The sequence below is a fragment of the Phormidium sp. FACHB-1136 genome (genome assembly GCF_014697375.1).
Classification (GTDB): domain Bacteria; phylum Cyanobacteriota; class Cyanobacteriia; order Phormidesmidales; family Phormidesmidaceae; genus Nodosilinea.
This window is the reverse complement of record NZ_JACJRS010000042.1, coordinates 1-48,961: the sequence shown is the minus strand read 5'-3', so window position 1 is coordinate 48,961 and position 48,961 is coordinate 1. Positions and strand designations below refer to the sequence as shown.

Genomic DNA, 48,961 nt, shown 5'->3' with positions numbered 1-48,961 from the left:
TGCTTCTGAAGCTCTTGCTTTTCCTCTGACGTTAGATAGTTTCTGACTCCCATGGCTTATTCCAGAATTTTAATGTATTATACGCAGTTTAGATGACTAACAGCTTAACGGTTGACCTCCCTCAATACAACGTCGGTGGGTAGGCGTTGAACAATCTCTAGCAGGTGTCGGTGCAATTCAGTCATTAGACTAATGAGGGTTAGGGGTGATTCGTTGCCCCTGCGGTGTTTGTCTAGTCCCCTTAACGAGAACTTGCCATGTCCCTCAAAGACAGCGTGCAGCACTTCAAGACCCTGGTGGTTTCCTTCCATCCAGTGATTGTAATTGAAACGGTGGAGGAGGAGCGGGTACAAACCCTGATGCAAAAGGCCTGCACCGATATGCAAATGCCCATCTTTGAGTGGAGCATTGCCCAGGGCTTGATGCGTTCTCCCGAAAGCCCTGACAACCGCTGGCAGAATGAGTATGCGCCCCCAGGTAGTAAGCGCGGACAAGCCCTGCCCAAAACCGCCGAACCCATCGATATGCTGCGCCACATCCAGGATATGAGCTTTAAGGCTATTTTTTGGCTCAAGGACTTTGCTCCCCACCTGAAGGATGCCGTCGTGGCTCGCCAGTTTCGGGAGGTGGTGCAACAGTTTTCCCTCAACCGATCCACGATTGTGATCAGTGGTAGCGGGGTCGTTTTGCCGCCAGAACTGGCCCAGGATGCGGCCTATTTAGATTTGAAACTGCCAGAACCAGAGGAGCTCATGGCCGAAGTTTCTAAGGTTGCTAGGTCGGTTAATGGCAAGGTGGCGGTTGAGTTAACCCCTGAAGTCGTCCATGCCCTTGTCAAGGCTTTGCGAGGGATGACCCTGAGCCAAACGCGCAAGGTAGTTTCCTATGCCGCTTACCACGACAACAAACTCAACGCCGACGACGTTAAACGTATCATTGACCGCAAGGCCCAGGTCATCCATGAGGAAGGACTTTTAGATTATTTTCCCCCAGAAACCAACGCGGCAGAACTGGGTGGCTTTGAGGGGTTGAAGCGCTGGCTGGCCTATGCACGGGTTGGCTTTACGCCCCAGGCCCGTAAGTTTAACCTGCCCGCTCCCAAGGGCATTTTGATTGTGGGGATTCAGGGCTGTGGCAAGTCCCTCGCGGCCAAAACCATTGCCCGTCAGTGGAATTTGCCCCTGCTAAAGTTGGATGCAGGGCGACTGTACGACAAATATGTGGGCGAGTCGGACAAAAACTTTCGGCGGGCGGTAGTGCTTGCCGAAACCATGGCCCCTTGCATCCTGTGGATTGACGAGATTGAAAAAAGCATGGGCCAAAGCAACAGCGATGCCGACGGGGGGCTCAGTCGGCGGCTGTTTGGCTATTTTTTGACTTGGCTGCAAGAAAAATCCCAGGAAATTTTTGTGGTGGCTACGGCCAATGATCTGTCGGCTATTCCGCCGGAACTGTTGCGTAAGGGCCGTTTTGACGAGATCTTCTTTGTCGATTTGCCCGACGATAACGAACGGGAAAACATTTTCAAAATCCACCTCAACCTTCGCAACCAAGGGCTAGAAGCCTACGACCTGCCCACCCTGGTAGCCGTCACCGAGGGCTTTAGTGGGGCCGAAATCGAACAGGCCATTATCACCGCCCACTACCGCGCCCTCTACGAAAATCGCCCCGCCGATACGGCCCTTGTGGTTGAACAAGTCAAGCGTACCGTACCCCTGTCCGTCACCCGTCGGGAAGACATCAACCGCCTCCGCGCCATAGCGAAGGAACGCTTCGTCCCTGCTCGATAGGGGCGAGGCTCCCTCGCCCTATCCCCGCAGCAAGCTCACGAGGTGGGGGAGTTCCGGCAAAATCAGGGTATCCATCGCCAATTTCACCGCCTTGCTGGAACCGGGCAGAGAAAATAGCAGCTTACCCCGATACACTCCCGCCACTGCACGGGAGGCCATGGCACGGGATCCAATTTCCTGGAAGCTCAGATGGCGGAACAGTTCACCAAAGCCGGGAAGGGTTTTCTCTAGCAGGGCTTCTAGGGCGTCGTAGGTGGTGTCGCGGGGGGCAATTCCGGTGCCGCCGTTGACGAGGATGGCATCTAGGGCGGTGTTTGCGCCCCACTGGATGACTAAATCCTGAATGAGATCTGGCTCATCGACCACAATGTGATAATCCAGCACCCGATGGCCCGCCGCTGTCAAGCTGGTTTGAATCAGTGATCCACTCTGATCGGTGTCGGGGGTGCGGGTGTCGCTGACAGTGATCACCGCACAGCCAACGGGACGATCTAGGGGGCGGGGATGGGCCATGGCTGCGATCCCCTAGCTTTTAGTGAAGCCAAGGCCATTTTTCTCGGCGTAGCGGTTCATAAACCGCATGAAGCGATCCCAATCGGCTTCGCTTTTCATCACGTAGATGGCCTCAATGCCAGCGGGTTCGCCGTTGATGAACTTGCCGTTTACCTCGCGGGTCACCAGTTCCCCCTCTTCGTCTACGAGATACATCCCGGTCACTTCCACGCCGTTTTCAGACAGGGCTTGGGGATAGTCGAAGTAGAAGGTGGCGGTGCCGTTGGATCCGTCCTTAGCGCGGGTGAGGCGCACATCAGGAATGACGGGCTCGGCGATACCACGGGCAAATTGAATTTCGGCCATGCCAAAAGGTTCCTTGTAATCAATATATGAACTGCTAATACATAGAATTGTAAACCGCTATCGTCTTTACCTAACGTATCTGCGCCCTTAGAGTACTCCATGAAAATAACTATAGCGGAGTTCATTCGGGCGAGGTACGATCAAAGTAATAGACTTGTTGCGAAATAGCGGAAAAGTAGACAACTACAAGCATTGCCCATGGGTCCCTTCCCCGCCCTCGGTTAAGCGGCCATCAGATCAAAGTTCCAGAGCCCCGATGCGGTCAGCATCGACCGGTCATCGAATCCCGGTTTACGATTGCGGTAGACCTGACGGACAATCCCATAGCGTTTTAGCCCTGCAAAGGTGTGCTCCCCGACCACCCGTTCTCGGGCCAGGGCTTGATGCTCTGCTTTTTGCTCATCGGTGAGGTGTCCCCCCTTCGGTTTCTTGTGGGAAATCTCGACGTTGACATATTCGTTTTGCAGCCCCTGAAAGCCTAAATCACCCTGGATCTTGACCGCATCGGGGATCCACTCGGCTCATCCTTCGGTATTCAGGATGCCTTTATCGTGGGCTTTGCCGGGATAGGCGGTGCTGAATAGGAGAATCGAGCGGTCGGGGGCCACCCCGGCCCGATGCGTGCGGGTATGACGCTTCTTTTGGCCGGAGTCATCCTCCTTCTGTGGGTTCCGGTCTTTCGACCGCTGGTTCGGGCGCTCCGTCCCATCGAGGATCACACCCTTCACGTCGGGGAAGGCTTCGACAAACCCCTCAAGACTCGTCACTTTCCGCTGCGGTAGCGCCATCTTTTTCCCCAACGCCGTCGGTCATTCTGGAGGGCGCGTTGGACGTTCAGCATGGTACAACGGGGTTCGCCCGATTCAGGGGCTGTTATCGCTCAATTTCGCAACAAGTCTAGTGCCCACTGCCGTGGGCGCAGGCCAATGCAGGGGTGGAGCAATCGGCCTAAAATAGACCCTCTGGCACCTACTCGTTCTTGTGTGAACCCTTGGCCCACTCCTCCCCTGTACCGTCTTCCCCAGCGCTTTCCTCCAGTCAACCTAACCCCGGTGGTGGCGTCCTCTATGCCCTGATGGCCTACGGAGCCTGGGGGCTGCTGCCGATTTACTGGAAGTTCTTGGGCATTAGCCCAGCGGTAGAGGTGTTGAGCCATCGCATGATTTGGTCGGCGGTGTTTTTAATTCTAATTTTGCTGGTACAGGGGCGATTGTCCGATCTGGTGGCCCTACTGCGCCAGCCGCGCCGGGTGGGGGTATTGTTCCTCACCGCCAGTTTGCTCAGCGTCAACTGGGGCATCTATATCTATGGCGTCAACAGCGACCAGGTGGTGGAGGCTAGCCTGGGCTACTACATCAACCCCCTAGTCACGGTGCTGCTGGGGTTTGTGTTTCTGAAGGAGCGGCTCCATCCGCTGCAACGGGTAGCGGTGGCCCTGGCAGCGGTGGGGGTGGGCTACTTCATCGTGCAGTTCGGCACCGTGCCCTGGATTGCCCTGAGTTTGGCGGTTAGTTTTGCCTTCTATGGGCTGCTGCGCAAGACGACCCCCGTGGCTCCCCTGGTCGGGCTGGCGGTGGAAACCCTGCTGATTACGCCTGTCACCCTGACCTTTGTTAGCTATCTGGGCTTCACCGGGCAGGGGCATTTTGGCCAAACCATCCCTCTGACGCTGCTATTTATGGGGGCTGGAGTGGCCACCTCCATGCCGCTGCTGTGGTTCAACACCGCCGCCAAACGCCTGACCTTGGCCACCCTGGGCTTTTTTCAATACCTGGCTCCCTCCATTGCCCTGCTGCTGGGGGTGCTGGTCTATGGCGAACCCTTCACCTCCACCCACCTGATCACCTTCGGCTGCATTTGGACGGCCCTCGCCCTCTACACCGTCACCGCATGGCGACACAAGGATCACCACTGACGGCGATAGTCCTGCTCCACGTAGCGTTTGATTTGGCGGCTCATGCGGCTGATCCCCTCTTTTTCATCGCGGCGGATGAAGGGCAAAAACACGCGGGACAGCATCCCCGATACCCGTTCCTGGTGAATATATTTGGTGCGGTTGGGGCCGATGTCTTCCAGTTCAAAGACGTGTTCACTGCGAAAACCAGGAACTTTGGCCATCCAGCGCAGGCAGCGGTTGGGCTGCACCACCAAAATGCGGGGCTGAAACTCGGTTTCGTCCTCCCCTTCTAGGCGGCGCAGGGCCAGCAAGATATCCCCCCCTGGGCGGATGGGGCGGCTGGGGTCGCAGTCGTAGAGAAAGGTATTCCAGCGATGCCATTCTTCCTTGCGAATTAGGGCATCCCAGACGGCAAACCGGGGCGCGTCGATGGTGACTTCACTGTAGAGGCTGGGCATGGCAAACCGAGGGCTAGGCGGGCTGAGGCACCGTACGCCAAAGACGATCCTTCTATCTTCCCACAGTGGTTTCCCCTTAGCCGATGGGCCACCCTAGGGTGCCATCTGGGGGTTAGCAACCTTCTTCCGGCTTGTGCTTGAGCCCTCGCCCCAAACCCTCTCCCACGGGGCTACGGTTTATACAACCGACATTCCGCAGGTTGACAGGAGTTACTTTAGGAGAGAAGACTGGCAAGCCGGGAAGCCCATGAGGCGAATGATCTTGCGACGTTCTTCCCAGCGGTGGCTACCCTGCTGGACGGTTCCCGTGGAGGCCAGGTGAATGGCCTGAAACGTCTGCAAAATCCCGCGAAAAGTCGGTGTGCAGGTGGGGCGCTGCTTTATGAGATATGGCCTGGGAGCGTCGCTTCTTTAAGGACAAAGGACAGAAGATCCCCCTATGAAGAACCGTAACAGTTCAACCCCTCCCTTGACTTCCTTCAAAACCGTAGCTTACTATACAGAAGTAAATTGAATTCGTTCATCTCTCTCGCTCATCTCATTCGGATCAGAGAGAGACGGAAGTAGGGGCTGATCCCCCCGAAGGAACGCGCCCCAAGGTTTGGATCAAATTCCTTGATCTTTTGGAGGCGACCTCATGAAACTTACTTATCGCGGCGTTAGCTACGACTACAATCCCCCCACCGTTGACCTGAAAGCCGTGGACGAAGTTGGTAAATTCCGGGGCGTGGATATCCGGTTCCGCACGGTCACTAAGGCTCCTGTACAGCAGCCCACCGTTGACCTCATGTATCGCGGGGTGGCCTACAACACGGGTATTGCTGCGGCGGTGGATCCTGTGGCGGCTCCCGTGGTTGCTGATGTGGTGGCTCCTGTGGCCGCTGCCGTTAGCACCGAGGACAAAGCCCGTCTGATGATGGTCAACCGCCATCGCACCGTCAAGCGTCGTCAGCAGTCTATGTTGGCTCGTTTGGCCACCGAAGCGGGTCTGCCTGCCGAAGCGGCCCGCTACTGGAACCACATCCAGGGCAAGGTTCACCCTAGCTTTTGGGCTACCTATGGCCGCAGTGGTGCCGCTGTCAGCTAAGGTATAGCACGGCCTAGACCGAGCACGGCGAAAGAATCTGTTCTGATCGAACTCCTGGGGTACTTTGCCCTGGGAGTTTTTTGCGTAGTGGCACAGCGGGGATCTGCCATTCCCTTCTCTAACCTTAGTTCGGGATAACCTCAGCTACTCCCGGTATCATCCGTGGGCGAGGAGACCTCATGGTCTTAACGGTCGGGGTCGGCTTGGGACTAACCCTTGCCTAGGTCTCGAAAAGACAATCCGACGGGAATCAGGCAGAATAACTAAGGTAACTCCCTTAGCGTTTGGCTCTCTGTTTAGATCTATTCCGTCCCACGCTACGGCCCATCGATCCCCTCCGGGCTGGAGATAACGTCAAGCCCTTCGCGGCTGCATCTCTACCCTTGCATCACTCCTTACTCTTTCTATCGTTCTAACTATGACGGCGACGACTGTACAAAATCCCCTCCTAATTGGTGCTGGTCTACCTCCCTTCGACCACATCGAAACCGATCACATCGTCCCTGGCATCGCCACTCTACTGGAGCATCTCAGGACTGACCTACAAGGGTTGGAGGCTAGCGTGGTGCCCACCTGGAACGGCCTAGTGGAGCCCTTGACCCGGATTGAAGAGCGGTTGGGATGGAGTTGGGGCATCATCGGTCACCTGATGGGGGTAAAAAATAGCCCCGAACTGCGATCCGCCTACGAAGCGGTGCAGCCCGGACTGGTACAGTTTTCCATTCAGTTGGGCCAAAGCCAGCCCCTGTACAACGCCTTTAGGCAACTGCGGGCCAGCACCGAGTGGGATAGCCTCGATGCGGCCCAACAGCGAATTGTGGAAGCCTCGTTGCGGGAGGCGGAACTGTCTGGCGTGGGCCTGGAGGGAGCGGAGAAGGATCGATTCAACGAGATTCAGCAAACCCTGGCGGAACTGACCACCAAGTTTGCCAACCAGGTGTTGGATGCCACCAAAGCCTTTCGCCTGGTGTTGACCACCGCCGAGGAGGTGGATGGCCTGCCCCCCAGCCTGCTGGCCCTCGCCGCCCAAGCCGCCCGCGATGCCGGGGAAGTGGAAGCCAACCCGGAGGCTGGCCCCTGGCACATTACCCTCGATTTCCCCAGCTATGGGCCGTTTATGCAGCACAGTCGGCGGCGGGATTTACGGGAAAAGATCTACCGCGCCTTTGTCACCCGTGCCTCGGAGGGGGATTTAGACAATCGGCCCCTGATTGAGCAAATTTTGGCCCTGCGCCACGAAATGGCCAATCTGCTGAGCTATGGCACCTACGCCGAGCTGAGTCTGGCCCGCAAAATGGCCCCCTCTGTAGAGGCCATTGACCAGCTCATGGAGGAACTGCGCCGCGCCAGCTACGACACCGCCGTGAAGGAACTGGCCGACCTGAAAGCCTTTGCCGCTGAAAAGGGTGCCCCCGAAGCCGACGACCTCACCCACTGGGACACCGCCTTTTGGGCCGAGCGCATCCGCGAAGAAAAGTACGGCCTCAACGACGAAGAACTGCGGCCCTACTTTCCCCTGCCCCAGGTGCTCGACGGGTTGTTTGCCCTGGCCAGCCGCATTTTCGACATCACCATTGCCCCCGCCGATGGGGAAGCCCCCCTCTGGCACCCCGACGTGCGCTACTTCCAGGTGCTGAACGGCAGCGGCGACCCCATCGCCCACTTTTACCTCGATCCCTACAGCCGTCCCGCCGAAAAACGCGGCGGTGCCTGGATGGATACCTGCATCAACCGGGGCAAGGTGAAGGGGCAGGTGCGATTGCCCGTGGCCTACCTCGTGTGTAACCAAGCGCCCCCGGTGGATGGCAAGCCCAGTCTAATGACCTTCCGCGACGTGGAAACCCTGTTCCATGAGTTTGGCCACGGCCTGCAACATATGCTCACCCAGGTAGACCACACCGGGGCGGCGGGGATTAACAACGTGGAATGGGACGCCGTGGAACTGCCCAGCCAGTTCATGGAAAACTGGTGCTACCACCGCGATACCCTGCTCACCCTAGCCCGCCATTACGAAACTGGGGCTCCCCTGCCGGAGGATCTCTACCAAAAAATCGTCGCCGCCCGCACCTTTATGACCGGAAGCGCCATTCTGCGCCAGGTGCGTTTCGGCTGGACGGATCTAGAACTGCACCACCGCTACCAACCCGGAGGCGAAACCATCGCGGAGGTGAATCACCGCATTGCCGCCCAGTGTTCCGTCCTCAAGCCCCTGCCCGAAGACGCCTTCCTCTGCGCCTTCACCCACATCTTTGCCGGGGGCTATGCCGCAGGCTACTACAGCTACTTCTGGGCCGAGGTGCTCAGTGCCGATGCCTTCGCCGCCTTTGAGGAAGTGGGCCTCGACAACGAAACCGCCATCGCCGAAACGGGCCATCGGTTCCGGGATACGGTGCTGGCCCTGGGCGGTAGCCGCCATCCCATGGAGGTGTTCAAAGCCTTCCGGGGCCGGGAACCCAGTACCCAAGCCCTACTGCGCCACCGGGGTCTAGTCGCGGCCTAGCACGCTGACCTAGTTGCCGCTTTCTGAGGCCGACCTGGGGCCATCGCCACCTACGACGGGCTACATTCACCGTTAACGGCATCCTTCGCGGGGCGGGGCAGACAAATGGGCACCGCCCCCAGGGATCGCACCAGCTTGTCGTAGGCTTCGGTGTCGGGTTCCCCGGTGTCTAAATTGCGGCCATGGACAAGCTTTCTTTCGGTCGCTGGCGGTCGCTTCGTGGCCCGTGCGGGCATCTAAATTCGGTAGTCCTGTTCTTGTCACCTTGCCCAGAATCGGCAGGGGATTGGTCAAGAAATTCACGGGAAATGATCGTTGTTAATGCTTACCTAGGGGGCAACAGCTTCCTAGCCCCGCAAGATCTAGACCATCGTCTAAGCCCCCATGGGAAGCAACTGTGGGAACCTGGGTATTATCGCTATGCAGATTGCAGGTGTCCCCATGGCTCGATACCAGTCCTCCCGCCGCAAAGAGTCGCTATCGCCGTCCCGCAAGCCCGCGTCTGATAATGTTCTGCAACCCCGCCCCTTCCCCCTCCCGGAGTCGCAGGAACCCGCCCCACCCAACCTCAACCGGGACACCCCACCCCCACAATTTTCCATCACAGACCCCCACGGCAGCCGCCCCCAGCCCATCCAGCCCAAGCTCACCATCGGCGCACCGGGCGACAAGTACGAACAAGAAGCCGACCGAGTCGCCAGCCAGGTGGTGCAGCACATCAATGCCCCCAGTGCCAACCCATCTCAAGCCATCCAACGGGAAGGAATAGGCGAAGAAGATGAACTGCAAATGAAGCCCATGCTTCAGCGGCTAGAGATGCCTGAAGAAGAAGAGCTACAAATGAAGCCCATGCTTCAACGCATGGAGATCCCCGAAGAAGAAGAGCTACAAATGAAATCGGCTCCCTCTGCGGGCATTGTGGAAGGGGAAGCTGCCCCTGATCTAGAAACAAGCATTCAGCAAGCCAGGGGCGGGGGCCAAGCCCTAGCGCCCGATTTGCAAACCAAAATGGGCCAAGCCATGGGGGCCGACTTTAGCCAGGTGCGAGTTCATACCAACACCCAATCCGACCAACTCAATCGTTCGATTCAAGCCAAAGCCTTTACCACTGGCCAAGATATTTTCTTCCGCCAAGGAGCCTATCAACCCGGTAATCGGGGTGGCCAAGAACTGATCGCCCACGAGTTAACCCATGTAGTGCAGCAGATTCCAGGCACTCTTCAGCGACAAACCCTCGCTGATATTCCACCTGAAATGCAAGAGGAGATGGAAGAGGAAGGGGGATACATTCAGGCTAAACTCGATGGCTTACCAAGCTTGCAAAATGCCGTTATTCAACGAGCCTATGTAGGGCGAAGACCACTAGGTGGAAAAATCAAGGGAGTGGGCAGCATTGCAAGTAAACCCTGGATTAAGAACAAAGGGATTTATCATGAGCATATTTTCTTTGAAGATGGACAAGCTCCACCTGACTGGGGCTTTATGGGGACAGCAGGTTGTGCTCAGGAGAAAGCAAAACATCTGGGAATCTATACGCAAGTTCCAGGTAAGACAGGTCTAGATGATGGGATTATGCGACAGGCTGTAGCTAATATAGGCAATCCTGGCGCATACAAGCTTTTAGGAAACAACTGTCAAGTTTATGTCAGTCGAGTTCTTGCGGAGTATCGTACTCTTGGTGGCACCTAAAACTAATAATGTACTTGAGTTGCTGCTGACCCTTTGTCATTTCTAGCTTCAATGATTGCTCCATTGCATTACCTGATGCTATTTAAAAGTGAGTTTCCTTATGGATGAGCTATTGACTCGTGAGTCTATTGATCAATGGATGAGTTTTTTCTACTGCAAGCCAAGCCCAGAACTTATCCCAGTTGCCATTCAGAGCATGATCCACCATGGGATTCTTAAAGAACCAACTAGTGCAACGTCAGTTCAAGCTTTTTTGACAGCTGTTTTTCGCAGATACCCTCACGATGTTTCCCTATGGTTAGTTGAAACTCTACCAGTTGCAGATTCAGAAGAGCAAGAAATTTTGCTCACAGCGCTGTGGTTGTCTGACACGCCAGAATCAAAGGAAAATCTGAAAGAACTAGGAAGTTTATTTCACTCTGACTTGAGCGAATTGAGGAACGACTATAACCAAAATTATCCGCCTAGTTTGTTGGATTTTGTTATTGACGATCCAGCAATTATCGATTGCTTATGGGCTAGCTTTATGGCAACAGGTGATAATCGATACATTAATCATTTGCTTGATTTCTTGCAAGGAGAAAATTCGGTTGAGGATGTCCTAGTGAGAAATGCTGTGATTTGGTCACTCGAATCCAACTTTAGAGAGCACAAGAAGGTTCAGGAGATCTGTCATCAGTATTTAGCCAATTGTTCTGAGCCTTCAGAAGTTCTAACTAGCATGATGGAGAGGGTGAAAAGTTAGCTTGACGACACTCGTAGGCATTCCACATCCAATCCTTTGATACACGCTACATTCCCAGCGCCTGTTCGGCCATGTGGTCTTCGGCATGGGCGACAAAGGGATAACGGGCTTTTCCGGTGGAATAGACCGTGGGATGGACGCTGCTGAAGGTGAGCGCTCCGCCGGAGAGGTTAAACACATGATCGAAGCCGCTTTGCATCAAAATGCGGGCGGCCATATAGCCCCGGAAGCCCACTCGGCAGTAGACAAATACGGGGGAATCGGCAGGAATTTCGCTCAGTCGATCCCGTAGGGTATCCAGGGGAATGTGGAACGCACCGGGGATGTGCCACTCTTCGTATTCGGCCTGGGTGCGGACATCGACGATGGTGCCGAGGTTGGTTTTTTCGGGGTAGTCTTCGGGGTACCAGGGCAGGTAGTCGCCCCGGAGGAGGTTGGCCCCCAAAAAGCCTGCCATGTTAACAGCATCCTTTGCGGAACCAAAGGGTGGCGCGTAGGAGAGTTCCAGGTGCTCCAAATCGTAGACGGTGAGGCCAGCCCGAATCGCCGTGGCCAGGACATCAATGCGTTTGTCGATGCCATCGAAGCCGACGACCTGAGCGCCTAAAAGTTTGCCGTCACCAGGGGCAAAGAGAACCTTGAGGTGCATGGCCGTGGTGCCGGGGTAGTAGGTGGCATGGCCGGAGGGATGCAGATACACCTTGCGGTAGGGGATGTTGGCCTGTCGCAGCATTCGTTCCGAGGCTCCGGTGCCGCCCCCGGCCATGTCGAAGAGTTTGACGATGGCGGTGCCCTGGGTGGTGCTGTAGGTGGAATTGCGCCCGCAGATGTTGTCAGCGGCGATGCGACCTTGACGGTTGGCTGGCCCTGCTAAGGCCGCCAGCATGGGTTCCCCGGTGATAGTGTGCTCGGTTTCTACCATGTCGCCCACGGCGTAGATGTCGGGATCGATGGTACGCATATGCTTATCCGTCACCAGGCCACCCCTTGGCCCCACGGGCAACCCCGCTGTCTTGGCCAGTTCCGTATTGGGGCGCACCCCCACGGCCATCACCACCAGGTCAGCGGTCAACACTTCACCGTTGGATAGGTTGGCTTGGATTTTGCCCTCTACATCGGTAAAGGATGCCGCCGCTGTGCCCAGGTGCAGCAGCACGCCGTGGTCGGCCATGTGGTACTGCAAATCCCGCGACATTTCAGCATCCAGGGTGGCCATAATTTGATCCATCATCTCCACCACATGCACCTTCAGGCCGCGATGCACCAAGTTTTCCGCCACTTCTACGCCAATGTAGCCGCCGCCGATCACAATCGCCCGCTGGGTATCTGGCCCCAGTTTGGCCATGATGGCGTCCATGTCGGGGATGTTCCGCAGCACAAAGATACTGGGGTGATCTATCCCTGGCAGGCGGGGACGAATGGGCACCGCCCCCAACGAAAGCACCAGTTTGTCGTAGGACTCGGTGTAGGTTTCCCCGGTGTCCAAATTGCGAACCTGGACAAGCTTGGCTTCCCGATCAATGGCGGTGACTTCGTGACCCGTGCGAACGTCCAGGTTGAGGTTTTGCTTGAGCTTTTCGGGGGTTTGCACCAGCAGTTTGTCCCGGTCGGCAATCACCCCACTGATGTGGTAGGGCAGGCCACAGTTGGCGTAGGACACGTAATGATCCCGCTCTAGCACCACAATTTCGGCCTGTTCATCCAGCCGCCGCGCCCGCGCCGCCGCTGAAGCCCCTCCGGCCACGCCACCCACCACAACCAGTTTCATAGGGATCCTTTTTTGCTCAATATCCTTGGGTCACGCCCCATTCTGTCATGCGGCATGGCGAAGGCCACTAATCTTCAGGATTTTCCAAGCTGTGCCTCGCCGGGGAGAATCTCTACGGGTTTCTCCCAGCCAATCAACACAATACACCCCTCTGGGCTGGCCACCCGATGCTGACTGCCCGGTGGGTTAATGGTCAAGGTGCCGACGGAATAGCGGCCCTGGTCATCTTCCTGGGCACCCCACAGCACCAAAATATGCTCGAAACCGGGATGGCGGTGGCGGGGTACCGAGGCACCGGGCTGATAGCGCAAAAGGGCCAGTTGGGCGGGGGTATCTTGCCCTTGGCAGAGGGGATAGATTTCCACGCCGGGGCGGAAGGGCTGCCAGGGAATCTCCCCTTGGCGCTGCCCAATGGTGAACAAGTCCGTGAGGATGGTTTGAGTGGGGGGCACGGGGGCTGGCTCCTGGATAATGCGATGGAACAGAGGATGGGGGACAGGGGAATTGGGACAGGAATATGGGACAGGAATTATGGGACAGCTTAACTATAAGCAGGAACAGGACGACGGGGCAGGGATCTCGTTTCGGATTAAGATGGCGGCGGGCCAATGGTAGAACTGGCTGGGGCCATCCTGGATTCCTCCCCTAGGAAGGGTATGCTAGGGCGGATCATCGGGTGTAGGGTGTGTTATGGGTTTTGTGCCAGTGGGGGTAGCTCTGTGCTTTTTGCCAGCGGGGCTGGGGTTGTGGAGCCAAGGGCTTCAGCCGTTACCATTGCCGTCGCGATTGTTGGCCTTGGCCCTGGGGTTGATGCTGCTGGAGCAGGCCCACATGGCGCGGGTGGATGTGAAACAGGTGCTAACGGCAAGGCGACTGGGATCAACGCCCCGACTAGAGCGGTTTACCGCCGTGTTGGCCGCAACCATCCTGGGTGAACTCGGTGGCTTTTACCTGGCGGCAGCGGGGTGGCTGGGCCTGGGGATGATGACGATCCTCGTTAGTCTGCTGGGCTTTAACCTGTTCGCCAATGGCCGCTTTGAGGGGCAGGCCTTTCACCCCTCTGGCCCCCGTCATCGGCTGGATGTGATTGCCATTGACCTCGTAGCCCTGGGGCTGGCCCTCCTGTGGCTGCTGGATTGGGGGCGCATGGCGGTGGCCAGTCTGCTGTTGGGGGTTACCCTCGCCTATGGGGTCGCCAAGCTCTATGCCTATGCCACGGCCCGCGTCAGTCTCTCAGAATTGCCCCGCACCCCATTGCCCCCTACCGCCTCAGCGGTTCATATCGCCCACGCCGCTCAGCAGCATCCACAGCCCGCCCAGCAAAATCGCTAGGGCCACAATCCCCAGCAGGGCATCCATTCCCAGCAGGCCATCCATTCCCAGCAGGCCATCCATCGACGAGGTAGCTTCCATAGTTCACCAGCGGTTATCAACGGGGCACGGCACATCGAACACCGCCCAAGGAACACGGTACCGTGAACGGGGCGGCATTGTTCCCAGGCATCTTGGGCCTGGGCCATCTAGATCGGGGGCTGGTAGGCTTCGATTTCTTGGATCACCCTAGCCTTGCTGGCACTGAGGTGGCCTTTGATGGCGGTGATGGCTACCTCAGAATTGCGGGTAGCGATGGCTTGGTAAATCTGTCGATGTTCTAGGCGAATGTCCAACACATCGGGGTTTTGTTTGAGAGTTTGAATCCGTAACAGAGCCATGGCGTCGAACAGGCCATCGAGCAGGGAGATCAGGCGACGATTGCCAGAGCTTTCAGCAATCAGATGGTGAAATTGGTAGTCCACATCAAGCAACTGTTGAGGGGAGATCTGCCCTGGGGTGGATGGGGATGGAGAAGGGGATGGGGCAACGGTACAAGGCTCTTGGGGCTGGGCTTCGAGGGCGTCGGCTTGCAAAACGCAGGCTTCGATGCGCTTGAGGTGTTCTGGGGTGGCGTTGGCGCAGGCTCCGGCCACAGCAAGGCATTCTAGGGCCAGTCGGCAGTCATACAGTTCGGCGGCATCGGCGGCGGTGATGGTGGTGACCCGCAACCCACCACTAACATCGGCGGTGGCCAATCCTTCCTGCTGAAGCTGGCGCAGGGCTTCCCGGAGGGGGGTGCGGCTGACCTGAAGCCACTCGGCCAGTTGGGTTTCTACCAGGCGATCTCCAGGGGCCAACTGCCCGGTCAGAATGGCCGAACGCAACGCTTGATAGACCTGTTCATAGAGGGACTTACCACGGCGGATAGTAGGGGAAGACGATAGAATCACGGAAATTCTGCAAGACGGGGCAAGGAAACAAACCAAGGGCCACGGCAGGAACGACGGGCATCCCCTGTCGGTGCAACGGCTGCGGGATACTTAGACCAGTTGTAACCCGATCATACAAAGATGGGGAGTTAAAAATGATGAAAAATCTTTTTCCCTGGTCAGCGCATTCTTAACTCTGTGGGTCACTCAGTCAATCGGCGGCATCTTCAGGGAGACAGGCTAGACCTAGCGGCAACCCATCAAAGCCTTGGCCTGTATAGGTTTCACTTACAGAGGCACAGGGTAAACTGTGGGACATCGTCCTAGGCTGGTGTCCCACAGTTTGGCCCATGGTGGCTTGGTCCTGGTTGCCCTGGGGGTCGCTCTGGACAACCCCTGGGAACGGTGGCGCAGAATGGTTTAATAGTAGGAATTCCTGGGGACGGCACGGCAATCCGTGGCCCCGCGTCACCTGTTAGGAGAACCCGCTTTGTACCAATGCCCGAAAGAGGGGAACGTGCCCCTGCAAGATAGCGAATTGGCCCCAGGGCTGGCGGCGAAGGCTTGCCCCAGTTGTGGCGGGTCTTGGATTCCGCCGGAGATTTACGACGAGTGGCAAAGGCCCCAGATTGACCCCGATGCCCCGACCCAGGTGGCCGTGCTGCCGCTGTCCCTGGATGTGCCCTTTCAGCCAGCGGGTTTAGATAATCGTGCCGCCCTTTGCCCCGACTGCCGCAGCTACCTAGTGCGGGGGCGAGTGAGCCTCAAGCACACCGCCTTTTATGTGGAGCGCTGCCCCAACTGCAAGGGGATTTGGTGCGATGCCGGGGAGTGGAACATTCTGCAAAAGCTGAGCTTGGATACCCACATTGGCTATCTTTTTTCCGCCGAGTGGCAGTCTCAGGTGCGGGATCAAGAGACCATTGCGCGGGAACAGCAGGCCATTGTCGATAAGCTAGGTCCAGACATTGCCGAGCGGATTTTTGCCCTATCCAAACTGCTGGAAGACCACCCCAACGGCGACTTTGGCGTTGCCTACCTGATGCGCCGCTTCGACCAATAGCGGATTCTCTCTGTCTCCCCTGCCCCGGCCTCCCCTGCCCCATCACGGTTTATATCGCCGCCCCCACATTTCCCCATGGCTGAAACCCTGCTTGAACTCGATAACTTTTCGGTCACCTACCCAGGGCAGCGTGATCCGGCGGTGAATGATATGGTTTTGACCCTAGCGGCGGGGGAAACCCTGGGCCTGGTGGGGGAATCGGGCTGTGGCAAAAGCACCCTGGGACGGGCGATATTGCGGTTGCTGCCCAAAACGACCGATCTGCGGGGGCGGGTGTGGTTTAAGGGGGAATCGGTGCTGGATTTTACCCCTCGGCGGCTGCGAGAGTTTCGGGGCGAGGCCGTGGCCTTGGTGTTCCAGGATCCGATGACTCGCCTCAATCCGCTGATGACCATCGGCGATCACTGCATCGAAACCCTGCGGGCACACCGACCAGAAATTTCGGCGGCGGCGGCGAAGGATCGGGCCATAGAGGTGCTGGAAACCGTCAACATTACCGCGAATCGGTTTGGCCAATATCCCCACGAATTTAGCGGCGGGATGCGGCAGCGGGTGGCCATTGCCTTGGCGATGATCCTAGAGCCGGATCTGATTGTGGCCGATGAACCCACCACTAGCCTGGATGTGACGGTTTCCGCCCAAATTTTGGACGAACTGACGCGCCTCTGCAACGACCTGGGCACGGCGCTGATGCTGATTTCCCACGACCTAGCCCTGGTGGCGGAATACTGCGACCGAGTAGCGGTGATGTACCAAGGTGAGAAGGTGGAGGAGGGCAAGGCGCTGGCGGTGTTCCAGCAGCCTCAAAATGCCTACACCCGATCCCTGGTAGACAGTGCCCGCCAGCTTCAGGAGTCCGCTGGGTTTGTCTACCAACCCCCCGATCCGGCCTCGGCGGTGGAGCCCTTGTTGCGGCTGACCCAGGTGGAAAAGCACTACACAATGGAGGCCAACCCCGTGGCCCGTCTCCTGGGCAAGGAGCCGCCTAAGGTGATCAAGGCCGTCGATGGGGTCTCGCTGGACATTTACCCCGGCGAAATTGTGGGTCTGGTGGGAGAGTCGGGCTGCGGCAAAAGCACCCTGTCTCGGACGATTTTGCAGATTATCAAACCCACCGCAGGCCAGGTCGAGTTTGACGGCACCGACCTCACCACCCTGTCCGCCTCAGCCCTCCGACGGCAGCGACGCCAGATTCAAATGGTGTTCCAAGACCCCCACGCCTGTTTGAACCCGATGATGACCGTGGGCCAGGGCGTCGCCGATCCGCTGGTGATTCATGGCCTCGCCACCGCTGCCGAAGCCGCCGACCAGGCCCGTGAGATGTTGGCCCGCGTTAGCCTCATCCCGGTAGAGGACTATATGCACCGCTTCCCAGGGGATCTCTCCGGTGGTCAACAACAGCGGGTGGCCATTGCCCGCGCCCTGATTACCAAACCCAAACTGGTGATCTGCGATGAGCCCGTGAGTATGCTAGACGCCACGGTGCAAACCCAGGTGCTCGACCTGATGCTGGCCCTCAAGCAGGATTTCAACCTCACCTACCTCTTTATTACCCACGATCTTTGGGTCGCCCGGTTCATGTGCGACCGCATCGCCGTTATGCAGCGGGGGCAAATTGTGGAGATCGCCCCCACCCAGGAACTCTTTGCCAGCCCCCAGCATCCCTATACCCAAACCCTACTGCAAGCCGCCCCAATGTTGGCCAGCGCCTAGGGCTGAGGATCTGGCCTTAGAATAAATCAAGCACCCCCAAGCTACGGGCGCATCAAACCAGGCGTGGGACATGAGCAGAATGCCTGGGGGAAAGAGTCGGCGGAGTGATTCGGTAGTTGCTATCCCGGAGCCTGTGGTGAATTGGCGTACATTATCCCTGGCCCTTGGGATCGCTAGCCTCGGTCTAGCCCCTGGCCTCACCCCTGATCCTGCCCAGGCCGCAGCATTGCCGCTGCGGGTAGGCGTCTATGACAATCCACCCAAGGTATTTTGGGACGGGGATACGGGAGAACCCAGCGGCTTTTTCCCGGATCTGCTGGTGGTGATTGCCGCTGAAGAGGACTGGGACATCACCTACGTGCCTTGCCAGTGGGCGGATTGTCTGGCCGATGTGGAAGCAGGACGGCTAGATTTGATGATGGATGTGGCCTATTCCCAGGAGCGGGAGGCCCGATTTGACTTTAACCGGGTGGTGGTGACCCCCAGTTGGTCGGTGGTGGTGGCCCGCCGAGGGGTGAAACTAGAGTCGATCCTCGATCTCGATGGCCAGCGACTAGGGGTACTTCGGGACAGCATCCAGGCCAACGCCCTCGCAACGGCCAGCCAGGGGTTTGATATTCGTCCAGAGCTCGTCTTTGTCGATACCTTCGATGATCTAACTCAGCTTTTACAGGATGAAGCGGTAGATGGCGTAGTTGTACATCGCTTCTTTCCCATCGCGCAAAATCTGCCGGGGGGCGTGCAAACCAACATCCTCCTCCAGCCTGCCCAGCTTCACTTTGTAGCTCCCAAGGGGCAGCGAGGAGAGGTCTTGACCGCCCTGGATCTCCACCTAACGCGGCTGAAAAATGACCCCCATTCAGAGTACTACGCTCTCAGTCGGCGCTGGCTCAACGGCATTGATATCTACAAAACCAACTGGCCCCTGGTGCGGCGCTTGATCGGCAGCGGCGTTGTGGTCATGGTTGTTGGCTGGGCAGGGCTGATGGTGCTATGGAACCGCAGTCTGCGCCGGGAAATTGACCAGCGCCTTGCCGCCCAGGCTCAGCTAAACCACGAATTGCTCCACGACAGTCTTACAGGGCTACCCAACCGCAAGTATGTGATAACCCACCTAGAGGACTGCCTAGGCCGGGTGTCGCGATCCGAATTAGCTGGGTTCATCGTCCTTTTCCTCGATCTGGATCGCTTTAAGGTGGTGAACGACAGCCTGGGGCATCTCCTGGGCGATCAGCTGCTGGTGGAAATGGCCCAGCGCCTCAGTCAAATCCAGCACTGGGTGGCCCGGTTGGGGGGCGACGAGTTTGTCATGGTGTTGGATCACACCGATGATGTGATGGTGGCCATCCGAACCGCTGATCAGATCCTAGCAGCCCTAGGATCCCCCTGTCATCTGGCGGGTCATGACCTGACGGTGGGAGCGAGTATCGGCATTGTGCGGGCTACCCAGCCCAACCAAACCCCCACGGAGCTGATCCGCGATGCTGACCTTGCCATGTATAGCGCCAAGGCCAAGGGGCGCAACCGCTACGCCATTTTTGACCCCGCCATGCAGTTGGCCGCCGCCCAGCGGCTCACGATGGAGACCGATCTGCGACAGGCCCTCGCCCAGCAGCAGTTTGTGCTGTACTACCAGCCGATTGTGGATTTGCAGTCGGGGCAGATCACAGGACTAGAATCCTTGGTGCGCTGGCAGCACCCCACCCTAGGGTTGCTGTCGCCCGGACAGTTCATTCCCCTCGCCGAGGAAACGGGGTTGATAGTGCCCCTGGGCTGGTGGGTGTTAGATACGGCCTGTGCCCAACTGGCCCAATGGCGACGGCAGCAACCCCACCTCAAGGATCTAACGGTGAGCGTGAATGTATCGGCCTCCCAACTACGGGAAGCCCATTGGTTAGATCGGGTGAATCGGGCCTTGGGTCAGACGCATCTGCACGGTTCTAGCCTGATTTTAGAAATCACCGAAACCCTGCTGTTGCAAAATATCAACCTCACCGCCCGCCAGATGCAGCAGCTACAGCGTGGGGCGGTGGGTATCAGCATTGATGACTTTGGCACCGGCTATTCCTCTTTCAGCTATCTGCACCAGTTGCCGATTACCTCCTTCAAAATTGATCAAATGTTCATCCACGATCTCATGGTCAAACCCCAAAACCAGGAGATTGTTAAAACAATGCTCGTTCTGGCCCACCAAATGGGGGTGAGTGTCACCGCTGAGGGAATTGAAACCGAGGCCCAAAAGACTTTGCTCCGAGCCATGGGCTGCCATCTTGGCCAGGGCTACTGGTTTGATCGGCCCCTGCCCGCCGACCAAATCCTCCAGCGCCTTCAGGCTCCGGCCTATGCCGTAGAAACGGTGGAACCTAGCTTTCCTTCAAGCTAATCATGGTTTCGCCCTTCAGCATCCGCTGGGCCGCATCCAGGAGCATTTCCTCCAGGTAGGGCTTGGTGAAGTAGCCCTTCGCCCCTAGGTCAACGGCCATTTGGCGGTGGCGGTCGGCCCCCCGTGAGGTGAGCATGGCCACGGGCAACTGGCTGAGGATTTCATCCTTTTGCAGCCGGGACAGCAGTTCTAGGCCATCCATGCGGGGCATTTCAATGTCGCAGAAGACCAAGTCGCAGGGCAGACCAGAGCGGAGTTTTTCCCAGGCTTCCTGGCCATCGCGGGCCTGTTCCACCCGGTAGCCCACCTTGTTGAAACTCATCGACAGCAGTTCGCGAACGGTGATGGAGTCGTCTACGATCAGCACCGTAGGCTCGGCATGGGCTTTCTCTTCCACCACCTCTTCGCCTTCCGGCTGAGCCCACAGCGAGGTGGGGGCATCTCGCCGCACCCGCCCAGTGGCCATGTCGATCAGCTCCAGCACGTCGGCAATGGGCATAACGCGGCCATCCCCTAGCACCGTGGCCCCGGCAATGCCCGTGGGTTTGGGCACCGGGCCTTCGAGCTGTTTAATCACGATTTCCTGCTCACCAATCACCTGATCCACCTGAAGACCAATGAAGGTGCTGGTGCTGCGGAGAACCACAATGGAGACGATCCCTTCATCGAGGGATCCGCCGTAGACCCGGCCTCGGCCTAGGCTGCGATTGAACTTCAGCAGATCGCCCAGGGGTCGGAAAGACAGGAGGGTATCTCGCCACAGAATGCTGGTATGGCCCTGATCGTCGGTTTGCACCCGATCCTTGGGCACATCAAACATATCCTCCACCCCATCGATGGGGAAGGCGATGCGGGCCTGGTTGTTGACACAACTCAGCGCCTTGGTGATGCTGAGGGTGAGGGGTAGGCGAATGGTGAAGCTGGTACCCTTGCCCACCTCCGATTCGATGGTAATCGAGCCGCGAATATCCGCGAGGGCCGTGCGCACCACGTCCATGCCCACCCCCCGACCGGAGAAGTCATCTGCCTGATCGCGGGTGCTAAAGCCCGGTTCAAACAGGAGATCATAGACCTCGATATCGGTCATGGTTTTGGCTTCGGCGGCGGTAATCAGGCCTTTTTTCAGCGCCTTGGTTTTAACCACCGTGGGGTTGATGCCACCGCCATTATCGGCAATGTAAATCACCGTTTGGTTGCCCTGGTAAAAGGCGCGGACGGTAATGGTGCCCTCCCTGGGTTTGCCCGCCGCCAGACGCTCCTCTGGGGTCTCTACCCCGTGGGTGATGGCGTTGTTGACCAGGTGGGTCATGGGGTCGTAGAGGCGCTCTAGGATCATCTTGTCGATCAGGGTGTCGCGCCCTTCCACAATCAGCTTGGCTTCCTTACCGCACTTGATGGAAATATCGCGCACCGCCCTAGGTAGACGATCCGCCGTTTGGCCAAAGGGCACCATGCGGGCCTTGTTCAAGCCTTCCTGGAGTTGGGTGGTAACCTGGCGAAACTGGCGGGCGATCTGATCCGTCGAGTCGATGGTCATTTCGATGTCGGAGGAGGCCTCCCGCACCCGTACAATCAGCTCAATCATTTCCTGGGAAAGGGTGTGGAACCCGGTGAAGCGATCCATTTCCAGGGCGTCGAAGGTGGCCCCGGTGGCGTGGCTACCGCTGTCATGACTACTATGACTAGAACCGCCTAGGGCAAAGGCTTGGCGATTGGCCATCAACGAACTTTCCAGTAGGGATCGCTCGTACAGATCGCGCATCCGTTGGCCCACATCGTTGAGCTGCTGCACTTGGTTCAGCAGGTTGTCCAAAAACTGCCGCAGTTGCTCCTGATCCTGCTCCAGGGAGTTACGGTTGACCACCAATTCCCCCATCAGGTTGTTCAGGTTGTCGAGGTGGCCGACCGAAACCCGCATGGTCTGATCCGTTGCCGCACTGGCCCGCCGGGGGGCACGGCCACTCGCCATTCCAGCCCCTCGACGAGACCCCAACGTTGGCGCTGACCCGCCCAGTTGGTCGGCCCCCTCCAGCAGTTTCTCCAGATCCCCAAATTCATCGTCATCGTTGCTAACGGCGGGCGGTGGGCTAGGGGCCGCAGGCTTGGTCATGGGCGGGCTGGGGGCAGGTGGGTTCGGGCCTTCGTCCTCCAACAGCGCCTCTAGGTCACTAAAGTCGTCTAGATCGACTAAATCAACCGACGGTGGACTGTCTAGGGTCGCGGCTCCGTTGGTTGCAGATCCATTGGTTGCGGATCCATTGGTTGCCGTGCCGTTGGCGGCGGCCCCGTTGCTGGCCCCGTTGGTTTGGGTGACATCCTCCATCACCAACTCATCCAGTTCGGTCAGCCAGTCCTCTTCGGGGGCGGGGGCAGTCTCGGCGGCGGGGGGCACGGCTGGTACAACTTCCGTGCCTAGATCCTCAGTCTCAACGAGGAGATCTAAAGCATCCAGATCAATGGCCCCAAAGGGATCGGTCAACCCTGCTTCTGGCGCTTCCATGGTTTCCTCCGTAGCCATGGAGGGTTCGTCATCGGTAAAGGCCAAGTCAAGATCGAGGTTCAGTTCCTCCTCTAGGGGCACATCCGCCTCAAAATCGAGGTCGGTATCGAAGGGTAGGTCTTTCTCAGCCGAGGTATCCTGATCACTGGATTCCCCAAGGGCCACGTTGAGATTCTCGTCAAAGCCAAAGGGATCGCCCAGAGCTTCACTGGCTGGGGTTTCGTCAAAGCCAAAGGGATCGCCCAGATCTTCACTAGCTGGGGTTTCGTCAAAGCCAAAGGGATCGCCCAAATCTTCACTGGCTGAGGTTTCGTCAAAGCCAAAGGGATCGCCCAGATCCTCACTGGCTGGGGTTTCGTCAAAGCCAAAGGGATCGCCCAGATCCTCACTGGCTGAGGTTTCGTCAAAGCCAAAGGGATCGCCCAGATCTTCACTAGCTGGGGTTTCGTCAAAGCCAAAGGGATCGCCCAGATCTTCACTCTCCCGATCCTCCTCCACATCTGGAACCAGGGATGTGGTTAGGTCCAGCGTGTCCGGTTCGGCTTCACCCACGACATCGTGATCCAGGTGGTCAAACAGCAAATTCAGATCACTATCTGCTGGGGGCTGCTCCACAACAGGCTCCGGTTCAGGGGTCGGAGCGGGCGCTTGCACGGGTTCTTCCTCTGGCGCGACCGTGGCCTCTGGGGCCACAGCCACGGGGGCGACCGTCGCCGGGGTCGGGGCGGCTACCGGGGGCTTGGTGGTGCGAGGGGTAGCCGGGGGGTGAGATGGGCGAGGGGCGGGGGCGACCTCCATTTCCCCGAAGAAGTCATCCACCTCCTCAAGGGCCGTTTTGCCCCGACCCAGGACGGGGGCGGCATTGCCTTCGCCGAAGAAGTCATCCACCTCGGCGGCAGGGGCCGGACTGGCCGGGGCTGGACTGGCCGGGACTGGACTGGCCGGGACTGGACTGGCCGGGACTGGACTGGCCGGGACTGGACTGGCCGGGGCGGCATCAGGACTGTCAAACAGCTCGGCATCAAAGGAGGTGTCGGCGGCGGGGGCGGCTTCGGTGGCCTGCCCATCGGTGGCGGTTACGTCGAACGCCGTGTCGGATGCCGTTACGTCGGGCATCGTCCCATCGGTTGCCGCCAGGTCGGGGGTGGTCGATGTTATCTCTGGGGTGGTGTCGTCCGTGGCCAAGCTCCGTTCCAGGGCATCCCCGAACAGGCTGGTCATGTCGTCGTCATCCTCGCTGGGCGATTCTGGGGCGGCGGATCTGGTTTGGAAGAGATCGGCAAATTCGCTATCAATGTCATCGGGGCTGAGGTCAGTATCGCCATCCTCAAGGGATCCCTCGCCCAGATCCTCTTCCTCCCAAATGTCCTCTAGGTCAATTTGCTCACCTTCAAACAGATCCGCCAAACTGTTCAGCTCTTCGGTACCCACCTGCGGCCCAATACCGGGGTGATGCTGAATCCCACTCAAGGGGGCCGATTCACCAGCGGCCATGCGGCCATCTAGGCCATCAAAGGCCGCTTCTAGGCCACCATCGTCAAAGCTGGCCTCGGTATCCGTGATCTGATCGAGCCAACTGTCGTCTGCATCGATGGCCACACTGGCGTTGGGATCGGCCTCGGCGGTGGCAAACAGATCGGCGAGATCCTCCCCATCACTGCCGTCATCGGTCAGTGCCTCCGCCAGAAGCGCGTCGAGATCGGACTCATCCTCAACGACGGAGGGCAACGGTGGCACCAGGGCCAGCAGGGCGTCGGAGGCCGCTACTTGGCCCAAGCGCCCAGCCAGGACTTGCTCCTGGGCCTGTTTCAGATCCTTGATGACCACCGGGGCCAGGGTGCGGTAGGTTTCTGATTGGTTGCCCACGGCTTGTCCCACGGCTTGCGCCAGCTTGCACCACGGGGGCAGTTCTAGTTGTTCCCCCAGACTGTGTAGACGCTGACAAATTTGGGCCAGTTGTTGGCGCGAGGCATCCCCATCCGCCTGTTTGAAGGTAGACAACATTTCCCGCAGCAATTCTGGCACATCGCTACGAAAGACCAACTGAAGGGCGCTGGTTTCGGGCTGGCTGGCTACAGCGGCAGCCGGGGCGGGGGCCGGGGCGGTAGCCGGGACGGGGACAGGGGTGGCCGGGGTAACGGCGGCGGCAGGAGCCCCGGCTAAACGGCTCAGATGGGCTTCGGCCTGGGCAAAGATGGGTTCTAGGTTGGCAATGATCGCCTGTCCCTGATCTTCGCTGAGGCCGTAGGGGCTCTGGAGATGCTCCAATTGCTCCTGCAAGCCATCAAAGATTTGCAGCAGCATCGATTCTAGGGTTTGATCAGGGGTCAGGGGCGACTCCTTCATCACCTTGAAGAAGTCCTCCATGCGGTGGGCGGTGCGCTGCATACTGTTGATCCCCAGCATCGCCGCGCCCCCCTTCACCGAGTGGGCGGCCCGAAACACCTCGTTCACCATCTCCGAGTCGTGGATGGTGGCCTCCAGGTTGAGCAGTCCTTGCTCAATGGTGTTGAGGTGATCCTTGGCTTCCTCAATGAAGTACCCTAAGATTCGCTTTTGATCTTCAGGCAGCATGTCGGTTCCCTTCTAAACACTTGCTAGATTTCCCGGAGTCTAGGGCCAGCCAAGACTCCCTCACCCCTCGCGCTTATTCACCTTAAACCGATCCACCGAGGTCAGCAGATCGCGGGCAACCCCCACCAGGTTTTGTAGGGAAGCCGACACCCGCTGGGCCTCCTGGGAGGTTTCCTGGGCCGTCAATTCCACCGATTGCATCACCTGGGCCACGGCGCGGGAGGTTTCCGTTTGCTCTACGGTGTCGGCGGTAATCGAGCGCACCAGCACGTCAATGCGGTTGGACACCTGAATGATGTCCTCCAGGGATCGCTTCGCCTGTTCCGCCAGCCGGGTGCCCTCGATCACCTGCTGGGTACCCTCCTCCATGGCGGTCATCACACCGCCCGTTTCACTTTGAATTTGCAACACGATCTGCTCAATTTCCTTCGAGGCTTTGGCGGCCCGGTCGGCCAGTTGTCGCACCTCGTCGGCCACAATGGCGAAGCCCCGCCCCGCTTCCCCGGCCCGTGCCGCCTCAATACTGGCGTTGAGGGCCAGCAGGTTCGTCCGGGAGGCAATGTTGGAAATCAAGGCCACAATCTTGGAAATTTCCTGGGAGGATTCCGCCAAGCGCTTCACCTTGCGGGTGGTTTCCGCCACCGTTTCCCGGATTTCCAAAATCCCCGCCACGGTACGTTCCACCGATTCGCCCCCCTTGAGGGCCGTAGACGATGCCGACCGGGCCACTTCCTCCGCCTCGCGGGCGCTTTCCGCCACCCGCTGAATCGAGTCGGTCATCACCTGCACCGAGTTCAGGGTCACCGCCAGTTCCTCCGCCTGCCGCAGGGCGTCCGCCGAGAGGCCACGGGCGAAAATCTCGTTTTCCGTCGAACCTTTACTCACCTGCCGCGCCGCCACGCTCACCTGTTCCACAATTTCCCGCAGGTTTTGGATGGTGAGGTTGAAGGAGTCGGCCACGGCCCCCAGTACGTCGGCGGTCACCTCCGCCTGTACGGTCAAATCACCCCGCGCCGCCCCTTCCACGTCGTCGAGGAGGCGAATCACCTGGCGTTGCAGGTCTTCCTTGGCCTGTTCCTGTTCCTGGGCCTTGCGCTGGGCTTCGCTGGTGGTGGTCAGCACTACGCGGGCCATTTTGTTAAAGCTGCTAGACAGGCGGCCAAACTCATCCTCCGAGAGCACCGTGGCCCTAGCCGACAGGTTGCCCTGGTGAATCACCGAGTCAAACTGGTTCTGGAGATCGCGAATGCTCTCCCGCATCCGGCGTTGGGAGAGATAACCCGCCCCGTAGGCCGACCCAAACCCCGCTGCCCCTGCCCCAAGAGCCATGGCCGCATGAACCAGTTTGGGCATTTCCCGATTGGGCTGTAGGGAGACGGCGGCAAAGTTCACGAGCCCCACCGCCAGGGCCGAGACCACCCCCGCCGTGGCGGCGATGATCAGGTTTTTGGTGGGCAGGGGCGCATTGTCCAAAAAGCCCAGCCAATCCTGTTCCTGGGGGGCTTCCACCTCCTCATCGTTGGTTTGGGCAAAGACGGGCAGGCTATCGCCAGACCCGGCAATACTGAAGATTTCATCGTCGCTGAGGGAGGTCTGATCGGCGGATCCACTCAGGTCGAAGGACGATGCCCCACTGCTAAAATCGATCACATCATCGGTGGAACTCAGTCCAGAGGATCCGACGGAAGGGGTTGTGAAGCCAGCGGAACTATCGGACAGTTCAAAGTCGGGTAGGCTACCGAGGTCGTCAAATTCGCTAAATTCGTCGAGGAAATCGACGTTGTTGGTGGAGACCTCATCCCGCTCTAGGCTAGACTCGGTCGCGAAGCCATTGCGGCTAAAGTTCTCCGCCGAGGGTCGTCCGGTGTCGCTGAAATCGGCCCCCCCCAGTCCGGCGTCGGGAGAAAACACGGTCATATCGTCGCTGCCATCGTCGATCATGGCAGGCCAAGATTCCTCAAGATCCTCCTCTTCGTCAAAGCTGACAAAAACAGAACCAGCGGTATCCGTGACCACGGTGCCCATATCCGTATCAAAGCTGAGGTTTGATGCATCGGCGGCATCAAAGTTGAAGTCTTGATTGGCCCCATCAAAGCTGAGATCCGGATCGGCGCTGGCGAAGGGATCCTGACTATGGGGGCCAAAGGCATCGCCGTCGTCCTCAAAGCTAAGTTCGCCCAGATCCTCGCCTAGGTCGTCTTCGGCTACTAGGAACGGATTGGCCACGGGGCCATCGGGAATGGTATCGCCGCTGCGGCCTAGGGGGGCAAAGGGGTTAGTGGTGTCCCCCGATGTGGATCCCATCATGCCCGTGGGTTCTTCGGCATCCACTGAAAAGGCATCCAGGTCGATCTCCTCCTCCCAGTCTTCCACCCCGTTGGGCAACTCGTTATTGAGGGTGTCGAAGGCTTGGTTGCCCGCCGCGTCAAAGAAGGTCTGATCGGTGACATCGCCATCGAAACCGCTCCCTGCACCCGCCCGCCCTAGGAATTGGCTAACATAGTCCAACCCCCCCGTGGCATAGTCCACAAACTCTGAGTCGGAGGTGTAGGCCAGCACGTTGCTGTACTGTTCGCTCGCCAACTCATACTGTTGCAGCCCGTAGCAGTAGATGTGCCCCCGCAACAGCAGCACGCTGGGATCCTCAGGATATTCCTCCGCCAGCGCGTCGATAACGGCTGCGGCATCCTGATAGTTGCCCTGGATATAGGCTCTCTCAGCTTTCTGATAAGCTTGAGAGTAATCAATGCCTGAAGCCATAACCTTCTCCTACCAATGCCATTGTCTAAGGGGTGAAGAGACATCCGGGAAACCCTAGGGGCTAGGTTGCCCAACGAGCCGAGCGAATGATCGCCACATGATCCAACAATCTCAAGGCCTTATTTTCCTCGGAGGGCAACACCCATTCCCCTCGCAAAAAGGGAGCCATGGTGTCTGGGCTGGTGCTAGATACCCTTGTTTTGTCGGGGTTTAGCCACCGCGCACCCACAATCCGGTTGACGGCTAAGCCTAACATAGTTCCTTGATCTTCAATCGCTATCACGGAAATCTCGGGCCGGTCGGTGTTGAGCATGGAACTATAGCCTAAAAATTGACTGAGATCTGCCACCCAGACCACCCTTCCCTGTTCATTTAGGGTACCCAACAACAGGTGAGAAACGTTCGGGATCGGGGTAATCCGGTCGGGGGGTTGTTCAATGATGCGGCGAATTCCGGTGGCGGGGAGGGCAAACTCATCCTCAGCGGTGACAAAGAATCGCAGGAATAACTCCCCTTCCGGGGTTTCAATGGATTGCAGTTCCGGATCTTGATCCTGTCCGGCCTGGGTTAGAAAATCGGGATTGCCTACCATGGTTTCGCCTCGATACGTCACTATCCCCGCAGCAGTTGCTTCACGGTGCCCACCAGTTCAGAGGGCTGAAAGGGTTTGGCAATATAGGCATCGGCCCCCTGCTTCATGCCCCAATAGCGGTCAAACTCTTCCCCCTTAGAGGAACACAGCACCACGGGCACATGCTGGGTCGCCGGATCCGCCTTCAGCTTACGGCAAAGCTCGTAGCCATTCATGCGGGGCATCACAATGTCCAACACAATCACATCGGGGGTGTGGCTCTGGATTTGTTCCAACGCCTCCACCCCATCCCCAGCGGAGGACACCTGAAGGCCAATCCCCTGTAGCAAGCTGATAATCATTTCTCGCTGCGGCAGACTGTCCTCTACCACCAACACTGTGCTCATAATCTGGATCGATCCATTTCAGGCCACACGAGCAACGGGGGTATCCCCCAGAAATCCCTGTATACCCTGGGATAATCCAAGGGCCGAGGGATCTATTTATAACGTACCCGCAAATCTCCTGGATGGAGTTGTTGGCCTAACATGACGCAACCATGATCTGGGGTCAATGGTTCAAATTATGGCGAATCTTTGCAACCTTGACCCACTCCAGCAATAAATACTTATGAAGGGGGGCTAGCCAAGGCGGGCAAAGGGGCGACTAGGGGATGGCGATGGGGTGTCCCAAGCCTTGGGCCTTCACCTAGCGAACCATCGTGGCGCTATTGATATCCAGATCCAGATCCAGGTCTCTCTCTAGGGCATCGGCCAGCAACTTTTCGGGACGCGGTTGATCCGGGTCGCCGGGGCCGACGTATTTTTCTACCAGGGCCAGCAGTTCACCGGGGCCAAAGGGCTTGGTTAAGTAATCGTTAGCCCCTACCATCCGCGCCTTCACTCGGTCTAAAAAGCCATCTTTCCCGGTCAGCATCACCATGGGGGTTTGGCGAAAGGCGCTGGCATGGCGCAACATGGCGCAAAGCTCGTAGCCGTCCAGTTCGGGCATGGCAATGTCGCACAAAATCAGGTCGGGCTGAAGCTGGAACAACAGCCCCAACGCCTTGAGGGGATTGCCGATGGAGGTGGCCTCGTAGCCCTGGCCGTCGAGGATGCGCTCCACGGTCTGGCGAATGGTGGCGCTGTCATCGACACAGACAATGCGGGGCAACCGCTGGGGCCAACCCTTGACCATAGGAGAATGGGGGCCGCTCCGACTGGAGACCTGAACGAGGGTGACATGGCCTTTTTGGATGGAGGGAAGCAGTAGCCGTGCCACCGTCACCAGGTCGCGGTTGAGGTAGCGGGCAATTTGGCGCAGGGAGGTTTGGCCATCAAGCCAAGGCCGGAGCCGCTGGTAGGCGACCTCAGAGAGACTGGCCTGAAACGCCTCGTCTTCTACCAGAAGGGGGCATTGATCGGGGGACTGTAACTGGGGATGTAGCTTGTGCCAGGTTTGAATTTGCTGGGTGAGCCCGGTGACGAGGGCGCTCACCTTGTGGGTCATCAACTGGGGGCTGAGGGCCGAGCTGAGCTGAAACACAAAGGAACCCTGGCGCAGGCTCAGCAGGTCAAACAGGGTTTCGCGTACCATGTGGCTGAGGATGGCTCGCCCCTGCTCTGGGGTGAGGAGGTGTTGTTCCAACATCGCCCACAGGGTGCCATACTCCAGGGAATTAAGGGCGGCGATGGCGGAAATGGTGCTGGGGTCGGGTAGCGCCTTATCCATGCCGTAGCGATGGAGGTGATCTCGCAGGCGGCTGAGGCTATTGTCGGTGGTGCCTGCGTAGACCAAGCGGCCATTAGCCAAAAACACTAGCCAGGACTGGGTGGCCTCCGCCAGGTCTGACCCAGCTTCAGGGCGCTGCCCCGGATACTTATGGGAACTGGCACCATAACTCTCTAGGTACAATTCTCCCGTGCGCTGCCCTAGTTCAATCAGCTGCAAAATGCTGCGAATATCAATTTCAGACAAGTAGCCCTGCATGCAGCAACTCAATGTAGAGGAGAAGAAAGCGAGGAAGGCATCGAGGGGAGAGAAGGAGGGGGAGAGCTAGGGATGAGCCCGCCATTTCTATAGTATAGGCCCGATATCGATCCGGCGCACATTCTCCGCTTCCGCCTTGCCAATCCAGAGACCGAGGCGGCTTTTCGTCCCCTCCACCGTCACCCCTAGCACGACCACGTCCGGTTTACCCACAACCGCGACCCTGAACCAACCATGGCATCACGGAAACAGCATGACCAGCGCACCTATCAAATCGAGTTCAAAATACACATATACGGCTATGTCGCCGCCTGGTTTTGTCAGTCAACCAGGTCAGCGATAGCGTAACGCATCAATACGTATGAAATTCCTTGTAGTCAAAAAACGTCCTGCGGTATGGATTACCCTACGCCAATCCATTTTTTGAATGGCCATACTATAGTCCCGATCCTCCCTGGGCGAGAGGCTAAAGTTTGTAGCCAATCTGGCGCAGAAAACCCTGCCGAGACTGGATCTCCGCTGGCCCTTCCACCCCTTTAGGAGAAAAACCATCAATGACGCCCAAAATGCCTCGACCCTGGGCCGATTCTGCCACGACGACCTCTAGCGGATTGGCCGTGGCGCAGTAGATTTGACATACCTCTGGGCATTGCTTAATGGCATTGAGGAAATTGATGGGAAAGGCATCCCGGATCAGAATGATAAAACTGTGACCAGCGGCAATGGCCTGGGCATTTTGCACCGCCGCTGCTAGCAGGTCATCATCATTCCCCGCCGTGCGGATTAAACAGGGGCCGGAGGCTTCGCAGAAGGCAATGCCAAACTTCACCTGAGTGGAGGTGCCTACCATAATTTCGTAGAGGTCTTCAATGGTTTTGATGAAGTGAGTTTGCCCCAAAATCACGTTGCTGCCCTCTGGTAGGGTCACGGCTACCGTCTTCAATTCCATGGATGATCCCTTCGCTAAAACTTGGCCCTAAACCTGTTTTGCAAGATACCCCAAGCGGCCCTAGCCGCGTCAAAAATGTGAGAAATCTTGAGACCTACAAGCTGGCTTCTTCCATCTGGGCTAGCACCCGTTCTCGAAATTCGGGGTCGCTATTGGCCAAGCCCAGCAATTCCCAGTAGGCTGGCAGGGTCAAATCGTGGGATTGAATGAGGGTTACCGCTTCGGCCTGAATTTCCTGCTGCATTTGGATGGATTCGGTTTCGGTTTCGGCGCTCTGGAGGTTGGGCTCCCGCGATTCAATCAGCTTCACCACTTCTAAATAGGCACTGACAAAGCGGCTGACCGTCTCCGAAGGAACCGCACTGGCATCGGGCTGGGCTTTGGTGGGGGTAGACGGACTAGCCTCCACGGCTACGGTTCCGGGTTCCCCTGCGGCCCAACTCGGCGGCACCACCCCCAATCCGACCACTAGCAGCGCCAACCAGAGGATAATCCAGTGTTTGATTACGGCCATGGCTTTGCCCTTGTCCTTACTCTTGTCGGGTTCTGGGCTAACGCTAACCCTGTCTGCCGCGATCCCATCCCTGCCCAAGGCTGGATTCCTGCCCCTTTACACCCCCTACAGGACGAAGATAACGGCGTATAGTGGTAGTAGAGGTAAGCATAAATACATATTCCTAGGAGCGTGGGCCAATGGCAAGCGACGAGGCATCTTCCGTAGCTGGGCAGACGAGTCTTTCGGATCGAGAGTTGCAAATCGTGGAACTGGTGGCCGCTGGGCTAACCAACCAGGAAATCTCGGAAAAGCTAGAAATTAGCAAGCGCACCGTGGATAACCACATCAGTAATATCCTCACCAAAACCGCCACGGGTAACCGGGTAGAACTGTTTCGCTGGGCCTTGCAGTCGGGCAAGGTGTGTGTGGATGAGGTGAACTGCTGCGTGCTGCCCGAATGGCCCACCAGCGACGCTAAAGCCTAGTCGCTGGTGGAATAGCTTCAGGGCTGGCGGCAAGGCTGTCTTCAGGGGGATGGCTCCCAGGATTTCTCTGACAAAAGCGGAATTCCACGGGGTATGATAATCCTTCTGCCATGCCGATTTGAGCTGCCCTATGGAGTCGATTCAATCCCTACCCGGAACGGAAGACATTCTGCCCCAGCCCCAGCGGGTGGGCCAAGGTCTGAAGGTGGCTGACATCCATACCTGGCAATGGGTAGAGGCGACGGCGCGGGAGTTGTTTCAGCGGGCCGTTTACCAAGAAATTCGCACCCCCACCTTCGAGCAAACCGCCCTGTTTGAGCGCGGCATCGGCGAAGCCACCGACGTGGTGGGCAAGGAAATGTACACCTTTGTGGATAAGGGGGATCGATCCTGCACCCTGCGCCCCGAAGGTACGGCTGGAGTGGTGCGGGCCTATATTCAGCACAGCCTCCAGGCCCAGGGCGGCGTGCAACGGCTATGGTATTGCGGCTCCATGTTCCGCTACGAACGGCCCCAAAAGGGACGCCAGCGGCAGTTTCACCAAATTGGCGTGGAGGTGTTGGGCAGCGCCGACCCCAGGGCCGATGTGGAGGTGATTCTGCTGGCCACCGACCTGCTGCAACGCCTGGGCCTGAAAAATCTCACCTTTAACCTCAATTCCGTCGGCGACCGCGACGACCGCCAGCGCTATCGGGAAGTCCTGGTCAACTACCTCACCCCCTTCAAGGCCGACCTAGACGCCGATTCCCAGGATCGCCTTAGCCGCAACCCCCTCCGCATCCTCGACAGCAAGGACGAAAAGACCCAGGCCATCGCCGCCGATGCCCCCAGCATTTTGGACTATCTGGGCGATACCTCCAAACGCCACTTTGACCGAGTACTGGCCCAACTCAGCGACCTCGGCATCGAGTTTGTGCTGAATCCCCGCCTGGTGCGCGGCTTGGATTACTACACCCACACCGCCTTTGAAATCCAGTCCAGCGACCTCGGTGCCCAGGCCACCGTTTGCGGCGGCGGTCGCTACGATGGCCTCGTGCAAGAACTGGGTGGCCCTGTGACCCCGGCGGTGGGTTGGGCCATTGGCCTAGAGCGGCTGACCCTGCTGCTGGCCCAACTGCAAACCGTATCCGCCCCCAGCCCGGACCTCTACGTGGTCTCCCGTGGGGAAGCTGCCGAGGCCAACGCCCTCAAACTGGCCCAAGCCCTACGCAACCATGGCCTAGCGGTGGATCTCGACCTCAGCGGTTCCGCCTTTGGCAAACAGTTCAAACGGGCCGACCGCAGTGGAGCCGCCGCCTGTCTCATCCTCGGCGACGAGGAAGCCGCCCAGGGCACCGTGCAACTCAAGTGGCTCCAATCCGGCGAACAAACCAGCATCACCCAGGCCGATCTGCTGACCGACGTAAACGCCCTACGCCAAAAACTCCAGGCCAGCTAAGCCGTAGTCCCCAATTCGAGCCCGTCTAAATTCCGTAGTACTCCGCCATGGCTGGTCTTAATCGTCTTCAGTTGGTCAATGCCCTCAACCGTCTGGCCGCCCCTGACTTTGAGAAGCTGCTCTTTGCCATCAAGCCGCCATCGGGGCTAGTCCCTGGCCCCAGCGCCCCCCAGGCCAGCCGGGTGATGGCGCTGTTGGAATGGGTCGAAAGCCCCACAGGCCCAGGAATTGACAGCATTCCGCCCCTGCTAGACGACCTCGATACCCTGCCCGAACCGCCGCCGCTCCCAGACCCCGCCGACCCCACCCCCCTCGAACTGGGGCCAAACCCCTACCAAGGGCTCCGCGCCTTTGAGGAAGACGACCAAGACCGCTTCTTTGGCCGAGATCGCCTAGTCGAAGACCTGCTTCAGCGCTTTGAACACCTCTACACCGACCCGCACACCATTCGGATTTTGCCCATCTATGGCCCCTCCGGCTCCGGCAAATCCTCCCTGGCCAGAGCCGGACTCATTCCCGCCCTGCGCAAACGGCCCCTCCCCGGCAAAGACAGCCCCCGCATCCTCACCCTCAAACCGGGCAACCATCCCCTGGAAGTGTTGGCCACCGCCCTCGCCCGCCTCGCCAATCCCGACGATCTTTCCATTGCCAAAATCCGCGAATTTCAGGACGAACTGCTGCGCTCCGACAGCAAACAAGCCTTCGATGGCCTACGCTTCATCACCGACCGACTACTCGAAAACGACCCCAAAGCCTACCTCATCCTCCTCGTAGACCAATTCGAGGAAATCTACACCCTCTGCGAAGACCCCCAGGAACGCCACGCCTTTATCTGCAACCTGCGCGGAGCCACCAGCGACCCCAGCCAGCGCGTGGCCGTCATCCTCACCATGCGCAGCGACTTTTTGAGCGCCACCCAGCAGCACCCCCGCTTTAACCAACTCTTTGCCGATCCCGGTCGCCTCGTTCCGGTGATGCAGCCGGAGGAACTGGAGCAAGCCATTATTCAACCCGCCAAACTCGCCCTCGCCAAGCTCGACCGTCCCACCCGAGATCGCGTCAATCTGCTCCTCAATAAACCCCTGGTGCAAATCCTGGTCAAAGATGCCATGGGCCAAGAGGGAGCCTTGCCCCTGCTGCAATTTTTGCTGACCCAAATGTGGGAAGAAATGCGCCAAGGCATCGAACCCATCGAAACCTTTAATCGCGTCGGTGGCATCGGCGGTGCCCTGGCCAACGAAGCCAAAAAAATCTACGAAAATCTCTCTGAGGCCGACCAAAAAATTGCCCGTTCTATTTTCCTGCGCCTGATCAAAGTCAACGACGACAAAACCGCCACCCGCCGCCGAGTTCCGCTTTCGGAACTTGTCACCAAAGACCAAAATGCTACCCAAGTTAAAGGCATCATCAACCAGTTCACTCGCCCTGGAGTGTGGATTTTAATTACCTTCGCCAACGAAGAACAAATCGAAATGGTAGAAGTGGCCCATGAAGCTCTGATCCACAATTGGACTGAATTGCGAGATTGGCTGGCCGATCAATGGGAACTCCTCCGCAAACGCGACAAAATTGAACAAGCTGCCCAGGAATGGGAGAGCCATCAACGATGCAATGATTACTTATTACAGGGTAAAGCTCTGCGTGATGCTAAAGAATTCTTCAATCTAAATCATGCCAATTGTGGGATTCATTTATCAAAAACATCTTCAGATCTTATAGAATCAAGTCGGAAAAATAAACATATAAAAACAATCAAAACTGTTCTTATCTTTTTGATCATTCCATTTATAGGCACCCTAACTATACTTCACATGCTTATATTGAATCATGCTCAAGCATTAATCAACAAGACAGAATGTGAACAAGACTCGCAAATTGCCTTTCTTATAAGATATAAAATCCTGATGAAGGATGTAAATAATTTGGAAAAGGGCAATTTTTGTCGAGAAGAGCTGGTAAGTTTTGATTTCAGCGACTTAATCCTTTGGGAGGCTGATTTTAGAGATTCAGTGTTAAGCTCAGCAAATTTTGAGGGAGCTTTTTTAGTTGGAGCGAAATTCCAAGGATCAAATCTTGAAAATGCAAAATTCAATTTTGCACTACTTGAAGATGCTGAATTTCAAAATGCTTACTTGCATAATACTGACTTTAAAAATGCACAAGGCCTAACATCTGGACAATTTGATCAGGCTTTTCTTTGTAGAACTAAGCTGCCAACCGAGCTGGGTCTTGATTCAGATAGAAATTGCAAATAATTTAATTGTGATTATCAACTTAATGGTCTTTTCTGAATCGACTTCTATCGACTTTAAGATCCTTGAATCAAAACCATTAGGATTTAATAAGTATCTCCAGGAAAAGACAAATCTAGTGACTTATCTTCATCTGGAGCGCAGTTGAAAAAAACAGATTCATAATCCTGCAATATTTACTCACGACTTAATATAGCGGTTCTCGGTGGCATGAGGTACGTACAGAGACCTGTAACCCTTATCCAGCAAGGATCCTCCTGTACTTCATTCGATCAGGAACCGCTATAGGCTAACTATTATATCGTATAAAGATTGCAGAAGGGATCATAAACTTGCGCGGATTTAACTTATCCTGTAGCATTTTGGCTTCTCATCGCCAGCACATTTTACACATCTAGTTTCACCATCATCATAAGTGACAACACAATCCGACAGGACGCTGATGTCTTGACTAGAAATCTCATATTCTTTGGGCGATCTTCTTTGAAAGGCTGTTATTTCAGTATTGCATTCTGAAATTGCTTCAAAGGCTAGTTTTCTAATATCATATAATTTCTTCTTCTTGGCCTCAGCATCTTTCTTCTTTTTAGCATCTGTGCTTGAGAGATTGGCTTCAGTTTCTTCGTCAAGCTTAATAATTAAAACATTGGTCAGGAAGTTGATGGCAGTTTCTCGGTACTTGCCAAGCTTTATCAATCCTTTGGCAGCAAATATGTGCTCTTCCTCAAGAAGACTTGGATCCTCGATTTTGTTCGAGGATAAACTCCAACAAATGTCAAGATTTTCTCTTAAGTAATAAGCTGACCTTGATGCTGCTGATCGCTTTGAAAAGCTATTTGAATTAATGGATATCTCAATGTCTTCTAGCTTGTGTTTTTCTACTAGTTCATGAAGTCTTTTATCGAGTTCCCATGCAATAGTCTCCAAATGCTTCTGAAGTTGAGGAAATTCGCTGCTCATGGTGGTGCTCCGGGTAGGTAATGAGGGTAAGCTTTTGGCTTCTGATTGAAAATTTGACTGAGACGCGCAGGGTTCACAGCAGGCATCTTCGGGGGCTTTAGGTGCAGCGGCAATCGCTTTCTCCACATCCACCAGCCCATAGCCCGTGGCCAAATCCGGGCCTGCCCTAGCGGCGGCTCCACTGCTGGAGGGGTTGCTGTAGCCATCGGAAACATCGATAGCGGTGGTTTTGAGGATAGCTTTAATTTGGGCGGGGGAAAGATCGCGGTTGAGTTGCTTCAGTAGGGCGCATACTCCGGCGATTTGGGGCGCAGCGGCGGAGGTGCCACTGAAGGCGGCCCAGCCATCGACGGGTTTGGTGCCATCGTTGAGGGCAGAGAGGCGTTGGTCGATTTCGCAGCCCGGAGGGATGGGCAGCATGAGGTAGCTGCCGTAGGGCAGTTTGCCCACCAATCCGCACCCATCCGGGACGTTGCGTTTGGGGTACATGGGGCTGACAAAACTGCTGGCGTAGTTGCTGGCCTCTAGGGTGCCCTTGAGGGGGCCGCTGATGTAGCGATAGACGCCGCCCGCCGAGATCACATCGGGGTGTTGGCCGGGGAAGCCGTATTGGCCATTGCCTGCCGAAAACACCACGGTAATGCCCCGCCGCACCGCATCGGCAATCACCGCCCCCATGACGCGGTTGTAGGGGGAAATGATGCGTCGCCGTTGGTCGGAACCCCAGCTACAGGAGATGATATCGGGCCGCAGTTCGATGGCTTTGCGAAGGGCGCTAACGGCATTGACGTGCTTGGATGCGCCAGAAATCGCCACATCGGCCTTTACCATGGTGAGTTCGATATCGGGGGCGATAGCCAGTAGGTTGGCAGATTCTCCGGTGCCGTGGCCCAGTCCGTCGGTGGCGCTGTTGGTGGAACCGGGGGCGAGGACGACCTTAACGTTGTAGTTGTGCTTGGCAAAGTAGGGGTGGGCATACCAGCCGCTATCCACCATTACTACCTTCACGCCCTTGCCCGTAATGCCTTTCCGATGGGCCGCAAGGGCATTGAGACCTTCCGCTACGCCATCGGGCACCGTCAGGTAGTCTTGCCCGGTTTGGGGTGGGGTGGGTGAGGGCGTATCGCACCCAAAATAGTAAAGCGGTTCGCTAAGGGCTACCCCATCCAGCAGTTGGCTGAAGGGGGTGCGGGAGACATCCACTTCGCCGAAGGGTTTAGCATCGGCAGCGCTGATGAAGGTGGCGGTGGCGGTTTGTTGTAGCTCTTTGATGACAGGCCGATCCACCGCCTGGAGATGAGTGGAAAGGGCACGTTCATACACCGCTGGGGAAGCCGCCACGGTGATAGAGATACTGCCGATGTCGATAACGTCAAACCCGGCGGAGCGCAGTTCTTGGGCGGCGGCTTGCACCGTATCGGCACTGGCCAAAAATTGATCCACGGTTTCGCTGGTGACGGCTTCTGGGCTATCTAGCAAAGACGCACCACTGGCGGAACGTACCACGGCTTCGGCAAAGACGCGGTCGGGTAGGGTGGGCAAATTCGTTGTGCTCATGGGTGCCCCTGACGGCAACGAACTACTAGGGCGGCTCAGTAGCTACCCCTAGTAAACGAGCATTTTTTTTGACGCCGAGACTTCTTCAGGAAAACTTCCCTTTTGCCCCCTATTCAGCCGAAAAAGGTTACTGTTCTTAACGACTGATCCTAGTGAGAGGTGGATCCCCACACTTCGGCCAGACGCTTATCCCGACCACAGGCGGTGCGGTAAAAGTTATAGCGAACGGGATGTTTGAGGTAGTAGTCCTGGTGGTAATCCTCAGCGGCATAGAACGCTTGGGCGGGCTCGATGGCGGTGGCAATTGGTTGATTGAAGCGATTGGCAAGGGTCTGTTTAGAGTCCTCGGCAAGCTGGCGCTCCTGATCGGTTTGCACAAAAATTTTGGCTTGATACTGACTACCCTTGTCGCAAAATTGGCCTCGGTTATCCAGGGGATCCACATTTTGCCAGAATACCGACAGCAGGTCATCGTAACCAATTTGGGCCGGATCGTAGGTGACCTGCACCGCCTCCACATGGCCCGTTCCCCCAGCGGAAACCTGATCGTAGCTGGGGTTTTCGACGGTGCCCCCGGTGTAGCCAGAGGTGGTGGATACGACGCCATCTAGAACATCAAAGGGCTTTTCCAGGCACCAAAAGCAGCCCCCGGCAAAGGTGGCGGTGACTAGGGTTGGCTCGGAAACTGAGTTGGGTGGGGAGGGGGATGGATTGGAGAGGGAATCCGCCGTGGCATAGTAGGGCAGGGCGTCCCACGTCCACACCATGATGCCTAGCAAGCAAATTCCCAATAACACCTGACGCAGCCTAGCCATTCGTTGTTGTCCTTCGTTTTCTGGGTCGAGTTTCAGGCTTCGGTAGCCGTTTCTTCATCGTGCCATTGAATCAGCGGGTGCGCCGTTATCCCTAAAATCTGGCCCGAGGCGTCTTCTCCGGATTTCAAAGCCCCGCTCAGGCGTTCGCTAATCACCCAGAAGATAGAGATTCTTTTTATAAAACTTAAACTACAGTAAGGCCAGTCCTATCGGGTCGCCTCCCTGGCCGATTTTTCTGGGCGGTAGGCAGACTCAAAGGGGCAGACAGACTGGGGTATGACGCAGTTGGGCGATAAGGATGGTTGCAGGTATGGTCACACGCATTCAGAACGGTGGGCGGCCTAGGCACTGGATCGGGGAGAGTCATCGGCGCTGGCTGGGCGGGGTATTGATAGTGGCCTTGGCGGTGGCGGGGAGTGGGTGCCGCAGTTGGCAAGACCCCGCTGCCCAGGCTCAACCCCAGCGTCCCGGTGCCCCCGCCGATGGGCCGATTGTGGTGGATGTGGCCCAGGCCCAATCCGCTACCTCCGAGGTTCGCCGCTACACGGGCAGCACCCAACCCGTCCGGCAGGTATCCCTACGTTCCCAGGCGGAGGGCAGTTTGCTCAGCCTGAGCTACAACGTGGGCGATGCGGTTTCCCAAGGGCAGGTGATGGGCACCATCGAGCAAACCCTGCTGCAAACCGCCGTGGGCGAGGCCGAAGCGGAACTGGCGGCGCGACAGTTTGAAGTCACCCGCGCCGAGGCGGAACTGGCGGACATTCGTACCCGCATCAACCAGGCCAATCTTGACCTTCAGCAGGCCCGCAACGATGCCCAACGCCTGCGTACCCTAGCCAACGAGGGAGCCATTGCCGAACAAACCGCCGAACAGGCCGAAACTACCCTCGGCGGTGCCCAACAAGCCCTCACCTCGGCCCAGGAGCAGGTGCGTACCCGCGAACAATCCGTAGCGGCGGCCCAGCAGCGAGTGGTGGCCCAGCGGGCGATTGTGCAGGAAACTCGCCAACGACTGTCCTTTGCTAACCTGACCGCCCCCCTCAGCGGCGTGGTGCTAGAGCGGGTGGTGGAACCGGGGGATTTGGTGCGTCCGGGAGAAGCGGTGCTGACCTTGGGCGATCTGTCTGAAGTAGTGGTGGTGATTGAGGTGGCCGACCGCAACCTCAGTAACTTTCGCCTCGGCCAATCCGCCACCGTTGCCCTAGATGCTTTCCCTGGGGAAACCTTCCGGGGCCAAGTCACCCGCATTTCGCCCCTAGCCGACCGTACCTCGCGCCTGGTGCCCGTAGAGATTACCCTGCCTAACCCCGGTGGCCGCATTGGTAGCGGCCTGCTAGCCAGGGTGACGGGTCTAGGTTCCTCCGCCAATGCGGTGATAGTGCCCGAAAGTGCGCTCTCGGTGGGCGAGGGCAGCAGTGGCCCAGGGAATCGTCCCGGTGGTGGCCCTGGGAATGCCCAGGGTGGCCGACCAAACGGTGGTCAAGGCGGTAGGCCGAGCAGTGGTCAGGGCAATAGTCAGGCTAGTGGTCAAGGCGGTAGCTCAGGCAATTCAGGGACTTCAGGCAATCAAATCTTTGTCCTCCAGCCCCAGGGCGACGGCTTTGTGGCTACCCCCCGTCCGGTGCAAATCGGCGAACGTAGCGATGGCCAGGTAACGATTCTGGCGGGACTTTCCTCTGGAGATCGCTATATTGTCCGTAGTGACCAACCTCTGACAACTGGGGCAGTGGTTCAGCCCAGCTTGTTATCGGATTAGCGACCGGATTAATTTCTATGGTGGGCCGTGCCCACCCTACTTTTCTCCCGTACAGACGCCCCTGAGTCCCAACCCAACTCCTCGCACTCTATCCAGTTCTCTCCCATGACTCCTTCTCCTCTGACTCCCCAGCGGTTCAGTATCAGCGGCTTGGCGATTCGGCGGTACATTGGCACCCTGATGCTGGGCCTGACGGTGTTTGTGATGGGCTTTTTCATCACCAGCCAGTTGCCCGTGGATTTGCTGCCGTCCATTACCTACCCGCGCATTGGGGTGCGGGGTTCGGCTCCGGGGCTGTCGCCCGTGGTGGCGGTGGATGAGGTGACGCGCCCCCTAGAGGAAGCCCTGGCCACAACCGAGGGGGTGGTGCAGATTTTCTCCCAAACCCGCGAGGGCCAGATTAGCATCGACCTCTTTTTTGAACCGGGTGGCGACATCGACCAAGCCCTTAACGATGCCACGGCAACTCTGAACCGGGCCAGGGGGACGCTACCGGACAGCATTGAAACGCCGCGACTGTTTAAGTTTGACCCGTCCCAGCTACCCGTCTATGAAATGGCGCTGACCTCGGATCGGCTGAGCGCCCAGGAGCTGCGGATTTTTGCCGAAGAGGAACTAGAGCGGGAACTGCAACAGGTACCCGGCGTGGCCAACACCGATGTCTCTGGCGGTGTGGAGGAGCAGGTGCAGGTGAATGTGGATTTGCCTCGGCTGCAAGCGGTGGGTCTGGGCCTAAATGATGTGCTGGCGGCGCTGCGAGAGCGGAACCAGGATGTGTCTGGTGGACGGCTGCGGGGGGGCGATGAGGAAACCCTGACCCGACTGGTGGGACGGTTCACCTCGGCGGCGGAACTAGAAACTCTGCCGATTACCGTTCCCGGCACCACCCCTCCCCAGCAGGTGTTTTTGCGTGACGTGGCCACCATTCAGGACGACACCGAGGAACAACGGGTGTTTGTCACCCTCAACGGCCAGCCAGCGGTGAAGGTGAGTGTGCAAAAGCAGCCCGCCGCCAACACCGTGGATGTGGTAGATGGGGTGAAGGCCAAGCTGGCGGAAATGCAGCAAATGGGCCAAATGCCAGAGGGCATGGACATGACCGCCACCCTCGATGAATCGCGTTTTATCCGCAATTCCATTCAGAATGTGGCAGTGGCGGGGCTAACCGGGGCCACCCTGGCGGCGATTACGGTGCTGCTGTTTTTGGGTTCCCTGCGCCAAACCTTCATCATTGTGTTGGCCATTCCCCTGGCCTCCCTGGCGGCGCTGGTGATGATGGGGCTGTTTGGCCTGTCGCTGAATGTGTTTAGCCTGGGTGGCTTGGCCCTGGGGGTGGGCATTGTGGTGGATAACTCCATCGTCATGCTGGAGAATATTGCCCAGCGGGCGGAGATGATGGAGCGATCCCCCCTGAAGGGGCGATTTCGACGGCAGGAAGCCCTGTTCCAAGCCGAGGCCAGCAGTCGGGAACTCGAATCCGCCCTGTTGGCTTCGACCACCACAAACCTGGTGGCGGTGCTGCCCTTTCTGCTGATTGGTGGCTTCATTTCCCTAATTTTTAACGAGCTGATTTTGACCGTCAGTTTCTCGGTGGCGGCATCCTTGGCGGTGGCCCTCACCATCGTCCCCGCCCTATCGGCCCGCATGTTGATGGGACGATCTACCCGGTCGCTGCAAAATGTGGGGCCGTTTCGCTGGTTCAATCGCCGATTGGAGGGCGTCACCCTTGGTTATGGCCGCTTTTTAGGCCGAGTGTTGCACCATCGGATTTGGGTGATTGCCCTGGCGCTGCTGGTGTTTGGCGGCAGCAGCTTGTGGATGGTGCAGCGCATTCCCCAGGAGATTTTGCCCAGCATCAACACGGGGCAGGCCCGCGTCTTTGTGCAATTCCCAGCGGGTACCACTGTGGAGGCCAATCGGCGGGTGATGCAGGCGGTGGATGAGGTGCTGTTGGCTCAGCCGGAAACCGCCTACGTCTTCACCACGGCGGGGGGCTTTTTGTTTGGCAGCAACACCAGCGCCAACCCCCTGCGCGGCAGCAGCACCATCAGCCTCCAACCGGGCAGCAACACCGCCGCCTATGTGGAGCGGGTCAACGGCGAACTGGGCCAACTGCCCCTCGTCGGCACCCTGATTCGGGTCAGCCAGGAAACCGTGCGTGGCCTGGTGCTCAGCAACTCCCCGGTGCGGGCTGATGTTGACCTGGGTCTCCAGGGCGACGACCCCCAAACCCTGGCCCAGGCTGGGCGACAACTGCTCGCCGCCCTGGGCGAACAGGCCACCCTAGCCCGCTACCGTCCCGATGGCGAATCTCCCCAGGAGGAACTGCAAATCCTGCCCGACTGGGATCGGGCGACGGATCTGGGCCTCTCGGCGGCGGACTTGGGGGCCACCATTCAAACGGCCCTGAATGGATCGGTGCCCACCCAACTCCAGCGGGGCAACCGCCTGGTGGATATTCAGGTGCAGCTCACTCCCGGCAGCGTGCAGCAGTCGGCCCAACTGCTGGATATTCCCCTGGTGTCTCGCACGGGTCAGCGGGTGCAGCTTGGCGATATTGCCACCCTGGCCCTCGCCCCCGCACCGGGAGAAGTTCAGCGCATTAACCGACGGCAGGTGTTCCTGGTGGCGGGTAGCCTCTCGGAAGGAGCCAGCCTCGGAGCCGCCCTAGCCGAAGCCGACGCCATCTTTGACCAGTTGGAACTGCCCCCTGGTGTCACCCGTTTACCCAGTTCCGCCGCCGCCACCAATGATGGCCTTCAGCAATCCCTCGCGGTGCTGGGTGCCCTGGCCACCTTCCTAGTGTTCGTGGTGATGGCCGTACAGTACAACTCCCTGATCGACCCACTGGTGATTATGCTGACCGTGCCCCTGGCCCTGGCAGGGGGAATCCTCGGCCTATTCATCACCCAAACCGCCATTGGAGCCACGGTGGTGGTTGGGGCGGTGCTGCTGGTGGGCATCGTGGTCAACAACGCCATCATCATGGTGGAACTGGCCAACCAGATTTACAGCGACACCGGATGCTCCCGCCAGCAGGCGATTCTGCAAGCGGCCCCCCGTCGTCTGCGCCCGATTTTGATGACCACCGTCACCACGGTACTGGGCCTGTTCCCGTTGGCCCTGGGCATCGGCGAAGGCTCGGAATTCCTGCAACCCCTGGGCGTGGTGGTGTTCTCCGGTCTCTCCCTGGCCACAGTGTTGACCCTGTTCATCATCCCCTGCTTCTACACCCTGCTCCATGGCGATCTGGGCCGAGGCCGGGGCGAAGTCCTGACGGTGGAAGAGCGCCTCGATCCCCCCGAACCCATCACCCCAGCGGAAGTTTCATCCCCGTAGAACGCGGCCATCGCCTAGGCCCCCCGTAGCCTTGCGCTTGAACAATGCCCAACGTAGCTCAGCTTTCCCAGGTCAGGCTTTTTCTGGTCAGGCGGCAAGCACGGCGGTAGGAAGGACACCGTGAGTCGGCTCCTGTGTTTAGCCCTCCACGTCCTCGTTGACGGGGAAGCGGTTGAGCAAATCCTTGGCGTCACGGGCCGTCAGGCGCAGGTGATCCGCCAGGTAAGGCACATGGGGAATTTGGGATAGCACATCCAGGGTGCGGCGCAAAATGCGGACGATGTCGCCCTCATCGAGGCTAGTGTTGGCACAGAGCGTCACCCAGTTTTCGCCCAAGGCCCACTGCTCCACAATGGGCACCAGGTCATACTCCAGCCAAATCGGGGCATCAATGCGGCGGCGGTGCTGTTGTTGGAAGATCTGGCGGCGCAGGCTGTGCAGACCACCCAGGGCTTCATCCACCACGCCGGAGAGTTTGTAGCGACACCAGCTATCGGGGCGGGAGTTTTCCGTCACTAGGGCGGCAAAGGCGGTGGCAAACTGGGGCGCGTCGAGGTGGTCAAATTCCCCAGAAGCCAGGGCCAGGGCCAGCCACAGTTCGTTATCGCCCCGGATGGCGGCGGCCATTTCTCCCAATTCCGTGGGGCGATTGTCGGCGGCATCGAGGGCACCAAAGTGTTTAAGGACATCCATAATGTCCAAAAATTCCTGCCAGTAGCGTCCGGTGTATTTGGCTAATTTGTCGGTGCGGTCGGCCCGTTCGTCGCGCAGGGCTTGCAGGTGCTTTTGCCGCTTCAGCAATCCGGTGGGGTTCTCCCACTGGCGGGCCGGGTGGTTTTCCAGGGCCATTTCCACCTGCTGCATCCGGTCGAGCTGTTCTTTGACTTCGGGAGCCAGTTCCTCCAAGGTGGGAGGCTGCACCATGCGAGAGACCACGGCGGCGGTGTCGGCATCTCCTCGGCGGTGCTGGCCGGGGCTGGGGGGCAAATCCGTGGGTGGCGCAAGGCGATCCACCGCTTGCAGACGGGGAATTTCGGCATGGAGACCCACCACATCGCCAGCGGTGACCACATACCAATGGTTGTCGTGGGTGAGGCAGACCAGGTAGGGGAATTGGCCGGAACCCTGCAACTTCGTTACCAATATGGCGGGAACAGGCTGGGGTACGGGGATGTGTTTGCCCTTGAGGGAGAGCAGGGTGCCAGCGATGGCGAAGGGCACCATTTTGGCCACGTCTTCGGCCAAAACGGTGGTGGCCTGCTGTTGCAGAATTTTTAAGAGCCGCCGCTCTTCTTTAATGCGTTCCTTCAGTTTGGCATAGTCGGCGAGGATAGCCTCGTCTACCGTGTCCAACTGGGCCTGGTGGTGGCCGATTTCCTTTTCTAGGCGAGCGATTTCCTCCTGCTGGGGTTGCAGGTGCAGGGTGGCGAGGTATTGGCCAAAGCTGCGCTCGATTAGGTCTTTGGCTTCCTCCAGGCTGTGGGTTTGCAGTAGGTTCAGCACCATGCCATAGCTGGGGGTGAACTGGCTGACCAGGGGATCCGGCCCCGATGTCGCTAGGTGAACGGCCTCCCGCGAACCTTCAAAGGGGCTTTCTACGGTAACGACGTGCCCCTGCAAGTCCATGCCCCGCCGTCCGGCTCGGCCCGCCATCTGCAAAAATTCCGAGGCGGTCAGCAACCGATGGCCCATGTCCGTCCGCTTCGACAGACTGGAAATTACCGTAGTCCGGGCGGGCATGTTGATCCCCGCCGCCAGGGTTTCCGTGGCAAAGACGACTTTGATTAGCCCTTCCTGGAACAGTTCCTCCACCAAGCCCTTCCACAGGGGTAAAATTCCGGCGTGGTGGGCGGCAATGCCTCGATAGAGCGGCTCCACCTGTCCGGCCCGTCCGGCGTCGGGGTTGTGGGCGAGGAAAATGTCGATGCGTTCCTTCAAACGGCGCGATTCCTCCTCATTCACCAAGGACAGACCGCTGACCTCATCCACGGCCTTGTCGCAGCCCCGGCGGCTGAAGATGAAGTAAATCGCAGGCAGCATATCCCGCTGCTGCAACTGCCCCACCACAAAGGCGAGACCCACCCGGTTTTGGCTACGGCGACCGGGCTGGCGCTGGGGTGGACGCTGCTTTTTAAGCTGGGGGTGCATTTTTTTGTTGCTGCTGTCGAGCAGGGGCACCAGGCGCTTGGTAGTGCAGTAGTGAAACTCCAGCGGTACCGGGCGAAAGTCGGAATAGATCAGCTCCGTGGGGCCATGCACCTGTTGCAGCCAGTCCGTCAGTTGGCCGCTGTTTTCCACCGTGGCAGAGAGGGCGAGAAGCTGAATTTCTGGCGGACAGTAGATGATCGATTCCTCCCAGACGGTGCCCCGCTGGCGGTCGTTCATGTAGTGGCACTCGTCAAGCACCACGGCTTCCACCTGTTGCAGGGTCGTCCCGGTTTCGCCAATGCGGGTGCCATAGAGCATATTGCGGAAGATTTCCGTGGTCATCACCACAATGGGCGCGTCCCGGTTGATAGAAATATCCCCCGTCAGCAGGCCCACCTGATCGTGGCCAAACTGCTCGCGAAAGTCCCGTAGCTTTTGGTTCGAGAGGGCTTTCAATGGCGTCGTATAAAACACCCGCTTGCCATGGGCTAGGGCGCGATGGATGGCGTATTCCCCCACCAAGGTTTTGCCCGACCCCGTGGGCGCACAGACCACCACCGACTTCCCGGCATCCAGCGCCGCCACGGCCTGAAGCTGGAAGGTATCTAACGGAAACGGGAACAGTTGGACAAGATCAGGCACGGGGTGGGCACCAAAGGAAGGAAAAACGCCGAAAGGCCAGCGTTCCTATTTTAATGTGCCTAGGCCAAGGCGGCGGCGTTGACCTTACGACAGGGTGAGCACGGCCTTTGTTTAGGCCATGGCATAGCCAAAGACTTATCCTGATTGGTCATCGGTTTAGGCCATGGGCTTTTGTGACGGAGTCCCTTGGCCCAACACTCCGGACAGATTTAGGCGGCTGTGGCCCCAGCTTAGGGGGCTATAGTCCCGTAATTTAGGAGGGTCTGGTAGTTGGGGTGGGATTGAATCAAAGTTGGCTCCAGGTCGAACATGGTGGTAAATAGGTCGAGAAGATGCTGATTGAGGGCCTGTCGTTTGAAGGAAGCGATAGAGAAACTGGGGGGGCAGCCTCAGCCTCAGCCTCAGTCTTAGCTTGAGTGGAGAGCAGTGCGGCTTTGGCCAACGACAGGGCCATCAGACTGGCCTTGACATGGGAGTCAAGGGCATCAGGGGAACGGGCTTGGCAATCGGCTAACCCCGTAAATTGGCGGGCATCACGGAAGATGAATTCAATTTGAAAGCGGGCGGCGTAGCCTCGATAGAGGGGCAACGGGTCGATATCCGTATCCGAGGAAAAGAGGACGACATAGCGTGACACCCCGTCCTGGGCTTTCCGTAGATAAGCGAGGCGAATGCGGCGCTTGAGGCTGACCGACCAGACGACGGCGGTGTAGAGGAACACCCCGTCCTCTAGGATCTCGACGAAGGTGAAGCGACTGGGGTCGCTCAGATCGTAACTGTTCAGGGGGTGATGAAAGAGTCGGGGTTTCAATTGCAGCTCTTCAGGTAATACCAATCCGGCATGAAGTTGAGCATAATAGGGGATGACGTTTGAGAGGGTAGAGAGGATGGCCCGCCCCTTCGTGATTGAGGTTGCTGAAAGCGAAACCTTTCTGGAGAAAAGCCTGAAGCAGGCGAAAACGGGGTTCCGCAAAGAGCGGTTGCAAATGCTGTGGTGGATCAAAACCAAGCAAATCCGGTATCGGCAGGAGATAGGTGAGCGGTTGGGGCGCAGCCCAGCGACGATAAGCCGTTGGCTGTCGTTGTACCGTCAAGGGGGCTTAGCCGCTCTGCTGGAGGAAAAGAAAGCGCCGGGAGCGGTGCCCCAGATTCGGGGGGAAGTGCTGGAGAAACTGAAGCACCGTCTCGCCTCGGAAGAGGGGTTTCGCAGTTATGGGGCGATAGTGGACTGGTTGGAGCAGGAGTGCGGTCTGACGGTGCAGTATGAGACGGTGCGGCAGTTGGTCAGAAACAAACTGCAAGCCAAGCTGAAAGTGCCCCGTCCTCGGAGCCTGAAGCAATCCCCAGAGGCGATAGGGACTTTTAAAAAAACCTCAGCCTCGCTCTAATCGCTCTGCAATCGATGCTGAACCTGCCCACGATTCGCTACCTGGTGCAGGACGAAAGCCGGATTGGGCGCAAAACCGAGACGGGTCGAGTGATTACCGCCAAGGGCGTCAAGCCCATTGCCAAGGTAGATTGGCCCCGGGAAGCCTT

36 protein-coding genes, 2 pseudogenes and 1 riboswitch are annotated in these 48,961 nt (G+C 57.9%); of the genes and pseudogenes, 16 read left to right on the top strand and 22 right to left on the bottom strand.

What is annotated here, in order from left to right:
- The first annotated feature begins 257 nt into the window (after window positions 1-257).
- The gene (locus tag H6G62_RS13985; RefSeq protein ID WP_190496133.1) at window positions 258-1,790 is read left to right on the top strand and encodes an AAA family ATPase; all 1,533 of its coding nucleotides are present in this window, start codon (window positions 258-260) and stop codon (window positions 1,788-1,790) included.
- Between the two features lie 18 nt (window positions 1,791-1,808).
- Here the strand turns inward: H6G62_RS13985 and H6G62_RS13980 are convergent, their stop codons facing one another.
- From H6G62_RS13980 to H6G62_RS27880, 3 genes and pseudogenes are all read right to left on the bottom strand, one after another.
- Complete coding sequence (locus H6G62_RS13980; RefSeq protein ID WP_190496131.1) at window positions 1,809-2,303, bottom strand: MogA/MoaB family molybdenum cofactor biosynthesis protein; 495 nt, start codon at window positions 2,301-2,303, stop codon at window positions 1,809-1,811.
- Between the two features lie 12 nt (window positions 2,304-2,315).
- Window positions 2,316-2,648, bottom strand: coding sequence for a photosystem II reaction center protein Psb28 (gene psb28, locus H6G62_RS13975; protein WP_190496129.1), 333 nt, complete (start codon window positions 2,646-2,648; stop codon window positions 2,316-2,318).
- 221 nt (window positions 2,649-2,869) lie between these two features.
- Window positions 2,870-3,436: pseudogene (locus tag H6G62_RS27880) on the bottom strand (transposase family protein).
- A 203-nt stretch (window positions 3,437-3,639) separates the two neighbouring features.
- Here H6G62_RS27880 and rarD point away from each other — a divergent pair.
- Entirely contained in the window at window positions 3,640-4,563 is a 924-nt protein-coding gene (rarD, locus tag H6G62_RS13960; protein ID WP_242051996.1) for an EamA family transporter RarD, read from the top strand.
- Here the strand turns inward: rarD and H6G62_RS13955 are convergent.
- Together H6G62_RS13955 and H6G62_RS28345 are read right to left on the bottom strand one after the other, a co-directional pair.
- Window positions 4,554-5,003, bottom strand: a complete 450-nt coding sequence (locus H6G62_RS13955) for an SRPBCC domain-containing protein (protein ID WP_190496125.1) — start codon at window positions 5,001-5,003, stop codon at window positions 4,554-4,556. The genes rarD and H6G62_RS13955 overlap by 10 nt on opposite strands.
- 210 nt (window positions 5,004-5,213) lie before the next feature.
- Window positions 5,214-5,345, bottom strand: a complete 132-nt coding sequence (locus tag H6G62_RS28345; protein ID WP_277883029.1) for a hypothetical protein — start codon at window positions 5,343-5,345, stop codon at window positions 5,214-5,216.
- 173 nt (window positions 5,346-5,518) lie between these two features.
- Window positions 5,519-5,597, top strand: a riboswitch (Glutamine riboswitch).
- Between the two features lie 43 nt (window positions 5,598-5,640).
- Here H6G62_RS28345 and H6G62_RS28610 point away from each other — a divergent pair.
- On the top strand, window positions 5,641-6,090 hold the full coding sequence (locus tag H6G62_RS28610; RefSeq protein WP_190496123.1) for a DUF4278 domain-containing protein: 450 nt from the start codon (window positions 5,641-5,643) through the stop codon (window positions 6,088-6,090).
- Between the two features lie 418 nt (window positions 6,091-6,508).
- The gene (locus H6G62_RS13945) at window positions 6,509-8,590 is read left to right on the top strand and encodes a M3 family metallopeptidase (RefSeq protein WP_190496120.1); all 2,082 of its coding nucleotides are present in this window, start codon (window positions 6,509-6,511) and stop codon (window positions 8,588-8,590) included.
- Between the two features lie 50 nt (window positions 8,591-8,640).
- On the opposite strand, the gene H6G62_RS13940 is transcribed toward H6G62_RS13945, so the two are convergent.
- On the bottom strand, window positions 8,641-8,826 hold the full coding sequence (locus tag H6G62_RS13940; RefSeq protein ID WP_190496118.1) for a hypothetical protein: 186 nt from the start codon (window positions 8,824-8,826) through the stop codon (window positions 8,641-8,643).
- Between the two features lie 184 nt (window positions 8,827-9,010).
- Between H6G62_RS13940 and H6G62_RS13935 the strand changes: the two genes are divergently transcribed.
- A complete protein-coding gene (locus H6G62_RS13935) occupies window positions 9,011-10,279 on the top strand; it encodes a DUF4157 domain-containing protein (RefSeq protein ID WP_190496116.1) in 1,269 nt (422 codons plus the stop codon).
- A gap of 100 nt (window positions 10,280-10,379) precedes the next feature.
- The gene (locus H6G62_RS13930; RefSeq protein WP_190496114.1) at window positions 10,380-11,024 is read left to right on the top strand and encodes a hypothetical protein; all 645 of its coding nucleotides are present in this window, start codon (window positions 10,380-10,382) and stop codon (window positions 11,022-11,024) included.
- A gap of 46 nt (window positions 11,025-11,070) precedes the next feature.
- Here H6G62_RS13930 and H6G62_RS13925 read toward each other — a convergent pair whose 3' ends face one another.
- On the bottom strand, window positions 11,071-12,792 hold the full coding sequence (locus tag H6G62_RS13925; RefSeq protein ID WP_190496112.1) for an FAD-dependent oxidoreductase: 1,722 nt from the start codon (window positions 12,790-12,792) through the stop codon (window positions 11,071-11,073).
- 74 nt (window positions 12,793-12,866) lie between these two features.
- Window positions 12,867-13,244 carry a cupin domain-containing protein gene (locus tag H6G62_RS13920; protein ID WP_347239355.1) on the bottom strand — a complete coding sequence of 126 codons (378 nt, stop codon included), beginning with the start codon at window positions 13,242-13,244 and terminating at the stop codon, window positions 12,867-12,869.
- A 238-nt stretch (window positions 13,245-13,482) separates the two neighbouring features.
- On the opposite strand from H6G62_RS13920, the gene H6G62_RS13915 reads away from it, so the two are divergent.
- On the top strand, window positions 13,483-14,124 hold the full coding sequence (locus H6G62_RS13915; protein ID WP_190496110.1) for a hypothetical protein: 642 nt from the start codon (window positions 13,483-13,485) through the stop codon (window positions 14,122-14,124).
- On the opposite strand, the gene H6G62_RS13910 is transcribed toward H6G62_RS13915, so the two are convergent.
- Both H6G62_RS13910 and H6G62_RS13905 read right to left on the bottom strand, forming a co-directional pair.
- The gene (locus H6G62_RS13910; protein ID WP_190496108.1) at window positions 14,062-14,205 is read right to left on the bottom strand and encodes a hypothetical protein; all 144 of its coding nucleotides are present in this window, start codon (window positions 14,203-14,205) and stop codon (window positions 14,062-14,064) included. The genes H6G62_RS13915 and H6G62_RS13910 overlap by 63 nt on opposite strands.
- A gap of 107 nt (window positions 14,206-14,312) precedes the next feature.
- Window positions 14,313-15,056, bottom strand: a complete 744-nt coding sequence (locus H6G62_RS13905) for an FCD domain-containing protein (protein WP_190496106.1) — start codon at window positions 15,054-15,056, stop codon at window positions 14,313-14,315.
- Between the two features lie 496 nt (window positions 15,057-15,552).
- Between H6G62_RS13905 and H6G62_RS13900 the strand changes: the two genes are divergently transcribed.
- The 3 genes from H6G62_RS13900 to H6G62_RS13890 all read left to right on the top strand — a co-directional run bounded on the left by H6G62_RS13900 (window position 15,553) and on the right by H6G62_RS13890 (window position 20,194).
- Entirely contained in the window at window positions 15,553-16,098 is a 546-nt protein-coding gene (locus tag H6G62_RS13900; protein ID WP_347239354.1) for a zf-TFIIB domain-containing protein, read from the top strand.
- A gap of 75 nt (window positions 16,099-16,173) precedes the next feature.
- Window positions 16,174-17,811: an ABC transporter ATP-binding protein gene (locus H6G62_RS13895; protein WP_190496104.1), complete on the top strand. Its 1,638-nt coding sequence runs from the start codon at window positions 16,174-16,176 to the stop codon at window positions 17,809-17,811.
- Between the two features lie 136 nt (window positions 17,812-17,947).
- Window positions 17,948-20,194: an EAL domain-containing protein gene (locus tag H6G62_RS13890; protein WP_190496102.1), complete on the top strand. Its 2,247-nt coding sequence runs from the start codon at window positions 17,948-17,950 to the stop codon at window positions 20,192-20,194.
- Here H6G62_RS13890 and H6G62_RS28340 read toward each other — a convergent pair.
- The 8 genes from H6G62_RS28340 to H6G62_RS13855 form a co-directional block, all read right to left on the bottom strand.
- Window positions 20,175-25,268 carry a hybrid sensor histidine kinase/response regulator gene (locus H6G62_RS28340; protein WP_190496101.1) on the bottom strand — a complete coding sequence of 1,698 codons (5,094 nt, stop codon included), beginning with the start codon at window positions 25,266-25,268 and terminating at the stop codon, window positions 20,175-20,177. The two genes, H6G62_RS13890 and H6G62_RS28340, sit on opposite strands and share 20 nt — an antisense overlap.
- 60 nt (window positions 25,269-25,328) lie before the next feature.
- Window positions 25,329-28,028, bottom strand: coding sequence for a methyl-accepting chemotaxis protein (locus H6G62_RS13880; protein ID WP_190496098.1), 2,700 nt, complete (start codon window positions 28,026-28,028; stop codon window positions 25,329-25,331).
- Window positions 28,029-28,089: 61 nt separating this feature from the next.
- Complete coding sequence (locus tag H6G62_RS13875) at window positions 28,090-28,620, bottom strand: chemotaxis protein CheW (protein WP_190496096.1); 531 nt, start codon at window positions 28,618-28,620, stop codon at window positions 28,090-28,092.
- Window positions 28,621-28,640: 20 nt separating this feature from the next.
- Window positions 28,641-29,006, bottom strand: a complete 366-nt coding sequence (locus tag H6G62_RS13870) for a response regulator (protein ID WP_190496094.1) — start codon at window positions 29,004-29,006, stop codon at window positions 28,641-28,643.
- 301 nt (window positions 29,007-29,307) lie between these two features.
- Window positions 29,308-30,588: a response regulator gene (locus H6G62_RS13865; protein WP_190496092.1), complete on the bottom strand. Its 1,281-nt coding sequence runs from the start codon at window positions 30,586-30,588 to the stop codon at window positions 29,308-29,310.
- Window positions 30,589-30,675: 87 nt separating this feature from the next.
- Window positions 30,676-30,801: a hypothetical protein gene (locus tag H6G62_RS28335; RefSeq protein ID WP_277883028.1), complete on the bottom strand. Its 126-nt coding sequence runs from the start codon at window positions 30,799-30,801 to the stop codon at window positions 30,676-30,678.
- A gap of 253 nt (window positions 30,802-31,054) precedes the next feature.
- Window positions 31,055-31,537 carry an adenosine-specific kinase gene (locus H6G62_RS13860; protein WP_190496090.1) on the bottom strand — a complete coding sequence of 161 codons (483 nt, stop codon included), beginning with the start codon at window positions 31,535-31,537 and terminating at the stop codon, window positions 31,055-31,057.
- A gap of 94 nt (window positions 31,538-31,631) precedes the next feature.
- The gene (locus H6G62_RS13855; protein ID WP_190496088.1) at window positions 31,632-32,051 is read right to left on the bottom strand and encodes a DUF4168 domain-containing protein; all 420 of its coding nucleotides are present in this window, start codon (window positions 32,049-32,051) and stop codon (window positions 31,632-31,634) included.
- A gap of 179 nt (window positions 32,052-32,230) precedes the next feature.
- Here H6G62_RS13855 and H6G62_RS13850 point away from each other — a divergent pair, with 179 nt between their 5' ends.
- From H6G62_RS13850 to H6G62_RS13840, 3 genes are all read left to right on the top strand, one after another.
- Window positions 32,231-32,518 carry a helix-turn-helix transcriptional regulator gene (locus H6G62_RS13850; RefSeq protein WP_190496086.1) on the top strand — a complete coding sequence of 96 codons (288 nt, stop codon included), beginning with the start codon at window positions 32,231-32,233 and terminating at the stop codon, window positions 32,516-32,518.
- Window positions 32,519-32,648: 130 nt separating this feature from the next.
- The gene (hisS, locus tag H6G62_RS13845; RefSeq protein WP_190496084.1) at window positions 32,649-33,956 is read left to right on the top strand and encodes a histidine--tRNA ligase; all 1,308 of its coding nucleotides are present in this window, start codon (window positions 32,649-32,651) and stop codon (window positions 33,954-33,956) included.
- Between the two features lie 47 nt (window positions 33,957-34,003).
- Window positions 34,004-36,211: a pentapeptide repeat-containing protein gene (locus H6G62_RS13840; RefSeq protein ID WP_190496082.1), complete on the top strand. Its 2,208-nt coding sequence runs from the start codon at window positions 34,004-34,006 to the stop codon at window positions 36,209-36,211.
- Between the two features lie 339 nt (window positions 36,212-36,550).
- Here the strand turns inward: H6G62_RS13840 and H6G62_RS13835 are convergent, their stop codons facing one another.
- A complete protein-coding gene (locus H6G62_RS13835; RefSeq protein ID WP_190496080.1) occupies window positions 36,551-38,725 on the bottom strand; it encodes a S8 family serine peptidase in 2,175 nt (724 codons plus the stop codon).
- 149 nt (window positions 38,726-38,874) lie between these two features.
- Window positions 38,875-39,540 carry a peptide-methionine (S)-S-oxide reductase MsrA gene (gene msrA, locus H6G62_RS13830; protein WP_242051994.1) on the bottom strand — a complete coding sequence of 222 codons (666 nt, stop codon included), beginning with the start codon at window positions 39,538-39,540 and terminating at the stop codon, window positions 38,875-38,877.
- A gap of 310 nt (window positions 39,541-39,850) precedes the next feature.
- Between msrA and H6G62_RS13825 the strand changes: the two genes are divergently transcribed.
- On the top strand, window positions 39,851-41,296 hold the full coding sequence (locus tag H6G62_RS13825) for an efflux RND transporter periplasmic adaptor subunit (RefSeq protein ID WP_190496078.1): 1,446 nt from the start codon (window positions 39,851-39,853) through the stop codon (window positions 41,294-41,296).
- Between the two features lie 105 nt (window positions 41,297-41,401).
- Complete coding sequence (locus H6G62_RS13820; protein ID WP_190496076.1) at window positions 41,402-44,635, top strand: efflux RND transporter permease subunit; 3,234 nt, start codon at window positions 41,402-41,404, stop codon at window positions 44,633-44,635.
- Between the two features lie 138 nt (window positions 44,636-44,773).
- On the opposite strand, the gene H6G62_RS13815 is transcribed toward H6G62_RS13820, so the two are convergent.
- Both H6G62_RS13815 and H6G62_RS13810 read right to left on the bottom strand, forming a co-directional pair.
- A complete protein-coding gene (locus H6G62_RS13815; RefSeq protein WP_190496074.1) occupies window positions 44,774-47,425 on the bottom strand; it encodes a DEAD/DEAH box helicase in 2,652 nt (883 codons plus the stop codon).
- A gap of 230 nt (window positions 47,426-47,655) precedes the next feature.
- A pseudogene (locus H6G62_RS13810) lies at window positions 47,656-48,197 on the bottom strand (IS4 family transposase); the annotation flags it as partial.
- Window positions 48,198-48,312: 115 nt separating this feature from the next.
- Here H6G62_RS13810 and H6G62_RS13805 point away from each other — a divergent pair.
- Window positions 48,313-48,813 (top strand): helix-turn-helix domain-containing protein, encoded by a 501-nt coding sequence (locus H6G62_RS13805; RefSeq protein WP_190496070.1) that lies wholly within the window; start codon window positions 48,313-48,315, stop codon window positions 48,811-48,813.
- Window positions 48,814-48,961 lie beyond the last annotated feature (148 nt).

Excerpts from the sequence above, each read along its gene's own strand:
- H6G62_RS13985 (WP_190496133.1), top strand. The coding sequence starts at position 258 with ATGTCCCTCAAAGACAGCGTGCAGCACTTCAAGACCCTGGTGGTTTCC.
- H6G62_RS13980 (WP_190496131.1), bottom strand. The coding sequence starts at position 2,303 with ATGGCCCATCCCCGCCCCCTAGATCGTCCCGTTGGCTGTGCGGTGATC.
- psb28 (WP_190496129.1), bottom strand. The coding sequence starts at position 2,648 with ATGGCCGAAATTCAATTTGCCCGTGGTATCGCCGAGCCCGTCATTCCT.
- H6G62_RS13955 (WP_190496125.1), bottom strand. The coding sequence starts at position 5,003 with ATGCCCAGCCTCTACAGTGAAGTCACCATCGACGCGCCCCGGTTTGCC.
- H6G62_RS28610 (WP_190496123.1), top strand. The coding sequence starts at position 5,641 with ATGAAACTTACTTATCGCGGCGTTAGCTACGACTACAATCCCCCCACC.
- H6G62_RS13945 (WP_190496120.1), top strand. The coding sequence starts at position 6,509 with ATGACGGCGACGACTGTACAAAATCCCCTCCTAATTGGTGCTGGTCTA.
- H6G62_RS13940 (WP_190496118.1), bottom strand. The coding sequence starts at position 8,826 with ATGCCCGCACGGGCCACGAAGCGACCGCCAGCGACCGAAAGAAAGCTT.
- H6G62_RS13935 (WP_190496116.1), top strand. The coding sequence starts at position 9,011 with ATGCAGATTGCAGGTGTCCCCATGGCTCGATACCAGTCCTCCCGCCGC.
- H6G62_RS13930 (WP_190496114.1), top strand. The coding sequence starts at position 10,380 with ATGGATGAGCTATTGACTCGTGAGTCTATTGATCAATGGATGAGTTTT.
- H6G62_RS13925 (WP_190496112.1), bottom strand. The coding sequence starts at position 12,792 with ATGAAACTGGTTGTGGTGGGTGGCGTGGCCGGAGGGGCTTCAGCGGCG.
- H6G62_RS13915 (WP_190496110.1), top strand. The coding sequence starts at position 13,483 with ATGGGTTTTGTGCCAGTGGGGGTAGCTCTGTGCTTTTTGCCAGCGGGG.
- H6G62_RS13910 (WP_190496108.1), bottom strand. The coding sequence starts at position 14,205 with ATGGAAGCTACCTCGTCGATGGATGGCCTGCTGGGAATGGATGGCCTG.
- H6G62_RS13895 (WP_190496104.1), top strand. The coding sequence starts at position 16,174 with ATGGCTGAAACCCTGCTTGAACTCGATAACTTTTCGGTCACCTACCCA.
- H6G62_RS28340 (WP_190496101.1), bottom strand. The coding sequence starts at position 25,268 with ATGCTGCCTGAAGATCAAAAGCGAATCTTAGGGTACTTCATTGAGGAA.
- H6G62_RS13880 (WP_190496098.1), bottom strand. The coding sequence starts at position 28,028 with ATGGCTTCAGGCATTGATTACTCTCAAGCTTATCAGAAAGCTGAGAGA.
- H6G62_RS13875 (WP_190496096.1), bottom strand. The coding sequence starts at position 28,620 with ATGGTAGGCAATCCCGATTTTCTAACCCAGGCCGGACAGGATCAAGAT.
- H6G62_RS13870 (WP_190496094.1), bottom strand. The coding sequence starts at position 29,006 with ATGAGCACAGTGTTGGTGGTAGAGGACAGTCTGCCGCAGCGAGAAATG.
- H6G62_RS13865 (WP_190496092.1), bottom strand. The coding sequence starts at position 30,588 with ATGCAGGGCTACTTGTCTGAAATTGATATTCGCAGCATTTTGCAGCTG.
- H6G62_RS13860 (WP_190496090.1), bottom strand. The coding sequence starts at position 31,537 with ATGGAATTGAAGACGGTAGCCGTGACCCTACCAGAGGGCAGCAACGTG.
- H6G62_RS13855 (WP_190496088.1), bottom strand. The coding sequence starts at position 32,051 with ATGGCCGTAATCAAACACTGGATTATCCTCTGGTTGGCGCTGCTAGTG.
- H6G62_RS13850 (WP_190496086.1), top strand. The coding sequence starts at position 32,231 with ATGGCAAGCGACGAGGCATCTTCCGTAGCTGGGCAGACGAGTCTTTCG.
- hisS (WP_190496084.1), top strand. The coding sequence starts at position 32,649 with ATGGAGTCGATTCAATCCCTACCCGGAACGGAAGACATTCTGCCCCAG.
- H6G62_RS13840 (WP_190496082.1), top strand. The coding sequence starts at position 34,004 with ATGGCTGGTCTTAATCGTCTTCAGTTGGTCAATGCCCTCAACCGTCTG.
- H6G62_RS13835 (WP_190496080.1), bottom strand. The coding sequence starts at position 38,725 with ATGAGCACAACGAATTTGCCCACCCTACCCGACCGCGTCTTTGCCGAA.
- msrA (WP_242051994.1), bottom strand. The coding sequence starts at position 39,540 with ATGGCTAGGCTGCGTCAGGTGTTATTGGGAATTTGCTTGCTAGGCATC.
- H6G62_RS13825 (WP_190496078.1), top strand. The coding sequence starts at position 39,851 with ATGGTCACACGCATTCAGAACGGTGGGCGGCCTAGGCACTGGATCGGG.
- H6G62_RS13820 (WP_190496076.1), top strand. The coding sequence starts at position 41,402 with ATGACTCCTTCTCCTCTGACTCCCCAGCGGTTCAGTATCAGCGGCTTG.
- H6G62_RS13805 (WP_190496070.1), top strand. The coding sequence starts at position 48,313 with ATGGCCCGCCCCTTCGTGATTGAGGTTGCTGAAAGCGAAACCTTTCTG.